This is a genomic window from Halorubrum rutilum (assembly GCF_024494565.1).
The window spans coordinates 1-55,881 of record NZ_JANHDN010000005.1 but is presented as its reverse complement, the minus strand read 5'-3'; the positions used below and the strand labels follow the sequence as shown (position 1 = coordinate 55,881).

The following is a 55,881-nucleotide window of genomic DNA, read 5'->3' as shown; positions in this document are numbered from 1 at the left end:
GGGTACGACGGTATCGTCCTCGGGCACACGCACGTGCAGGGGAAGCGGTCGGTCGGGGGCGGCGTCGTCGTCAACCCCGGGAGCGTCGGCCAGCCGCGCGACGGCGACCCGGAGGCCGGCTACGCCGTGCTCGACGCGGCGACCGACGAGGTCGCGCTCGAACGGGTCGCGTACGACGTCGATCGGGTGCGCGAGGCGGTCGCCGAGGCGGGGCTCCCGGAGCGCACCGCGGATCGGCTTTATCAGGGTAAGTGAGGACGGGACCGCCGCGCCACCGCGGAGGGAACAGTCCGGGTCACGGCCAGAGCCCGAGGAGGAGCAGGACGTTCCGCGCGGCGGTCGCGAGCGAGAGGAGACCGACGCCGGCGCACATCAGCGTCGCGACGAGCCGCCGGGTCCCGCCCGCGACCGCGACCGGGATCCCGATGACGACCATCCCCGCGACCTTGGTGAGGAGCATTCCGGGAACGAGCCCGAACGCGGCGATGAAGGCGCCGCCGACGGGAGAGCCCTCGACGTACTGTCCGCCCGCGATCGCGACGTAGGTGGACGCCACGTCGGCGACGGCGCCGACGGCGAGGAGAGCGAGCGCGGCGGCGAGTCGCGAGGGCACTGGCACGACCGAAGCGACGGATCGTAATAAGCTTCCGGGAGACGCGCGGAATCGCGGGACCCGAACCGGGCGGGACCGCCGCCCGGGATGGCCGCGGACCGCGCACAGCACGGCTTCATTTAAACCGATGGGTCGCGTACGATCCGGCAATGAGTTCGGTAGACGACGAGTACGAGATCGCGGTCGTCGGCGGCGGGCCGGCCGGGCTGACGACCGCCCTGTACGGGGCCCGCCTGGGACACGAGACGGCGCTGATCGACCGCGGCGGCGGCCGCGCGGCGATGATGGCCGACACGCACAACGTGATCGGCGTCACCGAGGAGGTCTCCGGCAACGAGCTGCTCGAGACCGGCCGCGAGCAGGTTGAGTCGTACGGCGGGACGTTCGAGCGCGGCTTCGTCACCGACGTGACCGAGACTGAGGAGGGTCGCTTCCGGCTGACGACGAACGACGCCGAGTTCCTCGCGGACCGCGTCGTGCTCGCGACCGGCTTCTCCGACGAGCGCCCGGACCCGCCGCTTCCCCGGAACGCGAGGGGGCTTCACTGGTGTCTCCACTGCGACGCCTACATGTTCGTCGACGAGCCGGTGTACGTGATGGGCCACGGCGAGGTCGCCGCCCACGTCGCGATGATCATGCTGAACCTGACGGACGACGTGGACCTCCTGACCCGCGGCGCGGAGCCGACGTGGAGCGAGGAGACGGCGGCCCAGCTGGAGTCGCACCCCGTCGATATCGTTCACGAGGACGTGGCCGGGGTCGAGAACGACCCCGACTCCGGCTGGCTGGAGGCGATGGAGTTCGAGGACGGGTCGCGCCGCGAGTACCGCGGCGGCTTCCCGATGTACGGCTCCGACTACAACACCGCGCTGGCCGAGGGGCTCGGCTGCGACCTCACTGAGGGCGGCGAGATCGACGTCGACGACCACGGCCGCACGAGCGTCGACGGCGTGTACGCCGTCGGCGACGTGACGCCCGGCCACAACCAGGTTCCGGTCGCGCTGGGACAGGGCGCCAAGGCCGGGATCGCGCTGCACAAGGACCTCCGCGAGTTCCCCCGCTCCACCGAGGAGATCGCGCGGGACGGGCCCGTCTCCGAGGAGGACGTGCCCGCGATCTCGCCCGAGCTGCTGGCGACCGCGGTCGCCCACGAGGGGCACGCCGGCGGCCCCCGGACCGAGGCGGGCGCCGACTCGGAGGCGGAGCGGCCCGCGGCCGACGACGACTGAGACGGGACGACTGAGACGGGATGCGACGACCGAGACCGGACGGACCGACGCCGCGGAACGCGATCGGGGCCCGCTCGCGGGCCCGCGAGACCGACCTTTTTTGATCCGCTGCGTCCGAGCGTCGGTATGGGAACCATCAGCGCGGACTTCTCCGACGAGACGGTCGTGGTCACGGGCGGGTCGAGCGGGATCGGCCGCGCGGTCGCGACCGGGTTCGGCGACGCGGGCGCGACCGTGATCAACGCCGACCTCCGGGCGGAACCGAAAGACGTCGGCGCCGAGACCCCCACGCACGAGCTCGTCGAGGAGCGCGGCGGGACCGCCCGCTTCGTCGAGACCGACGTCTCGGAGCCGAGCCAGATCGAGTCGGTGATCGAGGCGGCCCGCGAGTTCGGCGGGGTCGACGTGATGGTGAACAACGCGGGCGTCCACCGGAGCCTGAAGTTCCTCGACGTCGACCCCGAGGACTTCGATCACGTCCACGGCGTCAACCTCAGGGGCGCCTTCTTCGGCACGCAGCTGGCCGCGCGGGACATGGTCGACCGCGGCGTCGACGGCGCGATCGTGAACACGTCGTCGACGACGGCCGAGCGCGCGGAGCAGAATCACTCCCACTACGCCGCGACGAAGGGCGGGATCCAGATGCTCACCCGGAGCGCGGCGCTCGAACTCGACGAGCACGGGGTCCGGGTGAACGCGGTCGCTCCCGGACCGATCGCCACCGAGATCCGAGAGGGATGGGCCGAGGAGGCGAGCGAGATCGAGGAGTCGGACGGGCTCCCCTCCAGAGCCGGGACGCCGGCGGACCTGCGCGACGCGTACCTCTACCTCGCCTCCGAGGGCGCGGGCTACGTGACGGGCGAGACGGTGTGGGTCGACGGCGGAGCGAGTCTGTAAGGCCTCGGTCGCGGCGTGAGCAGCGCATCGCCTCCGAGGGCTACGGCGATTTCAGTGGAAGACCGTCGAGTGAATAGTATCTCAACGCGTCTCCACTAGTGTAGTTCTTCGACGAGCGCGGCAACCGCCTCGTCGACGACATCGCTGTCAAGGCGACCTTGCCAGAAGTCGATATCCTCGTGGTCGATCGATTGGACTCCCCACGGGACAATCCGGCTCACATCCGGGATCCCACCACGAAGCCAACTCTCACCGGGAACGTCGATCAGGCCGTGCATCCAGGATTTCGACGTCAACGTGAGCGCGATATACTGCTCGCCGTGGAACGGACGGCCTTCGTGATTCGAGAGAATGAGCCAGGGCCGAGCATCTTCCTCGCTTTTGAACGGATCATCTCCGTAGACGACGTCGCCACGCTCGAAAATCGGTCTCTCTTCCTCGGTCACTGTTCGTCCTCGACGCTCGGATGCGGTTCCTCGGGTGCGTGTTCGCGCCAGGACTCCTTGTCCTCTGTACCGAGTCGCTGGTTGAACAGGGCGGTCGCTCGTTCGTACCCGCTGTATCCGTCGAGTCGCTCTGTGTCGTCGGTTATCGCCCAGTACGTCGCTTTGTGTTCGACGAAATCGCGGTCCTTCAGTCTCGAGAGCGCGGTGCTGACCGCGCCCTCATCGAGACCGATCTGAGAGGCGATTTCGCGGGCCTTGAACGCGCGATCATCGTTGGCGGCGAGAAATCCGAGGACCTGATCCGGGACGGAAAGTTCCTCGAGTTCGTCCTCGCTCGTCTTCTCGAAGGTATCTCGGTCGATGGACATCGCTGAGTAGAAATACGGTGTCAACTGTAATAAGTGTTAGGTTTGAAAGTGACGAAACTGCTGAAAGGCATGCTCCGTCCTAGCCTCGTTGAAGCAGTTCGAGAATCGTATCCATTGAGACGGCCAGTCTCAACTACTATGATCGTTGAGTACACCGTAACTACCCAACGGTGGTTTCGTAACCCAAAGTGACGAAACCAATACCCAGAATCTCAGCCAGAAAATTCTCATTTTCGAGCAATTATATCGGGTGACAGAGATAGATTACCTCATCGAGTCGGGGAGAGAGTAGAGATCGCCACTTGATGAGGTGGAACCGGTAGTCACGACAGACGACACCTTCTCGTAACGACGCATCGAGTCGGCGTCACCGATCTTTGAGTCGGAAAGTATTCTCGTTCGCACCGTTCTTAGCTCAGACCACGAGATAGCTGAACTGTGCTATTCAATACTCCCGAATAATGATAAGATCTGGACCAGCTCAGATTTAGTGGTAGGACCACTTTTCGACTGATATTCTTTCCGATAGCACTGGATAGAGAATTGACTACAGAGAAGTTCTCTGTCGGAGAGTGCGCCGGCCGGGATTTGAACCGGAGGAAGACGGTCCTGCTCGCTCGCTCCGCTCGCTGCGCGGGCTGCGACTTCCAGGGTTCAAACCCTCGGCGCAGTTTCCCGCACGAACTCACTCGTCGCTGTCACTCCTCGTTCGCGCTGTGCGGGAAACTGCGCCGGCCGGGATTTGAACCCGGGCCATGAGCTTGGAAGGCTCAGGTCCTACCACTAGACCACCGGCGCGCACGGGTGCGTCCGTCGCTGACGCGTGTAGACGTAGGCCCAACGAATCCAATAAACGTTCCGTGTTGCCGACGGCGGGCCGGGCGATCTGGACGCCGAGACCGCTCCGACCGTCCGGGGGTGTATTTAAAATGCCACAGTATCGCGGGCCGTTCCCGTGCGCTTAGAACGCTTTTCAGCCGTTTAGAAGGCGGTCGTGTACATATACGGGTGCGCGTCCAACGTTCACCCGTGAGGTGAACACGATGTCATACCAATCGGGGAATCCGCTCGTCGACGAGGTCGAGTTCGCGCTTGACGGTCCGTGGGCGGCGTACTGGATCGCCTTCCTGCGCGTGGTCACCGGCTGGTGGTTCTTCCACGCCGGGATCACGAAGGTAATCGAGAGTGGGTTCGCGTTTACGTCCGGGCCGGCGTACATGAAGGGGATGACCGGCACCGCGCTGGGCGGGATCCCCGTCTGGATGGGGAACAACCTCGCGTGGCTCATCGAGCCCGGCGTGCCCCTCTTCGAGACCCTGATCGGCCTCGCGCTGATCGCGGGCGCGTTCACTCGGTTCGCCGCCTTCGGCGGGGTCATCTTCATGGTCCTGTTCTGGGTCGGTAACGCCGGCTTCGCCCACGGGCTCGTCAACAGCGACTTCATGGGGCTGCTGCTGTTCATGACGATGATCGTGCTCGCGGCCGGCCGCTACTACGGCCTCGACGCGGTCATCGAGAAGCTCGACGTCGTCGAACGGCACCCGAAGCTCCGCTACCTGCTCGGTTAAGAGGTGACAGATCATGACTGACATCATCGACAAGGCGGCGATGGCGCTGAGCGCGGGACTGATGCTGCTCGGGATCGTCGGCATGGGGATCGTAGAGATCCTCGTCGGCCCCCCGTACAGCCCGGTCCCGATGACCAACGACGCGGGCGAGGTCGTGGCGGCGCCGCTGATCTCGCCGCAGGTCCGGACCGGCGTCGTGTTGGCCGGGGTCGCGGTGCTCGGCCTCTACGCGGTGTACAAGATCGTGACGCCGCTCGCGGACGACGCGGCGACCGGTCACGAGACCGTCGCCGACTGAGACCGCGGCCCGACCGCCGCGGAAGGCGGCGCGGCTACTCTTCTGCGCCCGCGTTCGACGACCCGTCGCCGAGCCCCGCGTCGGCCGGCGAACCGGACTCGTCGTCGGACGCGGCGACCACGGCGTAGCAGTTCCCGCTGGAGACGTCGACGTCGACGGGGTCGAGGTCGCTCTCGGCGAGGTCGCGGTCGAACTCCGCGGGCGAGTAGACGTGGTAGTAGCGGGGGACGACCTCCCCGTCGGGGAGCGTCCAGTCGACGGTCGTGTCGAACCCCGCCTCCCGGTCGAAGCGGTCGTGGGCGGTGCTCCACGCGCTCACGAGCGCGACGCCGCCGGGCGCGAGGACGCGCGCGAGCTCGTCGAGGCTCCGGACGCGGGCGGCGCGCGGCGAGAGGTGGTGGAGCGCGGCGACGTAGACCGCGAGGTCGACCGCGTCGTCGGCGACGGGGAGGGCGGCGGCGTCGCCGTGGACCGGATCGAACGAGCGGGCGTAACCGCGCTCGCGGGCGCGAGCCGTCGCCTCGCGCAGGAGCTCGCGGCTCAGGTCGACGCCGACGACCGACTCGGCGCGCTCCGCGAGCGGCTCCGCGTGGCGCCCGTTCCCGCAGCCGACGTCGAGCGCGCGCGTCGCCGAGCGCCCCGTCAGGAACGACTCGACCTCCGGCCACGCGTGCTCGCGGGTCTTCGCGAAGTGCGCGGCGATGCGGTCGTACGTCGACCGCGGGTCCGGCTCCATGCCGGACGGTCGGGGTCGAGCGACATAGCTCCGGTGGACGGCGACGGGTCGGGAACGACGAGGGACCGGCGACCCCCGACCGACGCGGCCCGTCACACCAGGTCGATGACGGCGAACGTGAGGAGCGTCAGCGCGAGGAGGACGACCACGTGCTTCGCGCCGTCCCTGACGGACCCCTCGCCGAGTTGACCGGCGACGAGGCCGGAGCAGACGGCCTGCACGGCCGCGGCGTGGAAGAACAGCTGCTCGTAGGCGGACGCGTCGATGTCGCCGAGTCCCTCGGTAATCCCGGAGGGGCCGCCGGGCGCGCCGGGGACGCCGCCCGCGTCGCCGCCGGCGCTCGGGATCGCCGCCTGCTCGATGGCCGGGATGAAGGAGACGGACAGGGAGGCGATGATCCCGAGGAAGACGAGGAAGGAGATGTAGATCACGATGAGGTACGTCAACATCACCTGTCGGCGCTCCTTGCGGAGCGACCACGTCGCGCGCGACTCGTCGGCCGCGATCCGGAGCACGGGACCGATGTCGCCGCTCGCGTGCATCGCGTTCGTCACGAGCGCCACGGCCCGGGAGGTCATGGGCGACCGGACGCGGCGCTCCAGCCGGCGGAGCGCGGTGCTCACGTCGGCGCCCCAGTCGATGTCGCGTCGGGTGCGCTTCAGGTCGTCCGTCAGCGCCTCCAGGTTGGAGTCGGCGACCCGCCTGACGCTGCCGACGACGGAGGTGCCGGCCTCGTTGACGCTCGCGAGCCGGTCGAGGAAGTCAGGCACCGACGACTCGACCCGGCGGGTGCGGCGCTTCCCGACCTCGTAGACGACCGCGTAGACCGCGAGGACGAGCGCCGTCGCGACGACGACCTGGGTCTCCACCTGCGCGACCATCTCGGTCGCCGGGCCGAGCGTGACCGGGAAGGCGAAGACGAGCAGCCCGAGGAGCGCGAGCGGGACGGTCACGAGGAACGACGTCCGCGGGGCCCGGACCGCGTTCTCGACCGGCGACGCGGCCCACCGTCGCAGCCGCCGGACCCGGTCGTACGCCCGGAGCCGCTCGCGGCTGGCGGCCCAGCGGTCGCGGCCGGTCCCGTCCGCGACGCCTCCGTCGGCCGCGACGCCCGGGGCGTCGCCGGGCGAGTCGCCCGTCCCCTCGCCTCCCCCGCCGCCCGTCCCGTCGTCGGACGCCTCGGAGAGGTCGACGGTCTCCGTGCCGCCGACCCCCTGCGTCACGCTGTCGACGTAGACGACGAACCCGAACGTCGCGAGCGGGACGCCGAGGTAGACGACGACGCGGAGCAGCGGGAGCGTGTCCGCGAGGACGAGCCCGATGACGACGAGGATGGTGATGAAGAAGAGCGGGCCGGCGACCAGCGCCGTGACGTACGCCTCCGCGAACGTCGAGAGCAGCTCCAGGTAGCGCTCCTGTTTCGACTCGGCCTCCTCCTGGTACAGCTCGTACTGGTCGGCGAGGAACGCCGAGATCGACTGGCCGGTGCCGAGGACCGAGGCGAGGTTCTCCGAGAAGTCGGCCAGGTCGTCGCTCGGCGTCCGGCGCGCGGTGCGCTGGAGCGCGGTCAGCGCGTCCGTGCCGAACGCGTTCATGTCGCGGACGGCGACCGACAGCTCGGTGGCCGCCTCGCCGTACACCGCCTCGTTCTCCGCGAGCGTGTCCATCACCCGCGGGAACGCCATCCCCGACCGCGAGAGCGCGTACATGAACGCGACCGTCCGCGGGAGGGTGGCGTCGATCTCGGCCGCCCTGGCGTGCGCGCGCTGGCTCAGCAGCTCCCACCGCCCGTAGTACGTCCCGGCCGCGAGCGCGGAGCCGAGCGTCGCCGAGGCGAACGTCAGGAGGAGGAACAGCCGCGGGAGCGAGAGCGACGCGAGCCCCGCGAGCCCGGCGAGGAAGGAGAGCGCGGCCGGCAGGAACGCGCGGATCGCCGCCTCGCCGACATCGAGCGCGGAGAGGAGCGCGGCGGCCGCGTATACTCCGAGGACGCTGCCCGCGACGCCGAGCACGCCGGCGTACAGCAGGGTCCGGGAGGCGTACGCGCGGTGGGTGGCGTCGACGTGGGCGGCGTGCAGCAGGTCGCGCTGGCGCCGTCGCCGGGGGCCGTCCTCGGCGACGTAGTCCCCGAACAGCGAGAGCGCGATCCGGGTGACCAGCAGGTCGGCGCGGTCGGAGACGGCCGGCAGCAGCAGCGCCAGACAGAGCCCGAGCGCGGCGAAGAGGGGGACCGAGGCGATCATCGCGGCGCGTCCGTGACCTCGGACGCGGGCACCTCGACGCCGTCGGCGTCCGCCGCGCGCGCGTCGAGCCGGTCCATGACGCGTTCGGGGTCGGCGTAGTACTCGTTGACGAGGGCCGTGAACGTCCGGTAGTCGGTGATGCCGAGCGCGCGGAGCAGCTCCAGGAAGCGCTCGCGGCGCCGGATCTCGCGGAGCAGCTCGGAGCGGGACCAGCCGCGCTCGTCGGCGATCTCCTCCATGAGCGACGAGTCGTTGCGACGGAACTCGTCGGCCTCCGCGTTCCACTCGAACGCCGACGAGTAGTCGAGCTCGCCGGTGCGCTGGTCGATCCCGCCGATCTCGCCGATCGTCTTCGCGCGCCTGACGCGCTGGTCGCCCGAGCGGGTCAGCGTCTGGATCGAGAGCATGTCGAGCGACTGCACCATCGCCCGCGGCACGTTGATCGGCTCGTTCTCCAGCCGGTTGATCACCGTCTCGATCGAGTCGGCGTGCATCGTCGAGAAGGTGGTGTGACCCGTGTTCATCGCCTGGAACAGCGTGATCGCCTCGTCGCCGCGCACCTCGCCCACGACGATGTACTCCGGGCGGTGGCGCAGCGCCGAGCGGAGCAGGTCGTACATGTCGATGTCGGTCCCCTCGTAGCGGCGCTCGCGGGTGACCGAGGAGAGCCAGTTGTCGTGGTAGAGGGAGAGCTCGCGGGTGTCCTCGATGGTGAGCACCTTCGCGCGCGGCGGGACGAACATCGACACCGCGTTCATCGACGTGGTCTTCCCGGAGGCGGTGCCGCCCGCGAAGATGAGGCTCTTGTTGTGCTCGATACAGAGCCAGAAGTACGCCATCTGCTCGACCGAGAACGTGCCGTACTCCACGAGGTCGATCGGCGTGAACGGGTCCTCGGCGTACTGGCGGATCGTGAACGCGGAGCCGCGGGGCGTCACCTCCTCGCCGAGCGCGAGCTCGGCGCGGGAGCCGTCGGGCAGCGTCGTCTCCACGATGGGGTCGCCGACGGAGACGTGACGGCCGGACTGCTGGGCCAGTCGGATGACGTAGTTGTCGAGCTCCTCCTTCGGGAACGAGACGTTCGTCTCGATGTCGGTGTAGTCGTCGTGGTAGACGAAGATCGGGAGGTCGTAGCCGTCACAGGAGACGTCCTCGATGTGGCGGTCGTTCAGGAGCGGGTCGACCTTCCCGTAGCCGCGGAAGTCGCGGTAGAGGTAGTAGGCGAGCGCGTGGAACGTCGCCATGTCGGCGTCGACGCCGTACCCCTCCAACAGGCCCTTCAGCTCCTCGCGGAGCGTCTCCTCGTCGGTCTTGCCGGACCCCTCGCGGTAGAGCAGGGGGTCCCGGATGTCGTCGACGACGCGGTCGAGGAGCTCGCGCTCGAACTCGTCGAGGTCCGGCTCGACCGCGTAGTACCGGTGTTCGCTCTCCGCGTCGTCGTAGGTGATCACGACGTACGCGTAGGGGGCGTTCACCCAGTAGCGGTCGACCTCGCGCTCGCCGTCCGGCACGGCGAAGGAGGCGAGCGGGCCGTCCTCGCCCGGGCGGAAGGGGCGGACATCGAGCTCCGATCCCCGCAGCATCTCCCACGTTCGCGAGAGCCGTCGCCGGAGGGCCGCGACGCGGTCTCCGCCGTCCTCGCTCGGCTCGCTCGCCATCTGGTTACGTGGCCGTATGCGGCGTGGCCGTTTAAATTCCACCGGGCGATTATCGGCCGTGAGGCCGGGGGCGTCGCCGACCCGAGCGCGCGGCGCTCGCCCCGTCTGACCCGTCCGTACCGGGCGTCGCCCGTTACGTTGATAGGTGCCGACCGCAAAGAGCCTAACAGGCAATGCGGCGTGACTACTTCGAACTGACCGTCGAGGGCGTCGGCGACGACGCCGACGACCGGGCGACGCCCCTGGTCCGGATCGACTTCCACGGGCCGGAGGGACTCCTGCGCGACCGGCTCTCGGACACGGACGGCGAGCTGCTGGAGGCCGCCGAGGTCGACGTGGCGTTCCGGCTCCGAGAGCCGCTCTCGGACGCCGCCGACCCGGAGGGCGTGGTCGGCGTGACGAACCGATACACCGGGGACTTCGTGTTGGAGCTCAACGAGACCGCCACGGACGTCCTCCCCTTCATCCACGCCGCGCGCGACTCGGCCGGCGACGAGGACGCCCGCTACCGGGTCGAGATCGACGTCGAGGGCGAGCGGCTCGTCGCCTACGACAAGGACACGTTCCTCGTGTACGACCACGAGGGGAACCTCCTCCGCAGCGAGAGCCTGATCCCCTCCGGCGTGGAGCTGTAGGCCGGTCCCCGGCTCTTCCCCGTCCCCGCGACCGCCTAGATGCTCACGTTGTCGCCGACCAGGCGCACCTCGTCGCCCGGCCGCAGGTCGAACGCGCCGTCGCCGCGGCCGTCGTTGACGTCGCACTCCACGTAGCCGTGGCTCCCGACGGTGACGAGCCGGTCGCCGGGGTCGACCGCGCCGAACGTCTCCGCGACGGGCGTGAGCTCGCCGTCGACGCGGATCCAGTCGCTGCCGCGGACCAGCTCGCCCGGGACGTTCGTGACGACGTTGCCGAACCGGTCGATCACGAGCACCTCGCCGTCGACGGCGACGGGGTCGCCGTCGTCGTCGCGCTCGACGGTCGGCTCGGGGAACGCGATGTCGACGGGGTCGGCCGCGGGCGAGAGCTCGTCCGTCGAGTCGAGCGCGGCCGCGACTCCCTCGGGCCCCGCGGCCGCCGGCCCGCCGTCGAGCCTCGCGCGGATCCGCGCCGCGACCGGCGCGAACACGTCGCGGCCATGGAACGTCTGGCTCGCGGGCTCCTCGACGTCGACGACGAACGCCTCGACCTCGGCCGCCGCGTCCCCTTCCGCGAGCGCCCGCGCCGGCGGCATCGCGAGCCCGTTGTCGGGCGCGACCAGGACGTGCGCGCCGGCGCGGACGACGAGCGCGTCCCGGTCGGTGCCGACGCCGGGGTCGACGACGGCGCAGTGGACGGCGGGCGGGAACTCCGGGAGGACGAAGCGCAGCCAGAAGGCGGCCGCCCGCGGGTCCCCGCGCGGGAGGTCGTGAGCGACGTCGATCATCTCGGCATCCGTGTGACGGCGGATCACGCCCTTCATCGCGGCCGGGTACGGCGAGCCGAAGTCGGAGGTGAGCGTTATCATGAGCGATCCGCAGGGCGGCCGACGTTTAAAAGGCGGCGACTGCGCGTCCGGTCGGGTTCGACGGCGACCGCGCGTCTGCCGACGGCGACTGCACGTCCGGCGACGGCGACCGCGAGTTCGACGGCTACGCGTCCGTCGGCGGCTCGCCGTTCGTGTCGGTCTCGGCGATCCGGCGGATGCGCTCGACGCCGTCGACCTCCTCGATCACGTCGATCACGGTCTCCGGGACGAGCTCCTCCCAGTCGTGGCCGTGGATCATCCGCTCGCGCAGCTCCGTCCCCTCCAGGACGTCGCGGCGGAACATGGGGGAGCCGCGCACCTCGACGCCGGCCTCCTCGAACAGCCGGACGACGAGGGGGTTGTTCGAGTAGGCCACGTCGAACCGCGGGGTCATGCTCTGGACGTGGCTCACCCAGACCGAGTTGCGGTCGAGGTCCTCGATGGGCACGACGTAGGTGGTGACGTCGAGGTGCTCGACCGCCTTCGTCACCATCATCACGCGCTCGCCGGCCGTGAACGGGTTCCGGGTGGTGTGGGAGTCGCCGGCGGAGCCGATCCCCAGGACGAGCTCGTCGACCTCCCCGGCGATCTCCTCGACCATATGCCGGTGGCCGTCGTGAAACGGCTGATACCGCCCGATGTAGAACCCGCGCATGGGTGCACGTTGGGCAGCCACTATTTATAAACCCCGCGGGACCGCTCGAACGGCAATATCGGGGCCCATACCCGCTCTCAGCGGCGTTTCGCTGGATCCCGACGAACCGCCTGCGGGGAGAAAGTATATCAGTAGCCGACCCTTCGTTTTCACTAGCGATACCCGATTCTATGAGCAACGAAAAGGACGCGAACGACCCGCCGGCCGACGACCCCGAGCAGCCCGACGAGACGGGCTCTGAGGGCTCGGATCCGGCGGGGAACGGCGAGGACGCCCCCGACGACGTCGCTCCCGACGACGGCGCGCACGCGCCGGACGAGGCCGACGAGTCGGCAGCCGGCGAGGAGCCGGACGAGGTCTGGGACGACGGGATCGTCGTCGACGGTCCCGGCCCGGATGGCGCCGGAGCGAGCCGCGGGGACGAGACCGGCGTCACCCCCGAGGGTGTCACCGAAGAGAGCGAGAACGGCGACATCGACGAGCTCGGGAGCTCCGTCGAGGTCGAGGGCGCCGAGATCGAGGAGGATCCGGACGAGGACGACCTCCTCGGCGGGCTCAAGATCGACTCCACCGCCGAACTCGAGATCCCCGACCGCCTCGTCGATCAGGTGATCGGGCAGGAGCACGCCCGCGACGTGATCATTAAGGCGGCCAAGCAGCGCCGCCACGTGATGATGATCGGCTCGCCCGGGACCGGGAAGTCGATGCTGGCGAAGGCGATGTCGGAGCTGCTCCCGAAGGAGGAGCTCCAGGACGTCCTCGTCTATCACAACCCGGAGGACGGCAACAAGCCGAAGGTCCGGACCGTGCCGGCGGGGAAGGGCGACCAGATCGTCGACGCGCACCGCGAGGAGGCGCGCAAGCGCAACCAGATGCGGTCGCTGCTGATGTGGATCATCATCGCCGTCGTGCTGGGTTACGCGCTCATCATCGTCGGCCAGATCCTCGTCGGCATCATCGCCGCCGGGGTCGTTTACCTCGTCTTCCGCTACCTCAACCGCGGGTCGGACGCGATGATCCCGAACCTGCTGGTGAACAACGGCGACACGAAGACGGCGCCGTTCCGCGATGCGACCGGCGCGCACGCCGGCGCGCTGCTCGGCGACGTCCGGCACGACCCGTTCCAGTCCGGCGGGATGGAGACGCCCAGCCACGACCGCGTCGAGGCCGGGGCCATCCACAAGGCGAACAAGGGCGTGCTGTTCATCGACGAGATCAACACGCTCGACATCCGCAGTCAGCAGCACCTCATGACGGCGATCCAGGAGGGCGAGTTCTCGATCACGGGCCAGTCCGAGCGCTCCTCGGGCGCGATGGTCCAGACCGAGCCCGTCCCGACCGACTTCGTCATGATCGCGGCCGGGAACCTCGACGCGATGGAGAACATGCACCCGGCGCTGCGGAGCCGTATCAAGGGGTACGGCTACGAGGTGTACATGGAGGACACGATCGAGGACACCCCGGAGATGCGCCGGAAGTACGTCCGGTTCATCGCGCAGGAGGTCGCGAAGGACGGCCGCCTGCCGGAGTTCTCGGCCGAGGCCGTCGAGGAGATCATCCTCGAGGCCAAGCGCCGCTCCGGCCGGAAGGGCCACCTCACGCTGAAGATGCGGAACCTCGGCGGGATGGTCCGCGTCGCGGGCGACATCGCGCGCGGCGAGGACGCCGAGATGACCACCCGCGAGCACGTGTTGCAGGCGAAGGGGCGCTCGCGCTCCATCGAGCAGCAGCTCGCGGACGACTTCATCGAGCGCCGGAAGGACTACGAGCTGCAGGTCTCCGAGGGGTTCGTCGTCGGCCGCGTCAACGGGCTCGCCGTGATGGGCGAGGACTCCGGGATCATGCTCCCGGTGATGGCCGAGGTCACGCCCTCGCAGGGCCCCGGCGAGGTGATCGCCACCGGCCAGCTGAAGGAGATGGCCCAGGAGGCGGTGTCGAACGTCTCGGCGATCATCAAGAAGTTCTCCGACGAGAACATCTCGGAGATGGACATCCACATCCAGTTCGTCCAGACGGGCCAGCAGGGCGTCGACGGGGACAGCGCGTCGATCACGGTCGCGACCGCCGTCATCAGCGCGTTAGAGGACGTGGGCGTCGACCAGAGCCTCGCGATGACCGGCTCGCTGTCGGTGCGGGGCGACGTGCTCCCCGTCGGCGGCGTGACCCACAAGATCGAGGCGGCCGCGAAGGCCGGCTGCGACCGGGTCATCATCCCGCAGGCGAACGAGCAGGACGTGATGATCGAAGACGAGTACGAGGAGATGATCGAGATCATCCCGGTCTCGCACATCAGCGAGGTGCTCGACATCGCGCTGGAGGGCGAGGCCGAGAAGGACTCGCTCGTCTCCCGGCTCAAGTCGATCACCGGCTCGGCCCTGAAGGAGGGGAGCGTCTCCGGCCCCTCCAGTCCGAGCCCGCAGTAGGGCCGCCTCGGAACCGCGTCCGATGCCCGACTGGGCGGCGTTCGCGCTCGCGACCGCCGCCCTGACGCTGCTGCTTCTCTATTTCACCCGTCGCTCGCAGCGCCTGCTAGAGCGGGCGCGGACCGTCGATCGGGGCCGTCGGACCGGGGACGACGTCACCCGGGGTTCGACCGCCGGGGGCAACGGCGCCGCCGCGCTCGGCGAGAACGACGGGGACGGCGGGCTCATCGAGAGCGACGACGCCGCCGCGAACGCCGAGAACGACGACGAAAAAGGGCCTGCCGACACCGCGAGCGACGACCGCCCGGTCCTCACGACGCGGGTCCTGTTGGCGAACGCCGCGGCGTCGCAGGCGACCGCGCTCGTCGCCCTCGCCGCGATCGCGTGGTGGACCGCCGTGCCGGCGACGGCGTTCGGGGTCGGCGGGACGCACCCGACGCTCGGCGCTCCGGCGTTCGCGTCGCTCGGGACTGCCGGGCGCGTCGCGCTCGGCGTCGCCGCGGGGGCCGCGCTCGCCGCCGGCAACGAGGCCGCGGCGCGGCTGGGAGCCAGAGTCGGGCACGCGCCCTCGGACCGGCTCCGCGAGGCGATGGCGCCCGGGACCCCGGGCGAGTGGGCGCTGCTGCTCGGCGTCGCGCTCCCGGTCGTCGCGGTCTTCGAGGAGGCGCTGTTCCGCGGGGCGCTGGTCGGCGCGCTCGCGGTCGGCCTCGCGGTCGACCCGTGGCTCCTCGCGGTCGGGTCGTCCGTCGCGTTCGGGGTCGGCCACGGGGCGCAGGGGCGGCTCGGAGTCGCCGTCGCCGGGGCGCTCGGGCTCGGGCTCGCCGGGCTGTTCGTCGCCACGGGGAGCCTCCTCGCCCCCGTCGTCGCGCACTACCTCGTCAACGCCGCGGAGTTCGTCGCGCACGAGCGCCCGTAGCGACCCCGCTGCGACCGGCGGAGCGCTCTCACCGCGCCCCGCCCCCTTTTTATTCCGCCGGGACCAACGTCGGACGATGAGCGGGAAACCGACCGTCGGCGAGTACATGACCCGGGACGTCGAGACCGTCAGCCCCGACGAGACGGTCGGCGACGTCGCGCGACGGATGGCCGAGAGCGACGGCCACAACGGGTTCCCCGTCACGCAGGGGCGGACGGTCGAGGGGTTCGTCTCGGCCGCCGACCTCCTGCTCGCCGACGACGAGGCGCCCGTCTTCACCGTGATGTCCGACGACCTCATCGTCGCGCACCCGGACATGAAGGTGACCGACGCCGCCCGGGTCATCCTCCGGTCCGGGATCCAGCGGCTCCCCGTGGTCGACGACGCCGACAACCTCGTCGGGATCATCTCGAACACGGACGTGGTCCGCTCGCAGATCGAGCGCGCCACGCCGAGCAAGGTCGGGAAGCTGATGCGGACGCTCGAACAGATCCACGGCGTGAGCCTCACCGAGGAGCGCCGCGAGGTGCGCCTCACCGATCTCATCCCGACGCAGGCGCGCGTGTACGCCGACGAGCTGGAGGGGCGTCAGTACGAGCTCGAACGCGGGCTCGCGGAGCCGCTCGTCGTCATCGACAACGGCGGCACCCTCCACCTCGCCGACGGCCACCACCGAGTGATGGCCGCCCACGAGGCGGGCATCGAGACGATGGAGGCGTACGTGATCGTCCCGGAGCGCGCGGTCGACCTCGGGATGGCCAAGACCGCCGAGAAGGAGGGGTTAAGCGACATCACCGACATCGAGATCGTCGACTACGCGCGCCACCCACTCGTCGAGACGACGAAGCGCCTGCAGTGACGGCCGCTCGGTCGACCCTCGGCGGCCGCCGTCGGGGAGTCAGGTCGGCGATAGATTGATTACGCTGGTACAGGGAGAGGTGCCACATGACAGCGGGGAAGACGTTAGTCGAGCTCGACGAGGTGACGAAGCGGTTCGGCGATCTCACCGCGGTCGACGGCATCGACTTCTCCGTCCGGGAGGGCGAGTTCTTCACCCTCGTCGGTCCGTCCGGCTGCGGGAAGACGACGACGCTCCGGATGATCTGCGGCTTCGAGCACCCGACCGAGGGGACGGTTCGGATCGACGACCGGCCGATGGGGTCGGTGCCGCCCGAGGCCCGCGACACGAACCTCGTGTTTCAGCACCTCTCGCTTTTCCCCCACATGACGGTCGGCGAGAACGTCGGGTACGGGCTCGCGAAGGCGGGCGTCGACGCGGACGAACGGTCGGAACGCGTCTCGGAGTACCTCGAACTGGTCAACCTGGACGGGTTCGAGGACCGCGACCCGACCGACCTCTCCGGCGGGCAACAGCAGCGCGTCGCCCTCGCCCGCGCGCTCGTCAACGAACCGGCCGTGCTCCTGCTCGACGAGCCGCTCTCCAGTCTCGACCGGAAGCTCCGGAAGCAGATGCAGGTCGAACTCCGCCGGATCCACAAGCAGACGCAGGGGGCGTTCTTCTACGTGACCCACGATCAGGAGGTCGCGATGACGCTCAGCGACCGGATCGCCGTGATGAACGACGGGCGCATCGAACAGATCGGTCCGCCGGAAGAGATCTACCGCGAGCCGGCGTCCGAGTTCGTCGCCGACTTCATCGGCGACACGAACCTCATCACCGCGCGGACCGTCGAACGGAACGGGGCCACGGTCGCGGAGATCGGCGGCGAGGACGGATTCGGCGTCCCGGTGGAGACCGGTGCCGGCGAGGTCACCGTCTCGATCCGGCCGGAGGACTTCACCATCGCGGACGGCGACGGCGTCCTGCGCGGCACCGTCGTCGAGCGGTACTTCCAGGGCGACCAGACGAACTACGTGGTCGATCCCGACGGGGAGATCGGCGAACTCCAGGTGGTCATCCAGGGACGCGAGTCGGCGGTCGAAACGGGCGCCGACGTCTCGCTCGACGTGGTCGACGGCGCGCCGACCGTCTTCTCGCGGGCGTGACGGGGACGCCCCCTCGAACCACGCGACCGCTCGACGCGACGGGGTTTGCGGACGTGAGAAAAGCGGCGGCGCCCGCCGGAGCGGTCACTCCTCCTCGGTGACCGTCCCGGCGACGTAGCCGGTCACGTTGCCGACGTTCATCGCGACCGCCAGCGCGACCGCGATTCCGAACACGATGAGCGCGGAGACCGCGTTGAGCTCCGGCGCGTCGAGCTGTCGGATCCGGCTGAACATCCAGATCGTCAGCACGTCCGTGTTGGGACCGGTGAGGAACAGCGCCCGGATGTAGTCCTCGAACGACCGGATCCACGCGAACAGGAAGCCCGCGCCGACCGCGGGGGCGATGACGGGGAGCGTGACGTCGCGGAACACCGTCAGCGGGTCCGCGCCGAGGTCGCGAGCCGCCTCCTCCAGCGACTCGTCGAAGGTGTAGAGCCGGGCCGAGACGATGAGGAGCACGAACGGGAGCCCGTACAGCGAGTGCGCCAACACCACCGTGGCGAACCCCGGGAGGATGCCGAGCAGGTTCTGGAAGTAGATCCGGAGCGCCACGCCGAGGATGATCCCCGGGATCACCATCGGGATGATACCGAAGGTCCGGTACACCTCTCGAAGCCGGAACCGGTAGCGGGTCAGCGCGAAGCTCGCCAGCACGCCGAGCACCGTCGCTATCGACGCCGCCACCGTCGCGATGGTGAAGCTCCCGACGAGCGACGAGCGCATCGAGTCGCTCCGCATCGCCAGCCGGAAGTTGTCGAGCGTGAACCCCTCGAACGGGAAGATCGTCACGGCGTTCTCCGCGAACGCGAGGAAGATGATGATCGCGAGCGGCACCCACAGGAAGAGGAGCAACAGTCCGGACACGACGTACAGCGAGGTGCTGAGCAGCCGTTCGATCCGCTGGTGCCCGACGAGCCGCTCGGTCGGTCGCGCCGCCTCCGTCGACTCGGACGTCTCGGTCGCCATCTCAGGCACCCCCCAGTTCCTCGATGCTCACGTACCGGAACGCGAGGATCATCGCGCCCACGATCGAGACGAGCACGAACATCGACGCCGCGCTCGCGTAGCCGATCGAGTACGTCCCGGCGACCCGGCTCTCGATGAGCATGCCGATCATCTGGACCTTCCCCTGTCCGAGGAACGTCGGGGTGATGAACGCGCCGACGCTCGGGACGAAGACGAAGAGGCTCCCGCCGATGATCCCCGGCAGCGTGAGCGGGATCACGTGGTCGCGGAGCACCTCGACCCGCGAGGCGCCCAGGTCCCGGGCGGCCTCGATGATCGAGAAGTCGAGGCCGTCGAGGCTCGCGTACAGCGTCAGGAGCATGTACGGGAAGTACGCGTGCGTGAGCCCGACGATGATCGCCGGGATCCCGTAGTTGAAGATCCCGAGCGGGGCGTCGGTCAGCCCCCAACTCATGAGCGTGCTGTTGATGACGCCGCCCGGGCCGAACATCAGGACCCAGGAGTACGCCCGCACGAGGTACATCGTGAAGAACGGTAAGAGCACGAAGAAGATGACGACCTTGAACAGCCGCCCGCCCCTGCGCGCCAGCAGGTACGCCAGCGGGAACGCGAGCGTCAGGCACAGCACCGTCGTCACGGTGGCGATGACGTACGAGAGCCACAGCGCCGTGACGAACGGGGTGTTCCAGATCGCGCCGCCGCCGTCGAACAGCGACCGGTAGTTGTTCAGCGTCGGCTCGTAGATTATCTGATACGTCAGCGAGCTGACCTCGAAGAAGCTCACGGCGACCATGAACGCCAGCGGCGCGACGAGCAGGGTGAGTATCCACGCCGCGCTGGGGCCGACCGTGACGCCGAGCCGACTGCGCGGTCCGCTCAGCAGCCTCACCGCTTTCGCCCGCGCGCTCTCGTCGGGCTGGTCTGCGGCCATCTATGCGGCCTTGACCTCTTCCCACGTGGAGACGTACGCCTCCTCGACGTCCGAGGCGATGTCCTTGAGCGAGTACATGCCTTCGAGGCGCGAGGGGTCGATCCGCCCGTACAGCTCGTTCTGCTCCTCGGTCAGCTCGTCGGCGACGTTGGGGTTCGTGCTCGGCGAGAAGCCGGCCTCGGCGAGCGCCGCGCCGTTCTGCGGCGTGATGAACTCGTTGATGACCTCCCAGGCGGTCTCCTGGTTGTCCGAGGCGGCGGAGACGACCGCGGTCTCGTACCACGCCAGCGCGCCCTCTCTCGGGGCGACGAACTCGACCCAGTCGTCGCCCTCGGTCCGCATCTGGACCGTCTCGTTCCGGCCGCTGTGGCCGACGAGGAAGTTCCCCTGCCGGAACTCCTGAATGAACGTCGGGTCGGGGGCGATATATCCCTGCAGCCGCGGCTTCTGCTCGATGAGCAGCTCCTGTATCTCCGTGAGCTGCTCCTCCGTGAACGTCATCCGCGACCCGGACATCGCGTCGTCCATGCCGAGGTACAGCGCCGCGGCGGGGATCGTCTTCGCCGCCTCGTCGTACATGATGATCTCGCCGTCGAGGTCGGCGTCGACGTAGTCCTCCTCGAACAGGATGTCGTAGCTCGGCTCGTGGTCCGGAACGCTCCGCGTGTCGTACGAGTAGCCGTACCACCCGAAGCGGATCGGCACACCGTAGGCGCTGCCGTCCACGGTGAACTGCTCGTCCACGAACGTCTGGAACTTGTCGTACATCGAGCCGTAGTTGTTCACCACGTCCCGGTTCACGGGTGCGACAAGGTCCGCGTCGATGAACCGCGGCACGAGGTTGTTGTTCGGGACGGCGATGTCGAACTGCTCGTCCTGGCCCGCGCTCCACTGGGAGAACATCTCCGTCGACGACGTCGACGGCGTGATGTTCAGCTCCACCCCGTCGAGCGTGGACTCGATGTTCTCCTGCATCTCGGCGTACTCCTCCCACGTGATGATGTTGATCGTCGTCGTTCCGTCGCCGCCCATGCTACCGCCGTCGCCGCCGTCACCGCCGTCACCGCCGTCGCCGCCGCCGCCGTCACCGCCGTCACCGCTGTCGCCTCCGCTACAGCCGGCGAGGGCGACCGCGCCGGCCGCCCCGGCGGCGGCGATGTACTGCCGGCGACTCACGCTCCGGCGAGTCGCGTCGGATCGGTCGCTCGCGCTGTGCGATCGGTTATCACGGTCTGACGCCATATCCGGAAGACATAAATTGAGAATAATAAAATTTGCCCCAAAAACCCCGTTAGCGCTCTCGCATCGTCGGCGTCGACGTTCCGTCCCACCGGCGAGGAGGGCTGCGATTCTCGGGGGAGCCCGCCGCCCGGATCGACCGGTTTCGGCGGTCAGAGAGTAACTTTCACGGATTGACACGAGGCGACGGGACCGAAGCGACGCGGGACGCGGCCGACGACGCGGCGACCGCACGGCGGGCGTCATCGGGGTCACGAGCCCCCGCGGCCGTTCGGGAACGCCTATACGACGGGAACGAGTAGCGACGAGCGATGACCGACACCGACGCCGACGCGGGCTGGTTCGCGGGTCGCGCCGCGGACGAGGCCGCCGGACGGGACGCGGTCGACGCCGCCCGCGACCGAATCGCGGACGGCGAGGCCGACGAGCCCCGGGACTGGCCGGCGCTCGCCGTCGACGCCGGGTTCGCCGACTCGACCGACGACTACTACGACCGGCTCCGCGAGGCGACCGTGGCGGCGACGCGGGCGACCGTCCGCGAGCGCGAGCGCGCCGACGACCGACAGCTGATCCACGCCGTGCGAGCGATGGACGACTGCGAGCGCACCGCTAACGAGCTGGCCGAGCGCGCCGCCGAGTGGGCGGGGAGCCTGTTCGACGACGCCGAGCCGGGGATCGAGGGCGCCCGCGCGGTCGCGGCCCGCGAGCCCGAGGGCGAACTGGAGCGCCGCGCCGTGTCGCTGGCGGAGCGGGTCGTCGAGCTGGCCGCCGAGCGCGACGCGCTCGCGGAGGCGATCGACCGGGTCGCGCCCGCGGTGGCGCCGAACCTCGCCGAGATGGCCGGCCCGGAGCTCGCGGCGCGGCTGATCGCGCTCGCCGGCGGGCTGGAGCCGCTCGCGAAGAAGCCCTCCGGCACCGTGCAGGTGCTCGGCGCGGAGGACGCGCTGTTCGCGCACCTCTCCGGGCGCGCGCCCTCGCCGAAGCACGGGATCATCTACACCCACGACTACGTCCGAAACACCCGGCCCGAGGACCGGGGGTCGGCCGCGCGGGCGCTCGCCGGGAAGCTGACGCTCGCGGCCCGCGTCGACCACTACTCGGGCGAGCGCCGCGAGACCCTCCACGCGGAGCTCCGCGAGCGGATGGCGACGATCCGGGCGCGAGCCGAGACGGGGAACGGGGAGGACGACGGCGCCGGCGACGCCGACGACGCCCCGGACGCGTCGGAGGGCGACGCGTGAGCGACCCCGACCTGCCCGCGGGCGTCGAGCGCCGCGAGATCGCCGGCGAGACGCGGCTGGCGACGCGCGGCGACCCCGTGTACGGCGAGCCGACCGCCGACGGCTGGCGGGCGTGGGACCCCGAGCGCTCGAAGCTCGGCGGGATGCTCGAACTCGGGTTCGACACCGGCCTGACCGGCGGCGAGACCGTCCTGTACCTCGGCGCCGCGAGCGGGACGACCGTCAGCCACGTCGCCGACTTCGCGGGGCCGACGTACGCGGTCGAGTTCGCCCCGCGGCCCGCCCGCGACCTCCTCGACGCCGCGGAGCCGCGCGATCGGCTGTTCCCCCTGTTAAAGGACGCCCGGAAGCCGGAGACGTACGCGCACGTCGTCGAGGCCGACGTCGACGCGATCGTCCAGGACGTGGCGACGCGGGGACAGGCGACCGTGGCGGCGCGGAACGCGCGGTTCCTCGCGGACGACGGTCGGCTGCTGCTGGCGGTGAAGGCGCGCAGCGAGGACGCCACCGCGGAGCCCGGCGACGTGTTCGAGGCCGCGCTCGACGAGCTCCGCGAGAGCTACGACGTTCTGGAGACGCGGCGGCTCGACCGGTACCACGAGGACCACCTCGGCGTCGTCGCGACGCCGCGGTGAGTCGCCACGGGACCACGATCTCACTCCTCCGGGTCGAACAGGTCCTCGATCCGGCAGCCGAAGTGGTCGGCCAGCGCGAAGGCGAGCTCCAGCGAGGGGTCGTAGCGCTCGCGCTCGATCGCGTTGATCGTCTGGCGGGTGACCCCGACCGCGGCGGCGAGGTCAGCCTGGCTCTCGCCCGTCTCGGCGCGTCGCTCGCGGATGTCGTTTCTCATGGCAGACGGCGGTGGGTCGCCGCGTTCATGTGCGTCGCCTGTGGTAGAGGACGGCGGCCCCGAAGGCGACGTACACCGCGAACAGGGTCCACGTCGCGCCGTAGAACTCGCCGGGGAGGTCGACGTACCCCGTCTCCGCCAACACCAGCCCGCCCGGCGTTCCGAGGACGAAGACGTACGCGAAGAGGTTCAGCGTGGTTTGGCTGGCCCGGCGCTCGATGGCGTCGTCGCGCTCGTCGTACAGCGTCACGGGGCTGAACCGCTGGACGAGCCCCATGCCGATACCGCCGGCCCAGTAGCAGGCGACGCCGAGGACGAACCGGTCGAGGGCGACGGCGACGAACAGCGCCGCGATGCCGGCGCCGAGCAGTCCGTAGGCGATGCGCTTGTACCGTTTCCGCGCGGCCGGCCCCGCCGTCGCGGGAGCGGTGTGTTCGCTCATGGGAGGGCACGAGTGTAAAGCTCGCTTTACAGTAAAGCGTACTTTACATTCATATATAAATATGTCGCCGGTGCGAGCCGATCGACGGAGACGGGTCTCGTCGAGAGGCGACCCGCTTCGGAGAAGCGTCTCCCGGACCCGCTACCACGTCGGCGGCGAGAAGCCGGCGTCTTTCAAAATGGGCTTCCAGCGCTTCTGCACGGAGAGCCGCGAGACGTCCATCGCGTCGGCGACGGCGGACTGCGAGCGCTCCTGGCCGCGGATCAGCGCGGCGGCGTAGAGGCTGGCGGCGGCGGCGACGCGCTTCCCGCGGTCGTCCTCGGGGGCTCGGGACAGGAACAGGTCCGTCGCCGTCGAGAGCGCCTCGTCGTCGAGGTCGAGCGTCGCGCACGCGTCGTCGAGCCGGTCGATCCACGCCGCGTTGTCGACGCGATCGCTCGCTCGGTACATGCCCGTCCGTTGGACGGTGCGATATAAAAAGGCCGCGCGGAGCGGGGGCGCCGCGATGGCGGCCGGGGGCCGATCGAGCGGCGGTCCGGGTCGCCCCGGCCGTCGCGCTAAAGTCGGTGTCGCCCGTACCCCGGATATGTCCACGCAAGCGTGGGACGAGACGCGGGTGCGAGAGCTGCACGACGACCTGGTGTCGCTGTACGAGCCGGTGGACCGGGCCGCCGAGCACGGCGCCGACCCGACCGCCGAGCCCGGGGAAGGCGTGCGCCAGCTGGTGACGACGATCCTCTCGCAGAACGTCGCCGACGAGAACACGAGCCGTGCGTCCGAGTCGCTGTTCGACCGGTACGACGACTTCGCGGCGATCGAGGCGGCCGACCACGACGAGCTCGCCGAGACGATCCGGGTGGCGGGGCTCCCCGACCAGAAGGCCGCCCGCATCCAGCGCGCGCTCGCCGCGATCCGCGAGGAGACGGGCGGCGCCTACTCGCTCGCCTTCCTCGACGCGATGGCGACCGACGACGCGAAGGCGTGGCTCACGGACATCAAGGGCGTCGGCCCGAAGACCGCGAGCGTCGTCCTGAACTTCCACTTCGGCAAGCCGACGATGGCGGTCGACACCCACGTCGAGCGCGTCTCGAAGCGGTTCGGGCCCGTCCCGGAGTCGGCGTCGAACGAGGCGGCGCACGACGCGCTCGACGAACTGGTGCCCGACGAGCTGACCTACCCGCTCCACGTGCTGTTGATCCGGCACGGCCGGACGCACTGCTCGGCGCGTAACGCCGACTGCGACAACCCCGTCTGCGCCGCGTACTGCGACTGCGAGTTCTGCGCCTGAACGGGACCCCTATGGTCGTCCGGCCGATAGGTTCGGCCACGCATGTACGCGCTGATCGGGGAGATTCTGAGTTCCGTCTACTGGGTCGATCGGCTCACCGTCGAGTTCATCGGAGCGATCCGCACGGGGATTCTGACGGTGATGATGACGTCGATGACCGGCCTGGGCTCCGTCACGGCCGGGGCCGTGTTCGTCGGGCTGTTCTACCTCGCCGGCTGGCGCGAGGAGTTCGTCACGAGCGTCGTCGCGCTGTCGCTGCTCGGCGTCGTCGTCTGGGGGCTGATGTCGCTCGTCGAGCGCCCGTTCCCGCCGGACCCGGTCTGTATCACCGAGGGCGACACCGGCGTGACGAGCTCGTTCCCCTCCGGACACGCCGCCGCCGTGACGGCGTACGCGACGATCGCGCGCGACTCAGACGTGCTGCCCTTCGCGGTCACCGCCGGCTTCGCCGGACTGATCTCCTTCTCGCGGATCTACCTCGGTACCCACTACCTCTCCGACACGCTCTTCGGGATCGGGCTCGGGGTCGCCGCGGTGCTGTTCGCGGAGCGGCTCATCGACCGGGTCGGCGAGGAGGCGGTGCTCGACCTGCTGCCGTTCGAGACCGAGCTCTGAGGGACGCGGGGCGAGGCGAGCGCCGCGGGGCGGTAGCGACAACTATTTTTGAGCCACTCGGGTACGGTAGTCCGCGCGCGGGTTGCCGAGCCAGGCCAAAGGCGTAGCGCTTAGGACGCTATCCCGTAGGGGTCCGCCGGTTCGAATCCGGTCCCGCGCATACCGCCTCGAACGAACGTGAGAGGCGTGTCTGCGCGCGGGATTCGAACCCCGGAAGTCGCGCGCAACGAGCGAAGCGAGTGAGCACGTCTTCCTCCGGTTCGAATCCGGTCCCGCGCATCTCGCCGTGACGAACCGACCCGCGTCACAGGACCGACACGACCGATCCGACGAGCCGAAACGATAAGGCCGGCGCCGACGAACGGACGCGTGTGACAACCGCCACCACGGGCCCGTCGGAGCTGTACGTCGTCCGGAACGAGGTCGACGCCGACTGCGAGTACCACTGCGACGCGCTCGCGGCGGCGTTCCCGACCGCCGAGGAGGTCGACTTCGTCGCCGGCGAGCGAGTGCCGGTCGACGAGGCGGACGGCGTCGTCCTGACGGGCAGCACGGCCGCCGTCTACGAGGCCGAGAGCCGTCCGTGGATCGCCGAGCAGGAGGCGCTCGTCCGCGAGCTGGTCGAGCGGGAGGTCCCGACGCTCGGCGTCTGCTTCGGACACCAGGTCGCCAACGCGGCGCTCGGCGGGAGCGTCGAGGCGGTCGGGACGACCGCGGCGCTCGTCGAGGCGACCCTCGACGACGACCCGCTGTTCGAGGGGGTCGACCCGGTCGTCGTCTCGCTACACGGCGACGCCGTGACGGACCCCGGCGAGGGGATGGACGTGATCGCGTCGGCGCCTCACGCCCGCGTGTTCGGCACGCGTCACCGGACGGCGCCCCTGTGGACGGTCCAGTTCCACCCGGAGATCACGGCCGCCCACCGCGACCGGCTCGTCGAGGACTTCGAGTGGGACTCGCGCGGTCACTCGTTCGAGGAGGTCACCGCCGGGCGGGCGTTCGAGAACTTCCGAGCGCTCGTCCGTCGAGCGGAGGCCTGATCCGGCCGCGGCGTCGCGGCGATCCGACGGCGTCGACCGCGATCTGAAAACGAATTCCGTATACACTGTCATTGATTGCTGGTTGCATCAATTCTATGTGGGCGGATCGTATCGGTTGGGGTATGCCAGGACCGCCGATACACGACCTACACTTCGCGGAGGAGCCGAGCGTCGACCGAGTCCCCGGTCCGAACTCGCATCGCCTCCTCGACAGGCAGGGCGAGATCGACAGCAGCGCGGTCGCGTACCCGAACGACATCCCGCTCGCGTTCGAGGAGGGGAAGGGCGCCACGCTGAAGGACGCCGACGGCAACGTGTTCCTCGACTTCTTCGCCGGCATCGGGGTGTACAACGTCGGCCACGCGAACCCGTACGTCAACGAGGGCGTCCACGAGCAGATCGACAAGCTCACCCACACCGTCGACTTCCCGACGGAACCTCGCCTCGACCTCATCGACAAGCTCGACGAGATCGCGCCCGGGGACCTCGCCGGCAACAACCGGTTCGTCTTCGGCGGCCCGACCGGAAGCGACGCCGTCGAGGCGTCGATCAAGCTCGCGAAGTACAACACCGGCGGAAACGGGCTGATCGCCTTCCGGAACTCCTACCACGGGGCGACGGCCGGCGCGATGAGCATCACGGCGAACAAGAAGTTCAAGCAGCCGTACGGCCCGCTGCTCTCCGACGTGGTGCACGCGCCGTTCCCGTACCCGTTCCAGGACGGGCGGAGTCCCGAGGCGTCGGTCGAGCACGCGCTCCACGAGGTCAGAGCCATCGTCGAGGAGCCGTACGGCGGCCTCACGGACCCGGCGGGGATCTTCGTCGAGCCGATCCAGGGCGAGGGCGGGGTCGTCGCCCCGCCGGACGGGTTCCTCTCTGGGCTCCGCGAGATCGCCGACGAGAACGACCTCCCGCTGATGTTCGACGAGATCCAGGTCGGGATGGGCCGCACCGGCGAGTGGTGGGCGTCCGAGCACTACGACGTCACGCCCGACGTGATGACGACCGCGAAGGCGCTCGGCGGCAACGGCCAGCCCCTGTCGGGGACGATGTACCACGAGGACCTCGACACCTGGGGACCGGGCGACCACGCGGGCACCTACCGCGGGCACGTCCCGGCGATGGTCGGCGGCCTGCGCGCCATCGAGTACATTCAGTCGCACGACCTGCTTGACCACGCGACCGAGGTCGGCGCGCGGATCCGCGACCGCCTCAGCGACGCGGGCGACGGCGATCCGGGGGTCGGCCAGGTCCGCGGGAAGGGGCTCTTCGTCGGCGTCGAGTTCGTCGACGCCGACGGCGACCCGGACGACGACCGCGTCGACGCGATCCAGGAGTACTGCTACGAGCACGGCGTCCTCGTCTGGACGGCGGGCCAGTACGGCAACGTCCTGCGGCTGCTCCCGCCGCTCGTCCTGACGCGGCGACAGGCGGAGGTCGGCACCGAGGTCATCGCGGACGCGATCGCGGCGACGGCGGAGCTGGCGGTCGCCGAGTAGTCGCCCGCGGTCGAGGGGCCCGGAGCCCGAGCGCCCTACTCGGACCCGTCGGTGACGCCGGTGATCTCGAACCGCGCGCCGCCGTCGCGGCCGTCCGACGCGGCGACCTCCCAGCCGTGGTCCTCGACCACCTGCTCGACGATGCGCAGCCCGAAGCCGGTCCCCGCTTCGGTCGTCGAGACCCCGGCGTCGAACACGTCCTCTCGGTCGTCTTCGGGGATCCCCGGTCCGTCGTCCTCGACGTAGAAGCCGTCGTCGAGGTCGCCGACGGTCACGGTCACGTCGTCGCCCCCGTGTTCGATCGCGTTCCCGACGAGGTTCTCGAAGACCTGCCTGAGGCGGCTCTCGTCGGCGTCGACCGTTCGGTCCGTGTCGATGACGAGGGTCGCGTCGGCCGTCTCGACGGTGCCCCAGGACTCCTCGGCCACCGCCGCCAGGTCGACCCGGTCGCGGTCGGCGGCGGCCTCGCCGTCCCGCGCCAGCGTCAGCAGGTCCTCGACGAGGGCGTCCATCCGGTCTAGGGCGCGATCGACGTGCGCCAAGTGCTCCGTGTCGCACTCCGCCCTGGCGAGCTCCAGCCGACCGTCGGCCAGCTGAAGCGGGTTCCGGAGGTCGTGGGAGACGACGCTCGCGAACTCGTCGAGCCGCTCGTTCTGCCGCCGCAGCTCCCGCTCGCGTTCCCGGTGCTCGGTGATGTCCCTCGCGACGCCGACGGCGCCTTCGACGCTCCCCTCGACGGTCAGCGGCGTCAGGCGATATTCGAGGACGGCGCGCCCGCGTCCCGGGAACTCGTCCTCGAGTTCGCCGTGGATCTCCGCGCGGTCCCCGTCGAGCAGTTCCTCGTATCGATCGGTCTGTCCCTGCCGTCTGATGTGAGCGATGAGGGCGCTCCGTCGCCCCTCGATCTCCTCCCGAGTGGTCCCGTACCACTCGGCGAGGTACTCGTTGACGGTGTCGAAGCGGCCGTCCGGGTCGTAGATGCAGGCGGCCTCCTGCATCGTGTTGACCATGCGCTCGTACTTGCGCAGTTTGCGGGTGCGCTCGGTGGGGTCCGGTCCCGACCGAGCGGACTCGACGGCGTCCAGGACGCGGTCGCTCAGGACGGTATCGCCGTCGGAGTCGCTCCCCTTCGGGAGGTAGTCGGTCACGCCCGCGGCGATGGCCTCGCTGGCGACCTCCTCGCTTCCGGCTCCGGTGAAGAGGATGAACGGGAGCGTCGGGTGGTCCTCGCGGACGGCTTCGAGGAACTCGATCCCGTCCGTCCGAGGCAGATCGTACTCCGAGATCACGCAGTCGAACTCGCGTTCGGAGAGCAGTTCCAACCCGGCACCGGCGCTCGTCGCCGTCTCAGTGACGAAACGGTCGTCCGCCCGCTGGCGGAACGCGGTGACCGAGTCGGCGGCGTCCGGCTCGTCGTCGACGTGGAGGATCCGGATCGAGTCGATCGCCGGGCACATACGCGTCGTATCGTGACAAGATATATAAAGGTGAACCCGGCGCGGCGGTTCGGTCGTCACCCCGTCCGCGGTCCCCGGGTCGGAAGTCGGCCGCGCGTCCGTCCTACGCCGGCAGCGCCGACTCGGGCACCGTGCCGTCGTCGTTCCACCCGCGGAGCTCGTAGTACGAGTCGATGGCGTCGTCGAGGCCGGGGAGCTCCGCCTCGTACGGGAGCCGGTCGTCATCGCCGTCGAGGCCGCGCCGGTTGTTGAAGTGGCGCTCCAAGGTAACGGTCCGCGCGCCCGCCGCGAGCAGCTCCTCGAAGTCGGCGTCGAACAGGAGCTCGTACCGCTCCGGCGTCATGAAGTCGCGGGAGAACTTGCAGACGACGCCGCTGTCGTTGAGCGCCATCAGGTTCTCGCGCTCGACGAGCCGCTCGGCCTTCCCCTCGAACCCCGCGGGCGCCATCGCCTCCCCCTCCTCGACGAGGGGGTACTCCACCGAGTAGAACGTCGCGTACATGTGGTCGGCGCCGCGGTTCGCGACCGCGTACGAGAGCGCCTGTCCGTGGAGGAGCCGCCCCTCGTGGGCCGCGAAGTCCATGTTCTTCACCGACCAGTTCCCCACGCCGAGGTCGTCGTGGATCCGACCGATCCCCTCGGCGAGCCGGTCCCCCACGCCCTCTCGGCGGGCGGTCTTCTCGACGAGGTCCCAGATGAGCTCGCGGTTACCGAACTCGTCTTCGGCGGCGAGGTAGGCGGCGATCGTGTTCCCCATCGAGATCGCGTCGAGCCCGTACTCGTCGCACAGGCGGTTCGACTCCATCACGTCGACGACGTCGTCGACCCCGGCGTTGGAGCCGAACGCCATCGCCACCTCGAACTCGGGCCCCTCGGTCTCGACGCCGCGCGCCTCGTCGCGGGTCGGGAGCTTGCAGGCGAACGCGCAGGCCGAACAGGTCCCCTTCTTGTACTTCTTCTCCGCGACGGCGGCGCCGTTGATCCCCTCGACGCCCTCGAAGGAGCGCTCGGAGAAGTAGTACGACGGGAGCCCGTCCATCTCGTTCGCGAGGTCCATCACCGCCACCGTCCCCTGCTCTTTCATGATGTGGTCCTCGGTGGCGGCCTCGCGGTGGATATCGGTCGCGGTCGCGTCGATCGAGAGTTCGGGCGCCGAGTCGCCGCCGAACGTGACGGCCTTCACGTTCTTCGCGCCGAGGACCGCCCCCAGCCCGCCGCGGCCGAACGCGCGCTCCTCCGTCGTCATGATCGACGCGAACCGGACCTCGTTCTCGCCCGCGGGGCCGATCACGGCCGTCCGGTCGCTGGAGATGTCGCGCTCGTCCTCCAGGTAGCCGGTCGTCTCCGGGACCGTGGCCCCGGCGAGCCCCGGCACCGCCTCGAACTCGACGCCGTCGTCGCGCACGTGGACGATCACCAGCTCGTCGCTCGCGCCGGTCAGCTCGATCGCCCCGTACCCCGTCGCCGCGAGGTGACGAGAGACGAAGCCGCCGGCGTTCGACGAGAGGAGCCCGTCCGTCAGCGGCGACACCGCGGTGCAGTTCGTCCGCCCCGTGAAGCTCATCTGGGACGCCTGCATCGGCCCGGTGGTGAAGACGGCCCGGTTCTCGGGACCGAGCGGGTCCGCGTCGAACGGGATCCGCTCGTGCGCGAGCCGCGTCGCCACGCCGCGCCCGCCGATGTATCGCTCCTGAACCCCCCCGATGTCCGTCTCCGCCGTCGTCCGCGCGCCGACGTCGATCGACAGCAGCGGCCCGGTGCTGTGTAGCATGATCGATCCTCCGTGGACGAGACACAAAAAACCGAGCAAGCCGGACGAACTGCCGGCGTTACCCCCTCTCGACCGCTCTCCCGGGATCGCTCGGAGGGCGCCTCAGCGACGCTTCGGAGCGAATTCCCGGGGAACGCCGGTGAATACGTACACAGAATTCGTTTGTATAATACACGGTAAATTTATGCCGCTGCTCCCGGATTCCCTTCGTAGAGCCCCGCATGCCACGCGAACACGTCTTCGACGAGGCCGAGTACGAGCGGCGGGTCGCCCGGACGAAAGAGCGGCTGCGCGAGCGCGACCTCGACGCGGTCGTCGTCAGCGACCCGGCGAACATGAACTACCTGACCGGCTACGACGGCTGGTCCTTTTACGTCCACCAGGCGGTCGTGGTCACGCCCGACCGCGACGAGCCGGTCTGGATCGGTCGCGACATGGACGGCGACGGCGCGCGGGCGACGACGCACCTCGCCGAGGAGAGCATCCGCGCGTACAGCGACGACCACGTGCAGTCGCCCCGCGACCTCCACCCGATGGACTACGTCGCGGGCGTCCTCGACGAGCTCGGCGTCGCGGACGGCCGGATCGGGCTGGAGATGGACGCCGCCTACTTCACCGCGAAGTCGTACACGCGGCTGCGGGGGAACCTCCCCGACGCCGACTTCGAGGACGCGACGCTGCTCGTCGGCTGGATCCGGATCAGGAAGTCCGAGCGGGAGCTGGAGTACATGCGGCAGGCCGCCCGCATCTCCGAGAACGCGATGCGGGCCGGCCTCGACGCGGTCGGGGAGGGGGTCCCGGAGTACGAGGTCGCCTCCGCGGTCTACCGGCAGCTCATCGACGGGACCGACGAGTTCGGCGGGGACTACCCGGCGATCGTCCCGCTGATGCCCTCTGGCGATCACACCGGCACGCCGCACCTCACCTGGACGGACCGGCGGTACGAGGACGGCGACCCGGTGATCATCGAGCTCTCCGGCTGTCGGCACCGCTACCACTCGCCGCTGGCCCGGACGACGTTCGTCGGCGATCCCCCGGCCGAGCTCGAAGAGACCGCCGACATCGTCGTCGAGGGGTTGGAGGCGGCGCTGGACGCCGCGGCGCCCGGCGTCAAATGCGAGACCGTCGAGGAGGCGTGGCGGGAGACCATCGAGCGGTACGGGATCGAGAAGGAGGACCGCATCGGCTACTCGATGGGGCTCGGCTACCCGCCGGACTGGGGCGAACACACCGCGAGCATCCGCCCCGGGGACGAGACCGTCCTCGAAGCGGACATGACGTTCCACATGATCCCCGGCATCTGGACCTCCGACGTCGGCATGGAGATCAGCGAGACGTTCCGCGTCACCGCGACCGGCGCGGAGACGCTGGCCGACTTCCCGCGGGAGCTGTTCACGGCCTGAGCGGTGACGAGAGGCGCCTCACAGGAACTGAATCGAGCGATCGCTCTCGGGTCTGTGCTGTAGGTGCGCGGTACAGCGGTCTCATCAGGCCGAGGCCGGTTCGGACGAGGACGACCGGAACTCGTCGATGTGGTCGTAGTAGTACGCGAGCGCCCGATGGACGTCACCGAGACTGAGATCGGGGTACAACTGCGTGATCTCGTCGGGACCGTAGCCGCTGTGTTCGTACGCCGAGGCGACGTCTCTGACACGGATTCCCGTCCCTTCGATCGTCGGCGCACCGTCGCTGTGTTCTGAATCCCGAACGATTCCCATATGTCGAATTGGCCGTACACCGACTTAAACACGGGGTCCGGCGATCGAGCCGTCCCGCTCCGGTCGAGACGCGTACCTCGCGCGGCGATACGCCTCGATCGATCGCGACGAAGTCAGTCGGGCGTGGCGACCGCGTTCTCCAACTCCCCGCCCTCCTCCAGCGCGTCGACGTTGTCCGCAACGATGTCGGCCAGCCGGTCCCAGTGTTTCGGGGTGTGACCGCCGGTGTGCGGGGTGATGAGGCAGTTCTCCAAGTCCCAGAGGACGTGGTCCGACGGGAGCGGCTCGGGGTCGGTCACGTCGAGCGCGGCGCCGCGGATCCCCTCGGTCTGGAGCGCGGACACTAAGGCGTCGGTGTCGACGAGGCCGCCGCGGGCCGCGTTGACGACGACCGCGTTCGGCGGGAGCGTCGCCAGCTCCGCCTCCCCGACCATCCCGCGGGTCAGGTCGTTGAGCGGGCACGCGAGGACGACGTAGTCGGTCCGAGCGAACGCCGCGTGGACATCCTCGTCGTCGAAGCCGAGCACCTCGTCGGTGGGGCCGCCCTTCTCGGGCGTGTAGCGGATCCCGATCGTCTCCACCTCGAAGCCGGCGAGCCGCCGGACGACGGCCTGGCCGATCGAGCCGAGCCCGACGACGGTGACCGTGCTGTCGGTGAACTCGCGCGACTGGAAGTGGCGCCACTCCCCGTTCGCCTTCCGGCGGAATCCCTCGTGGAGGTTCCGCGCGAACACGAGCATGTTGGCGATCGACTGCTCGGCGATGCCCGGGGCGTGGATCCCGCCCGCGTTCGTCACGCGAACGCCGTGCTCGCGGAGCGCGTCGGTCGGGACGTGGTCGGTGCCGGCGAAGGTACACGCGAACAGCTCCAGGCGGTCGGCGCGGTCGAGGAGGTCGGCGTCGAGGGTGATGCCGGTCGCGACGCGGGCCCGCGGCACGAGGTCGCGCTCCTCGGCGGGCGTCCGCGCGAGCGCGACCGTCCGGTCCGGGAGCCGCTCGCGGAGCGCGTCCGCGTACGACGCCATCGACAGGCCTTCCGTCCCCTCGCGCAACACGACGATGTCGGGGTCAGCGGTCTGGTCTGAGCTCATGAGCGGTGGGCGCGTCGGAACGACGCGTTGACGGATCAACGCGAGGGGGTTTCTTAGCCTTTCGTGTATCCAATGTACACGACAATCGTGTACGACGAGCCACGCTTAAGACGGTCGAGCGAGAGAGCCACTCGCATGAACGAACCGATCCGCGATCGGCTCGCCAGCGTCCGCCGCCGCTTCCACCGACACCCGGAGCCCGCGTGGCGCGAGTTCCTCACGACGGCGACGCTCGCCGAGGAGATTCGGTCGATCGGCGTCGATGAACTCGCGATCGGCCCGGACGCGTACGACCCGGCCGACCGCATGGCGGTCCCCGACGCCGACCTGGAGCCGTGGATCGAGCGCACCCGCGAGCACGGCGCGGACGAGGAGCTGCTCGACCGCATGACCGGCGGGAACACCGGCTGCGTCGCCGTCCTCGACCGCGGCGAGGGGCCCGCGATCGGCCTGCGCGTCGACATCGACGGGCTGTTCATCGAGGAGTCGACCGCCCCCGACCACGACCCCGTCGACGAGGGGTTCCGCTCCGAGATCGACGGGACGATGCACGCCTGCGGCCACGACGTGCACATGACGTGGGGGCTCGCCGTCCTCGAAGCGATCGCCGAGAGCGACTTCGCCGGCCGGCTGGTCGTCTTCTTCCAGCCGGCCGAGGAGACCGGCGGCGGCGGCCACCCGATGGCCGAGAGCCGGTTCGCGGACGACCTCGACTACCTGCTCGCGGTCCACGTCGGCCTCGATCACCCGACCGGCGAAGTCGTGGCGGGGATCGAGAAGCCGCTGGCGATGGCGCACCTGGACGCGACGATCGAGGGCACGTCGGCGCACGCCGGAAAGGCCCCGAACGAGGGCGACAACGCGATGCAGGCGATGGGGACGGCGATCGTGAACGCGTACGGGATCGCGCGCCACGCCGACGGCATGACGCGGGTGAACGTCGGGTGGGCCGAAGCCGGCAGCGCGAGCAACGTCGTCGCCGAGCGCGCGGAGATGGAGGCCGAGGCTCGCGGCGAGACGACCGAGCTGATGGAGTACGTGAAACGCCGGTTCGAGACCACCGTGCGCGCCGCGGCGACGATGCACGGCTGTCGCGGGACCGTCGACGTGGTGAGCGAGTCGCCGCGCGCGGACAGCGACCCGGAGCTGCAGGCGCTGGTGACCGAGGTCGCCGAGGGGGTCGACGGGATCGACGGCGTGCGCCCGGCGGCGGACTTCGGCGCGAGCGAGGACGCGACGTTCCTGATGGAGCGCGTCCAGGACGAGGGCGGGCTGGCGACGTACCTCATCGTCGGCACCGACCACCCGACGAGCCACCACACCCCGACGTTCGACGTCGACGAGCGGAGCATCCGACACGGGGTGGACGTCCTCGTCGGCGCGATCCGGGACCTCGAACGCCGGCACCCCGTGCCGCACACCGGGGGCCACGCGACCGTCCGGTCGGGGGCGACCGGCGACGGGTCCGGTCAGGGGTGAGCGGCGACGATCCCGACGGCGAGGAGACGACGAAGGCCGTCAGCTGACCGCCGCGCTCGCGCTGACGGCGTCGACCGCGTCGAGGAAGAGCCCGGTCCCGAGCGCGATCTCGCGTTCGGTCGCGTCGAGTGGAGGGAGGAGCCGAATCGTCTTCTTCCCGCAGCCGAGCGTCAGGAGGCCGCGATCGAGGGCGGCCTCGACGACGGCCGAGCGCCGCTCGGGCGTGTCGAACTCCACCGCGAGCATCAGCCCCTTGCCGCGGACGTCGACGACGGTCTCCGGCGCGTCGTCGCGGAGGAGCTCCCTCGCCTGCCGGCCGCGCCGGGTCGCGTTGTCGAGCAGGCCGTGTTCCTCGATCGCCTCCAGCGTGAGCGCGCCCATCATCGAGCCGAGGAGGTCGCCGCCGCCGAACGTCGAGCCGAGGCGGTTCTTCTCCGAGGGGAAGACGTCCGACCGGGAGATCGTCGCGCCGACGCGCAGCGCCTTCGCGGCCGCGATCACGTCCGGCTCGATGGGGTAGTGGTCGGACGCCCAGATCTCCCCGGTCCGCCCGACGCCGGACTGGATCTCGTCGGCGACGAGCGGGATGTCGTACTCGTCGGTGACGGCCGCGACCTCGTCCATGAACGCGTCGCTGGGGAAGCGGTAGCCGCCGACGCCCTGGATCGGTTCGAGCGTCAGGAAGGCGATCTCCGCGGGGTCGACGCGGCCGCCCTCGGGCGCGAGCATGCTCCGGAGCCGGGAGCCGCCGCCGGCGAAGAAGCCGCAGTCGCAGGTCTCGGCGTCGCAGCCGCGGTCCGCGCAGAACGGCACCGTCTCGATCCCGCCGATCTCGGGGTAGCGGCGCGTGTACACGTCCTTCGACTTCGTCAGCGAGAGCGTCCCGAGCGTGCGGCCGTGGAAGCTCCCCTCGAAGGCGACGCCGTACTTCGCGGGCGAGCGGTGGTCGTGCGTGATCTTCATCGCGTTCTCCATCGCCTCGGCGCCCGAGTTCGAGAGGAAGACGGTGTCCATCCCGTACTGATCCGAGACGTCGGTCAGCCGGTCCATGAGGTGACTCGACCCGGGGAAGTCCGCCTCCTCCGGGGTCGGACCGGAGCCGAAGTACATGTCCTGGCCGGCGATCTTCAGCGGCTCGACGAGGTCGAACTCTCGCAGCTTCGAGAGCACCTTCTCGTTGTTGTAGCCGAGGGGGGCCGCGCCGATGTGACAGGTGAAATCGAGGAGGACGTTGCCGTCGACGTCGGTGACGAAGGGGCCGTCCGCCTCGCGGGTCACGTCCCAGACGAACTCGTGGGAGTACTCGCTGGGCGCGGAGTGCGACTGGTGGAAGTCGACCCAGCGCCGCGCGTTCGGGCCGGGGATCGCGTCCGCGGACGGTTCGGCCGTGTCCCTATCCATACACAGATTATGTGTACTACGTACATTAAAACTTGGTATAGCGGCCGGACGAATCGGACGCGACCGCCGTCAGTCGTCGTCCGATCCGGCGGACTCGACCGGTCTCGACGGGGCGTCGGCGTCGTCGCGCGACCCCCACAGCACGGTCTCACGCTGGAACAGCACCTGGGCGTAGTTCCCGCCGAAGTCCTTGATCAGCGACAGCATCGCGAGGAAGCAGACGAGCGCGAACGGCGTCCCGGTGATGATCGCCGCCTGCTGGAGCGTGTTCGCGCTGCCGCTGCCGCCGAGGATCATCAGGATCGCCGCGGTCATCCCGAGGACGACCCCCCAGAAGATCCGGTTGACGTTCGACGGCTCGGCCTTCCCGCCGGTGGTCATCATCGAGACGGCCAGCGTCGAGGAGTCCGCGGACGTGACGAAGAAGGTCGTCACGAGTATCATGAACGCGTAGATCAGCACGGAGCCCACCGGGATCGTCATCGACGCGCCCCCGACGTTCAGCGAGAAGTTCAGCGCCTCGAAGAGGATGAACCCGGACACCTCGGGGCCGGCCTCGCCGGCGATCACCGCGCCGAAGTCGGCGATGCCGTTGTGCTGAGCCCACACCGCCGTGCCGCCGACGAAGGTGAACCACGGGATGGTGGCGCCGGATGTCGCGACGATCCCCGTGAACGCGACCTCGCGGACGGTCCGCCCCTTGGAGATCCGCGCGATGAACAGCCCCGCGAACGGCGACCACGAGAGCGCCCACGCCCAGTAGAACACGGTCCACGCGTTCATCCAGCTGGTCGCGCTCCCGTCGCCGCCCCCCATCGCCCCGGCGCCGGTGAAGAGGCTCATCGAGACGAACTCGCTGACCATCCCGCCGAACGCCTGCGTGCCGAGCAGCACGAGGAACAGCGTCGGGCCCACGACGAACGTCACGAGCATGAGCGCGACGAAGAGGATCATGTTGAAGTTCGACAGCCGGCGGATCCCCTTGTCGACCCCGAGCACCATCGAGGTCGTGAACAGGAGGGTCATCATGGTGACGACGAGGAGGATTCCCAGGTCGCCCATGCTGATCCCCCACTGGTAGTCGAGGCCGGTGACGAACTGGCTCCCGATGAAGCCGAGCGAGGTGGCGACGCCGCCGATCGTCGCGAAGACGGCGAGGATGTCGACGACCTTCGCGGCCGGGCCGTCGAGGTTGTCGGCGCCGAGGATCGGCGTGAGCGCCGACGAGACCCGCAGCGGGACGTTGTCGTAGTTGTACGCGAAGTAACCGATCGCGATGCCCATGATGGTGAACACCGCGAGCTGCGGCAGCGCCCAGTGGAACAGCGTCTGCTGGACGGCGACCGTCATCGCCTCGGCCGATCCGCCCTCGACCCCACCGAACAGCGGCGAGGGGTTGTTGTAGTAGAACAGCGCCTCCGTCGGGCCCCAGAAGACGACGCCGGCCGCGAAGCCCGCCGAGTACAGCATCGCGAAGAAGGAGAGGAAGCTGTACTCAGGCGGCTCGTCGCCGAGCTTGATCGCTCCCCACGGGCCGACGATCAGGAAGAGGAGGAAGAGGACGATCAGGAAGACAATGAGCAGCAGCGCCCAGTTGAACGCGCCGAGCAGCTGACTGTTCAGCGACGAGATGCCGCTCTCGACGGCGGACGGGCTGATGAAGAACGCGACGATCACGCCGAGCGTGATCAGCGCGCCGAACGCGAAGACGATCGGGTCGATCTCCTCGCGGAACTCGGTGAAAATGCCCCCCTCCGAGCCGCTCACGGCGTGACACCTCCGTCACGGCGACGACTACTTGGTCCACGGTGCCTCCGCCGGTCGAGTACCATGCCACGTGCTGGCATACACGGTGGATCGAAATTGTACACAATAAGTGTTTCTCAGTGTGGCGCCTCATAACCGTATTATGAAGTATGTATATATATTCAACGAGAACCGTATAGGATCCGGAAGAGACGCGATCGACAACTTCTAACGGAGTTTACTCGACAGTCAGCAAGAAAACACCGAGATAACCGAAGACATCGTGTCGAACCGCGCCGAAACTCGAACGGCGGCGAACCTGTCAAGGTCGAGTCCGCGTCGAAAAACGGGTCGGCGGCGGATGGCGTGTCACCGATATTCGTTACCGGCCGGGGCTGGACCGTCGGGAGCGGTCGGTGCTCAGCCCGTCGGCAACGCGTCGGCCCGCCGGCAACGCGTTAGTTCGTCAGCTCTTCGAGCGTGCGCTCGTGGGAGGCGGCGCTCTCCGTCAGTCGCTCGGCGAACTCGTCGACGCGGTCCTTGATCTCCTCGCCGGCCTCCTCCGGCGAGAAGGAGTCCGACATGGTCAGCAGGCGGACGAACGCGCGCAGCTCCTCGTCGGTGAGCTCGGCGAACTCCTCGTCCTCGAGCTTCCCGACCACCTCGTCGACGTCGATCTGGCCGACCGGGTCGACGTTGAACTCGACGTTGACCATGCGGTAGTTCGACCCGGCGAGCCGCTGTTCCGCCTTGCCGACCCCCTCCGAGAGCATGTCCTTGAACGGCGTGTGGTACCCCATCGTGCCGAGGTGGAGGAACGCGAGCATGTCGGTGATCCCCTGGGTGTACGCCTCGCGGTCCTCGTCGTCCGGGTCGAACACCGTCTTCCGATCGCGCTCCTCCAGACACTCGAAGAGGATGCTGAAATCGAGGATGGCGTTCCGGACGCGGCGCCGGATCCGGTTCCGCTTCTGCTTGCGGGAGTGGTCCGTGTAGTCCGTCTTGCGCCCGAGCAGAAAGTCACGGTCGGAGGGGGTGAGGATGCCGCGGGGCCGGTCCGACTCGGCCGCCGCCTCCAGCGACTCCGGCACGTCGTTCTGGCTCATGTCCCGAACACCGGGTGCCACGGGATTAACAGTACTGGTCCCGCGAACGCGCTCGCGCTCGCTCGGGCCGCGAAGACTCGCTTACAGTCCCGCTACGGGCGCCGCCGCGAGAGCTCGACGAACGCGTCCGACAGCAGGTCGACGCCGATCCCGAGGCTCTCCTCGTCGATATCGAACGTCGGGGTGTGGTGGCTCGTCGGGTGGTCGGTGCCGACGAGGACGTACGACGCGAGCCCGCCGGCGTCCTGAACCCGCCCCATCAGGTAGGTCCCGTCCTCGCTCACGCCGAACTCCTCGGTCGGGACCACGCGGTCGACGCCGTCGACGTCCCACGCCACGTTGCCGATGACCTCCCGGAGCGCCGGGTGGCTGTCGACGCACGGCGACTCGCTGATCACGCGGGGGGTGACGTCGCAGTCGTGGAGCTCGGCGGCGGCGTACAGGACCCGTTCGAGCTCGGTGCGCGCGTACGTCATCAGCGCGGTCGTCTCGCCGCGGACCTCCGCCTCGATCGTCACCGCCTCGGCGACGACGTTGCTCGCGGAGCCGCCCTCGATCCGGCCGACGTTCACCCGCGTCGCGCCGTCGGCGTGGCGCGCGATCCCGTACGCGTTCTGGATCGCGGCCGCGGCCGCCTGCATGGCGTTCGCGCCCTCGTTCGGCGCCTTCCCCGCATGGGCGCTCGCCCCCTCGAAGGTGGCCGTCAGGTGCGCCATCGCCAGCGGGCTCTCCGCGCCGGCGACGATCTCGCCCGTCGGGTGTCCGAGCCCGACGTGGAGCGCGAAGAGGTAGTCGACGCCGTCGAGGTGGCCGCTCTCGGCCATCGCCTTCCCGCCGCCGGAGACCTCCTCGGCCGGCTGGAAGAACACCTTGAGGGTGCCTTCGAAGTCGCTGTCGGCGATCGCCTCGACCGTCCCGAGCGCGATCGCGAGGTGCGCGTCGTGGCCGCAGGCGTGCATGTAGCCGTCGTGTTCCGAGCGGAACCCCTCCGCGGCCGGCCGGTGGTCGGGGTCGGTCGACTCGCGGATCGAGATCGCGTCGAGGTCGACGCGCAGGCCGATACACGGCCCCTCGCCCCGCGCGAGCGTCGCGACGACGCCCGTGTGGCCGCCCGCGGTCCGGTCGAGCAGGTCCCCGTCGACCCCGGCGTCGCGGGCCCGGTCGAGCCACGGTCGGATCTCGTCGTCGTCGGGAACGGCCATCCGCTCGTCGGTCGCGAGCGCCTCGCGGCCGACGGCGATCTCGTCGACGCCGATGCGTTCGAGCTCCTCGACGACGCGGGCGGTCGTCCGGAACTCCCGCCACCCCGGCTCCGGATGGCGGTGGAACGCCCGCCGGAGATCGCTCAGTCTGGCTCGCGCGTCGTGAGGCATCTGTCCGGAAGGAAAGCGGTCAGGCTACTTAACGATAGCCGCCGGACGGGCGGGGGGTCAGAGCGAAAGGGGGTGTCACTCCTGGGGCGGCCCGGACCAAACCGCCTCGATCCGCCCCTCGACCGCATCGAGTACGGTCGCATGTACTTCGAGCGGGTGGAGCGACGACAGGTCGAGGTCCGTGACCGTAGCGCCCGTCGGCGGTTCGTGAAAGTGCACTCGGCTGTTGTGCGCGTTCGGATGTCGGTCCCAGCGACACTCCCATCGACCGGTATCCCGAGTCTCGACGTAGTGTATCGAGAAGTCGCCCGTGGCGAACCACCGAACGTCGATTCGCGCCGTAGCCACCGTCTCGGGGTAGCGGTCCGCGGCGAGCGACGCGCGAAGGAGCCGCGGTTCGTACGGATCCGGTTCGAACTGGACCTCGTCGACCAGCGGATCGGCCGTCAGTTGTCGCTCGATCAGTCGTAACGTCTGTCGGTCGGGCGGACCGGTCGAGCCGGACGCCGAACTATCGGAGGGCGGGTCCATCTTCAGGCGGGGATCAGGTGACCGTCGTTCTCCGAGAGCCGGCGGGCCAGTTCGTAGAGTCGAATGTCCCGAGTCACGCCCTTCCACTCGCTTACCGCGGTCATTCGGTCGTGGATCGTCTCGTGGTCGGCGGCTTCGAACACGGAGACGGAGTTCGGATCGGCGGTCTCGAATCGGTCCTCGTATTCGGCTCGCCGCTCTTCGAGCGCCGCGACGCGACCGACAATTTCGTCGACGGAGAGCTCCGCGGCGATCCGGCTCGCGTCCTGCCATTCGAGGTAGCCGTCGTGTCGCTCGTACGTCGCGGGGCGGGTCTCTCGGTTCGCGCGAGCGACGCCCATCTCCGCCAGTCGGTCGAGATGCTTCTTCGCCGCGTTCGGAGAGCAGTCCGCGAGCTCCGCGATGTCGGTGTACGCCGTCGGCGACGTGATCCCGAGCACGACGTCGTAGACCCGGCCGAACGTGTCCGTATCGTCCTGCCACCGAGACCCCTCGGCTCCGGGTTCCGGTGCCGGATCGAACTCGCTCATACTGCCATCTACGTGGAGGGCCTCAATATATCTTTGTATCTCTCAAATATCTGTGCGAATCCGCGGAACGGCGGTCGCCGACGAAGTCGTTCGCTTGTCGCTACTCCTCGTCCGCCGCCGCCACCCGCACCACCTGCTTCCCGACGTTGTCGCCCGCGAACAGCCCGAGGAAGGCGTCGGGCGCGCGCTCTAACCCCTCCACGACCGTCTCGCGGTGTTCGAGGTCGCCGCTCGCGACCCAGCGCCCGAGGCGCTCGCCGGCCTCGCCGAACCGGGTCGCGAAGTCGCTGACGAGCAGCCCTTGCACGCGCGCTCGCACCGGAATGAGCCCGGGGAGCTTCCGCGGCCCGGTCGGCGTCTCCTCCTCGTTGTAGTGGGCGATCTGCCCGCAGACGGCGACCCGGGCGTCGAGGTTCAGCTCGGTGAAGACGGCGTCCGTGATTGGACCGCCGACGTTGTCGAAGTAGACGTCCACGCCGTCGGGCGCGGCCTCGTCGAGCGCGTCGCGGTAGTCGTCGGTCGCCTCGTAGTTGATCGCGGCGTCGAAGCCGAGCTCGTCCGTGAGCCACGTCGTCTTCTCGTCGGAGCCGGCGAAGCCGACGACGCGACAGCCGGCGCGCTTCGCGATCTGGCCGACCACCGAGCCGACCGCGCCCGCGGCGCCGGAGACGACGACCGTGTCGCCCGGCTTGGGCTCGCCGACCTCCAGCAGGCCGAAGTAGGCGGTCCGGCCGGGCATCCCGAGGACGCCGAGGTACGCCTCCGGATCGGCGACCGTCGGGTCGACCGGCGCGACGTCGTCGGCGTCGAGCGTCGCGTAGTCGGCCCACCGGCCCTCGCCGGTCACGAGGTCGCCCGGGTCGTAGGCGTCGTGCTCGCTCTCGATCACCTCCCCGACGATCCCGCCCTTGAGGGGGTCGCCGACGGCCCACGGCTCGGCGTACGACTCGGCGTCGCGCATCCGCCCGCGCATGTACGGGTCGACAGAGAGGAACCGGGTGCGGACGAGGAGCTCGCCCGGCGCGGGGACCGGAACGTCGGTCTCGCGCAGTTCGAAGCAGTCCAGGTCGGGCTCGCCGGTCGGGCGCTCGGCGAGCAGCCACTCTCGGTTGGTGTCCGTCACGGGCGCCGTTGACGACCGGGCCCTAACAGGGTTTGGACCCCGGCGGGGAGCGGGGGCGAAGCGAACGGGTCATTTGACCGCTCCCGCCGGCAGGCTCGGAGTCCCGTCGTCCCACGTCAGTGCGTCGAGCGCGTCCACGAGATCGTCGAGTCGACGATCGAGCACGTTCAGCGGATGCGCGTCGAGAAACGTGGCTTCGGCTCGCTGGACGGTTTCGCCTCGGTAGTTGATCTGGAAGTGGCACTCTCCGAGCTCGGTGTGCGTTTCGTCTTGATGCCATCCCACCATGAGATCCCGATCGGATTCGATCCACTGAATCCCGTAGAAGTCGTACGAATGGGTCCGCGGAAAGTCGAACCTGACCTGTAGTTCAGCCTCGCCGACAGGGTACGACGCTTCGAGGAACCGTTCGGGTGCGATCGCGGCCCGGACTCCGACCTTGTTCCCGGCGGACGTGTGATACCAGACTCGGTCGACCGGAGAGTCCGCCGAAGAAGCCTGAGTCTGTAGCCGGTTGGAAAGAGGTGGTGATTAATATTTGGTGGGTTGTGGCAGCGTGTCGGCTTCCTCCCCGCCCACCGTGGGGCGAGGAATCCGCCTCGCTACCTAGTTTGAAAATCCTGGAGAGTCGTATCCGTTTGTTGAGATTCACACGATTTGCGAGAAAGATCATGAGACGCTACTGAGAATGCAGGAGAGATCTCACGGCTTCAGTCGCGGGGGAATCCGTCGGCCAGTTATCAAACCACGGCGTTTGCCCGCCGGGTGTCCCACGTTACAAATCTCCTTCTTCCACCCGCTTCATCCCCTGCACCAGCAACCCCTTCCACGTCAATCCGTACCTGTTTTTCAGTTGTTTCATCTTCTCGAACTGCTCGTCATCAGCTACTTCGATGTGAATATTGTTCGGCATGCTCTAATAGAAAAAGCATAGCTATTTGTATTTGTGGGTTCACATACTCAATAGCGATGAAGCGCACCAACACGTTCGCCGTGCGGCCGCTCTCCGAGGCTGGGGAGCACGTACTACGGGACCTGTTGGATGCGTCAGCCGCACTCTGGAATGAGGTCAACTACGAGCGCCTCATGCGGTACAATGACGAAGACGGTCTCGAAGATGAGAGTGTCTGGGACGCAGACACCGGCTCACTGGAAGGACAGTACAAACCTGTCCTCGGCGCGTCCACTGCCCAACAAGTAATTTCGAAAAACAGCGAAGCGTGGACTGCGTTCTTCGAGAGTAAGAACGCATATTATGACGAGTCAAACGACTCGGTCACGGAGCACCCCAACCCGCCGGGGTTCCGGGGAAACAAAGATGACGGGCGTGTCCTCAAAGGACTCATCCGGAAAGACGCATACAGCGTCGAGTGGGGCACACGATCGCGACTTGAGATCGTCGTCGGGGAAGACCTCCGAGACAGACACAACAGCCCGAAAAGCCGCCTCCGGCTTGAGATCGTCGGCGAACCGAACTGGCCCGACTACGAGGACCAAGGCCGGTTAGAAGTGTGGTACGACGAAACTGATGGCACATTCAGAGCCTCGCAGCCCGTGACGATTCCTGACGACACACGGGCAACTCCACTGGCTGATGACACAGCCGCTCTGGATGTCGGTGCCAACAACCTCGTCGCTTGTACCACCACGACCGGCGACCAATACCTGTACGATGGCTCGAGTCCATTTGACCAGTTCCGCGAGACGACCGAACGGATCGCGGACCTCCAATCGAAACTCGACGACCAACAACAGTCGAGTACACAAGTCGACCGCCTGTCCAAGGTGAAGTACGGCCGACGCGATCACGCACAAGACGCACTGGTTCGTGACCTCGTCGAACGGTTGTACGAGGAAGGCGTGTCGACTGTGTATGTCGGTGATCTCAAAGACGTGCTCTCGACACATTGGATGCCGGAGGTGAACGCGAAGACGCACAACTTCTGGGCGTTTCGGCGGTTCATCGATCGGCTAGAGTGTGTCTGTGAGGAGTACGGCATCGAGGTCGTGGAGGAGTCTGAGTCGTGGACAACCCAAGAGTGTCCAGAGTGCGGCGAGCGTGAGGAGACAGCGCGCAACGGTGACGTGTTCCGCTGCGTGTGTGGGTTCGAGGGACATGCTGATCTCAAGGCGAGTCAGCTGTTCCTTGAACGCGAGACTGGTACGGACGTGGGGCTGATGGCTCAGCCCGTGTGCCTTGAGTGGGACGACCACAAGTGGTCGGAGACACCAGACTCTCCCGAGAGGGAAAGTCCCAAAGAGGAGCGCACAGACCGGAGTACCCGCCGAACGGTGGGGAACATTGCCTCTGTGGAATCGGCATAGTCCGACATCCCAACAGAGGAATCCCACGACTTCAGTCGTGGGAGGAAGTCAATGTGAGAGCGAGACCGACGACTCCGACGTATCGTGCCGTCCCGGGTAGAGCTCGCGAGCGTCGTCGTAGAGTTCGAGCGCATGCTTGAGCAGGCGCTTGTTGTTCTCGTACCGCTCCCACCGGCGAAGGACACGGTTGCGTTTTCGGATCGCTGTGGTGTCGAGGCCGTCCCCGGTGAGCGTCGCTTCCAACTCGTCACGCGATTCGATCTCGAATTCGGCCTTCCACTCGTCGAGTTCCGACTGGATGTCCGCGATTTCCTCGCGGAGTTCCTCCCGCGTATGTGCGTTGATCAGCTCGGTCAGTTCGCTGAAGTAGCGCAGCTGGTAGTTCGGTGCGTACTTCGTGTTGCCGTCGTCGCCGTCGACGGCCTGCAGTTGCTCGAACTCGACGAGCATCTCGAGCTCGTCTTTCGCGGTTTGCCACGCGGACACCTGCGCTTCCTCGCGTACCCACTCGACAGAGCGAGGCTCGGTGAGCGTTGTCGCGATCTCTCTGACCCGTTCCCGAGCAGAGAGGTCGTCGGTCCAGGGCCCGAGGCCGCCGTCAGTCATGCGTGCTGATACGTATCTTGCTCGAATATTTCTTTTGACGGAGCACACATATACGAGAGTGTCCGTTGCCGTGCGGCCGGTACCCGCCGCCGGTTCCGTCATAGACGAGACACCGGTCGATCCACGGCGAACGTGAATCGCAATCGAGTGATACCGCTGGCCGACTCGGCACCTCGTGAGACGACGGTCAGACGCCGTCAGTCCGGGTCTCGATACAGCACGGACAGCGCCCACGCCGCGGCAAGCACCAGGCTCACGACCATGATCGTCGGTAGCAGGACTTCCAGTTGCGCCGTGCTCAGACCGAACATACTTAATCTAACGTACGAACCCATTTGAACCTGACCGGCCGGAGGAGCGTTCGAGCCGACCGAATTCACCCCGTCGGCGGCCGGTCTCAGTCGTCTCCCAACGGAATCGTCAGCTCGCCGTCCGCCTCTTCGACCTCGGTCCCGAACGCCGCGGAGCGCTCGGCGACGGTGTCGCGCACCCACTCGGCGACCTCGTCGTCCGCCAGCGTCGCGGCCTCGTCGACGATCGCGGTCGGCTCGACGCGGAGTTCGTCGGGGGCGCCGTCGCGGACGACCAGTTCGAACAGCGCGCTCCGCTTGTTGCGGACGCCTTGGCGATCCTGATAGCTGACGTAGTCGTCGACAAAGTCGCCCGCGTCGTAGATGATCGGCCGACCCTCGTACACCTCGACGCCTTGGAGGACGTGCGCGCTGTGGCCGTGGACGACGTCGACGCCCTGATCGACGAGCCACCGGCCGAACCGCTCGTGGACCCGACGGGGTTCGGTCTCCCAGTTCGGGCCCCAGTGGAGGGAGGCGACGACGAGGTCCGGATCGTGCGACAGCGCGCCGTCGAGAACTCCCTCGACGAGCGACCGCGTCTCGGCAATGCCCGGATCGAGCGTCGCGAAGGCGGTCCCCGGAGACGACTCCCCGGCGGCGAACGCCGCGGACTGGTCGGTGAGGGCGAACGCGGCGACCGTGAGGTCGCCCGCCTCGAAGACCGCGGGTTCGAGCGCCGCCGCCAGGTCGGTGCCGGCGCCGGCGCAGGCGATGTCGGCATCGGTCAGGTGTGTGCGTGTGTCCCGGAGCGCGGGTTCCCGGAAGTCGAGGATGTGATTGTTCGCGAGCGAGACGAACGAGGCGCCGGCCGCCTCCAGCGCCGGCACCGCGAAGTCGGGGTCCGACCGAAAGTAGTACCCCTTGTCGGGCCACCGCGTACCGCGGTCGGAGACGCAACACTCCAGGTTGGCGACGAGTCCGTCGAGCGCGTCGAGGCGCGACAGCGTCGACCCCCAGACGCCGGCGGGGTCGTCGTTGGCCCATCGCTCGTTGACGCTGCGGCCGAGCATAAGATCGCCAACGAAGCCGAGTCGGGCGTCGACGTCGGCGGCGTTCGGGCCGTCGCGGTCGTTTTCGGATTCCTCCGCCCGACCGGACGGGAGCGCGGCACAGCCGGCGACGCCGGCCAGTCCGGCGGCCCCCGACGCCAGCAGGCTTCGGCGCGTTCGCATCGTCTCACGGCTTCGGCGAGCGTCGGTTTCAAGCCGTCGGGTAGCGGCAGTCGGTTCCCCGTCGCGGTCGAGACACGATCGAGTCAGTACTCGATCGCCGCAGAATACCGGTCCAACACGAGGACGAACGCCGCGCCGACGAGCGCCGCGAGCGCGAACCGCGGCGCGGCGGCCCGCCACGACTCGCCGCTCGCCGCCAGCCGGATCGACACCTCGGCGAGGGGCGCCCGGAGCGCGCCGATAACGAGGCTCACGAGGAACGCGAGCGTCGCGGCCCGGGCGCGGGCGAGCGCGTAGCGGACCGCGTGGGCGACCGTGAACAGGCCGACGACGCCGCCGACGAGGAACGTCGCGACCGGCGGGACGGTCGCGAGGAGCGCGCCGCTGCCGTCGCCGGTGGCGAACGCGACGACCCCGTCGACCGCCCGGCTCACGGTACCGGACATGTACTCGTACTGGCCGAGCACGACGAGCAGCAGCGACCCGGAGATCCCCGGGAGCACCATCGCGCTGACCGCGACCGCGCCGGCGACGAAGACGACCGGCAGCGAGCTCCCGAGCCCGGTCGAGGCGTACCCGGAGGCGAGGAAGGCGAGCAGGAAGCCGGCGACCGCCGCCGCCTTGCGCCGCGGCGTGTCGAGCGCGACGCCGCGGAGCAGCACCGCCGCGCTCGCGGCGATCAGCCCGAAGAAGAAGCCGTACGTCGCGACCGGCCGAGTTGCCAAGAGGTAGTTGACGCCGCTCAACACGACCACGACCGCCGTGCCGATCCCCGCCCCGAGGACGAGGAGGAAGGCGCCGTCGACCTCGTGGAACGCCGCGCGGGCGTCCGGGATCTTCGCGGGACGAACGCCCGCGATCACGCGGCGGATCCGGGCGGGATCGATCGCGGTCACGGCCGCGATCAGCCGCTCGTAGACGCCGACGATCAGCGCGATGGTGCCGCCGGAGACGCCGGGGACCGCGTCCGCGCTCCCCATCGCGATCCCCTTCAGATAGACGGCGATCCACGCGCGGAGGTCGGCCATGAGACGTTACGCGCCGACGGGGACGAGCGCGGCGAGCGATGCGGCCGCACCGCGCGCTACCGCCGCGCCGGGTGCGGAGGACGGCGGCGCGTCGGGGGCGAGCGAGCGGGAGACGGGCGCATCGAGGGCGGACGCATCGAGGGTGTTCGCGTCGACAGCGGGTGCGTCGACGGCGGACCCGGCGGGCGCGCCGATCGCCGCCGTCGTGTTCGCGTCGTCGGTGGTGCCGTCGGTCGATCCGGAATCGCCGTCGGACGATCCCGAGCCGTCGTCGGCCGAGCCCGAGTCGCCGCTCTCGCTGCCGCCGCCGAGCGTCGTCTCTTCGAGGGCGACCGTGGCGGCCGCGTCGTCCGCGCCGACGACCTGCGCCTCGGTCACGTTAACCCTGCCGGTCCGGGCGGTCGGCGTACCGTTAGCGACCGACAGCCCGGTCGAGAGCTGGTAGGGACCGGTCGCGCGGACGCTGGTGTTCGTGTAGCCGTTCTCCGGGCCGAACTCATCATAGCCAGTCGTCGAGTACGGCACCGTGAGCTCGAAGTTCCCGTCCGCGTTGGCCTCGGCGTACTGGGTGTACTGGAACGTCTGCCCGGAGGATTTCTGCATCTGGACCGTCGCGCGCACTTCCTGGCCGGGCTCGGCGCCCGACCCCTCGATCGTCGCGCCGGGCACCCGTTCGAACGTCTTCACGAAGTCGTCCTGGAACGCCGCAAACAGCCCCTCGCCGAGGACCTCTTGGACATTAACGCCGAGCTGCTGGAGCACCCGCACCTGCAGCGCCGAGGCCGACTGGCCCCGCGCCTGGCTGGCGTGGACAAGCCGGTGATGCTCAAGCGCATCGACACGCTCCGAGGGGAGCCCGCCAATTCCACCGACTTGGGCGCTCCCATCCTCTTCGACAAACGCCCGCGCCTCCTCCATCGTGTCGAACTGTCGAATCATCGCGGAGGTGTTAGACGGAGCGACCGACACCTGAATCTGTTCGCCAGCCGCCGTCTGGGCGGCCTGTTGGTTCCAGTCAACAACCACCGGTCGTGGCTCAACCGCACTGCCGTGGTGTTCATACAGGCGGATCATCTGGCTCTCGTGGTAGCGCTGGGTGTTCACCTGCATGAGCGTCCGGAACCCACCCTGCTCGGTCTGTTGATACAGCGGGCGGTTGAAGTCGCTCACCGACGCGTTGCCCGAGTAGAACGTGACGGGGGCGTTGAACTTGGAGTTCGGTGACGCCATCTGGCGGTCGACCATCACGTACCGGGTATGCTCGCCCTCGGTGCTCTGGCTCGCGAGCACCTCGCGAGCCTCTTCTTCGCTCGGCGCGAGGAGATAGTCGGCCGCCTCGCCCGCGTTCTGCTGGAACGGGTTCGCGTTCGGGATGCGCTCGGCGCGCGTGGTGATCCAGTGGCCGTAGTCCCACCACGACTGCACGCCGTAGGCGCCCTCCGGATACTCAAAGTCGCCATCTGCGGGCCGCTCGTAGGTGCCGTACAGCTCCATCGGGTTGTCCGCGCCTTCGAGCTCACCCGGCGTGGGCGTCTCGTCGTTCATCCACTGGAGGCTGTCGTCCCACTGGACGACGTTGCCCGGCTGGCTAGAGTTGCCAGCCGTCCAGACTGGAGTGGCGACGCCGACGAGCGGGACGATCAGGACCGCGAGGACGGCGAGCGCGGTCATCACCTGCCACCCTTCGATGTCGCGGAGCGCAGCGAGGGAGGTGAGATCGATTGCGGCGAGCGTGACTTGCAGGAAGTACGCCGCGCCGACCGCGACGATCACCGCGAGGTAGTAGTTGAAGCGGGTCTGCGTGAACGCAGCGCTCCCGATGAACGCCGCCCAGACGACGAAGTAGAGCTCCTCGGTGTCGTACTCGACGAGGAACGTCGCGCCGACGAGGAAGGCGGCGGCGATGACGAGCCCGACCACCTGCCAGTCGAGGCCGACGACGCCGCCGATCGCGCCGTACAGTTGCGGGACCGCGTAGACGGAGCCAACGACCGCGAGCGCGGCCGGGATGTAGAGCGTGTGGGTGGTGTCGTCAGAGCGGTAGAGCGGACGCGCGAGGATGTACAAGATTGCGGCGAGCGCGAGGAAGAACGCGAAGCCGTACTGCGAGAGGACAAAGTCTGAGAAGGCGGCCTCTTGAAGCGGAGGTTGCCCCTCGCCGATGGTACGGAACGACGCACTCGCGCTGAAGCCGACGAAATTCAGGAGATTTCGGGTCAGTGTTGACCACAGTGAGGGCACCGCGAGCCAGATGAAGGCCGCTGACGCGAGAGTGAGGCCACCGACGGCGGGTGGGTAGCTCGTTGCCTCGATGTCACGCGATTCCCACTGGCGCGCGAGCCATGCGAGGAAGACGACGCCGACCGCAACGCCAAGCGGGAGGACCACTTGGAGGAGCGAGTACTGCGTCGGCGTGAACGAAATTGTGTCGAGCGGGATCAGCTGTAACGTCCCGCTGACGGTCATGGCGACTGTCCCGACGAAGGCGATCGGTTCGGGGCTTTTGCCGTGGTAGACATCGCTGGTAATCTTCACTGCGAGGAAGACCCCGGTGATACCGACCAGGAGGACGCCTGGCTGCCACGTCCACATGTAGAGGCCGAGTGCGGCACCGGCTGCGGCTGCGAATCCGGCGGGACGTCGCAGCGCGCCCCAGTCGCGATCGACAATGAGCTCCCAGACTGGCTTCTCCCGTTCCGCGACCGCGAAGGCGACAAGGAACGCGAGGACGGCGGTGCTCTGGAAAAACACCTCTGCCGCGCTGTGGTCCGGGAAGCCGACGAGTGAGTACTGGAGGAAGGTGCCGGAGAAGAGTGCGAGCGACAGCACGCCCGCAAGCGCGGGCACTCGATCGACGAACCGACGCGCAATAAAGTAGGTCGGCACCGCGACGAGCGCCCCGACGATAGGAGGCATGACGAGCATGACCTCCTCAGAACTCCCCATGATCGGCCGGGCAATCCAGATCCCAACAACCATGATATGGTCCCAGAGGGTCCCGAACTGTCCCGCACTATTTCCAAACGGAAACCCCGTCCACGGGTCGAACGGAAGCGTATTCGGCCAGTTCTCCAGGAGGTATTTCGTTTCGCGGAGGTGATACCACGCGTCGTTACCACGGAAGTATACCTCACCGTTTCGGACGAAGTTACCGTACGATCGGAGTCGCGTCCACAGCATGAACGCGAAGGTCCCGAGGAGGACCGGAACGTGGTACCACTGTTCGAGAAGATCGAGCGGGGATGAACCCGAGCCCTCGGACGAGTCCTGTTGCTGGCTCATTACAGGAAGTCACTGCGAAAACGTGCTTAAGACTTGTTATATATCGGTGCCGCCCTAGAGTGCGACTAGTTGTTCGATCCCCGTCCACATGGGTTATATTCCCTAGGCGTCAAGCGCCGTTCATGAGTCCACTCGTGGCCATCACCGGGACGCTGCTCGCGGTTACGGCGGTGCCGTACCTCGCGTTTTTGGGGTTGTATGCGTGGGTGGGCCCGTCCGGTTCGCCGGCCGAGAAGTCTGAGGCCAAACCGACGGTGAGCGTCGTGCTCCCGACATATAACGAGTCGCAAATCGTCGAAACGAAGCTTGAGGACCTGTTAGCACTGGATTACCCGATGGAAAAAGTCGAACTCATCGTCGTCGACTCGTCGACCGATGACACGCGCGAGATCATTCGCGAGTACTTCGCGGATCTCGAGGCGCCCGACCTCACCTTGATTGAGGAGGACGAACGGCGTGGCCTCGCGCCCGCACTCAACGAGGCATATGAGGCGGCCGAGCGCGAGATGGTCGTGAAGACCGACTGTGACTCAAAGCTCCCGCAGAATGTCCTCCGTGAAGCGGCCGCGAATCTCTCCGACCCGAAAGTGGACGCGGTCACAGGACGCAACGTCGAGGTCCTCGGCGGGAGCGGCGTGGAGTCCGGGTACCGCGGGGTCCAGTCACACATCCAACAGCTGGAGTCGCACCTCGACTCGACGCTCATTTTCCATGGTCCGTTCTCGGCGTTCGAAAACGATGCCCTGCTGCCGATCGATCCGAATTCGCTCGCCGACGATACGGAGCTCGCGCTGAAGATCCGTCGGCAGGGTGGCCGGGTGATTTTCGATCCTGCGGTACAGTACAAGGAGGCAAGCCATTCGGCGTTCGTGAAGCGACGGAAGCAGAAGGACCGGCGCGCGATGGGGTTGATCCGATTGCTGGTCCAGCATCGCGACGCACTCGGGGAGTACGGGAAGTACGGGAAGTTGGTGTTGCCGTTCAACTGGTGGTTCATGATCGTTTCGCCGTGGCTGTTGACGCTGACGCTGGTGGTCGGGACGGTCGCCGCGATCGCGTCGTTGGGTACGGCGGGGGCGGCCCTGCCGGTCGCCGTGGGATTGTTCACCTTCCTCGGACAGCGTGACGCGCTCGGGCCTGCGCAGGCGCTATACTCGCTGTTCGATACGCAGGTGTCGCTGCTGCGGGCGAGCGTGGAACTGCTCCGCGGGAAGGGAGACGGGACGTGGGAAGTAGACACCGAGCTCCGGGAGGCGTTCGAGTGACGTGAAGGTCCTGTTCGTCACCCACCGCTATCCGCCACGGACCGGCGGCGTCGAGACGCACGTGCGAGAGATTGCGACTCGACTCGCGGACCGCGGTCACAACGTGACCGCGTTCAGTGCGGATGCCGGCGACGATCTGTCGGCCCGAACGTCTAGCAAGGGGGTCCGGATACGACGCTTCCGGTCGCTGAACCCCGGTGAGTCGTTTTACCTCGCGCCACAGATGGCCGTCGCCGTCCGTCGTACGAACGCCGATGTCGTCCACGCTCACAACTACCACGCGTTTCCGCTGTTCTTCGCGGCGGTCGGTGTCACCGACGAGCGGTTCGTTGCGACGACGCACTACCACGGCAAGAGCGCGAACGGCGTCCGAAACACGCTGTTGTCCGGATACCGACCCTTCGGACGGTGGGCAGTCCGGCAAGCGGACGACGTGATCGCGGTCAGCGAGTGGGAACGGACGCGAGTGCGCGAGGACTTCGGGCTTGAGGCGACGGTGATTCCGAACGGCGTCGACGTCGATCGGTTCGCGAGCGCATCGCGCGAAGAACGCAAGCGACCGTATCTACTGTGCGTGGGACGACTGGAGGAATACAAAGGTGTACAACACGTGATTCGGACGCTGGCAGAGCTTCCAGAATACAGCCTCTTGGTTGCGGGGAGCGGACCGTTCCGCGAGGAATTAGAGCGGATCGCCCGCGAAATTGGCGTGAGCGACCGGGTCGAATTCCTCGGATACGTCGACGAAGAGCGATTACCGAGGCTATACGCCGGTGCGAGGGTATTCGTGAGCATGTCGTCGTTCGAGGCCTACGGGATGACCGTAGCCGAAGCGCTGGCCGCGGGGACGCCGTGTGTGGTTCGGAAAGCGGCGGCGCTCGAAGACTGGACCTCTCACGACGGGTGCGTCGGCGTCGAGGATCCGGATCCGGTCGCCGTCGCGAACTGCGTACGAACGGCGGCCGAGCGGCGGGTCGTCTCGGACGACATCCCGACGTGGGAGACCGTCACCGACGAGGTCGCCGATCGATACGGCGTGGGGAACACTCCCCGCGAGCGCGGAGCGTAAGTATTGTGTCTGGTGGCGTCCAGTTCAGGCTATTGTGAACGTTCTTCTCCTCACAGTAGACTCGTTGCGAGCCGATCGCGTGAGTCCTGAGACGATGCCCGCGACGCGCGAATTCGCCGACGGCTCCGTGGAGTTCACCGACTGCGTCGCCAACGGTCCCTCCACGCCCGCGTCGTTCCCCGCGATTCACGCGAGCAGGCACTTCGGGGGTACCTCCGGCCTCGGAATCCCGCCGCGGGAGTCGGACAGCGACATCCGGACGCTGGCCGAGACACTCTCCGACGCGGGGTACGCCACCGCCGGATACACCGACAACCATTTCGCCAGCGGATCGTATCACTACGACCGCGGGTTTGACGCCCTGTACGACGCGAGCGGGCGGACCGAGGCCGGGCGCCTCAAGCAGTTCGTCCAGTCGAACCTCGACAAAGACGGGCCGGTCTTCAGAACGATCGAGCGGGTGTACAACCGCGCCGACGCGCTGCTGGCCGGCGCGACCGGCGCCGAGGACGAGTACGAACGCGCCGAGTCGTTGAACGAACGCGCGCTCAACTGGATCGACGACCGAGACAGAAACTGGTTCACGTGGCTCCACTACATGGACGCGCATCACCCCTACGAGGCGCCTCCCGAGTACCAGCGGCGGTTCTTAGACGAGCCGTTGTCGTTATCCCGCTGTCGCGGGCTCTCTCGGAAGGGAACTCATCACCCGGACGAAGTCACGGACGAGGAGTGGGAGCTGATCCGAGGGCTCTACGACGCCGAGTGCGCGTACGTGGACGACCAGTTCGACGCGCTGCTTGACGCGCTCGACGAGCGCGGTCTATCGGAGGAAACCGTCGTCGTCTTTACTGCCGACCACGGGGAGCTCGTTGGAGAACACGGTCACGCAGGCCACCCGCCGGAGTTCTGGGAGGGCGTGATCCGTGTGCCGTTCGTCGTGTCGCATCCGGACTACGGCGCCGAGACCGTGGACGGACAGGTCCGACTCATCGACGTGGCGCCGACGATCGCTGACGCGGTCGACTGCCCGCCCGCCGAGAACTGGGAGGGAGCCTCGGCGCTCGCGGTCGCCGACGGCGACGTCGAGGCTCGAGAATACGCCTTCGGCGACGTGGGGCGGCAAGTCGACTACGGCCGGTGTTACGTGCGTCGGGCGGACGGGTGGAAGCTGCTGCGGCACGCCGACGACGGCGAGTTCTGCTTCAACGTGCGCGAGACGCCGGCCGAACGGCCGGAAGACGACCGATCCGGAGATACACCGGAGTACGATGAGTTATCGGCAGCGTTGGACGATCATCAAGAGCGAATGCGACGGCTTCGTGAAGAGGGGTCGGTCGGGATCGACGAGGACGAGGAAATGGTCGAAGAGCATCTGCGAGACCTCGGGTACTTGGAGTAGTTGCTGTCACAACCGAGTTGATATTCTCCTTATATACTGTTGAAAAATTAGTGAGAGTAAAATTAAAAGAAATATATACATATGATAGACTGTCGTTAAATTGTAGTATTTTACTGTTCGATAGAATTCTGTATAGTCTTACCACTACCGCGAGACCCCGAAGTTTAAATACCCCTTCTATTATATTATCGGGCGTTTCTGTCCATTAATTATCAATTAGACATCAAGTACCGGCTAGGTTTGTCCAATAAACCGGCTGTGTTGAATCGCCATACAGCAGCGAGGTAGGCCACTAAATCAAAGGAGTTGAAGCGGGAAGATTCGGTTGCCTATGACACAAATCTCCCGCTTCATCGGGGAGGTTGTGCCGGTTGCTCAAAG

General features: G+C 68.3%; 53 protein-coding genes and 2 tRNA genes (1 of these 55 only partly in view). 23 read left to right on the top strand and 32 right to left on the bottom strand.

Annotation, left to right across the window (positions count from 1 at the left end):
* On the top strand, positions 1-255 hold the end of the coding sequence (locus NO900_RS11275) for a metallophosphoesterase family protein (RefSeq protein WP_256409325.1). It extends 417 nt beyond the left edge of the window; 255 of the gene's 672 nt are visible here — the last part of the coding sequence; its start codon lies off the left edge, out of view; it ends in the stop codon at positions 253-255.
* 40 nt (positions 256-295) lie between these two features.
* On the opposite strand, the gene NO900_RS11270 is transcribed toward NO900_RS11275, so the two are convergent.
* Positions 296-613 (bottom strand): hypothetical protein, encoded by a 318-nt coding sequence (locus NO900_RS11270; RefSeq protein WP_256409324.1) that lies wholly within the window; start codon positions 611-613, stop codon positions 296-298.
* A gap of 149 nt (positions 614-762) precedes the next feature.
* Here NO900_RS11270 and NO900_RS11265 point away from each other — a divergent pair, with 149 nt between their 5' ends.
* Both NO900_RS11265 and NO900_RS11260 read left to right on the top strand, forming a co-directional pair.
* On the top strand, positions 763-1,842 hold the full coding sequence (locus NO900_RS11265) for an NAD(P)/FAD-dependent oxidoreductase (protein WP_256409323.1): 1,080 nt from the start codon (positions 763-765) through the stop codon (positions 1,840-1,842).
* A gap of 126 nt (positions 1,843-1,968) precedes the next feature.
* Positions 1,969-2,739 carry an SDR family NAD(P)-dependent oxidoreductase gene (locus tag NO900_RS11260; RefSeq protein WP_256409322.1) on the top strand — a complete coding sequence of 257 codons (771 nt, stop codon included), beginning with the start codon at positions 1,969-1,971 and terminating at the stop codon, positions 2,737-2,739.
* Positions 2,740-2,834: 95 nt separating this feature from the next.
* Here the strand turns inward: NO900_RS11260 and NO900_RS11255 are convergent, their stop codons facing one another.
* The 3 genes from NO900_RS11255 to NO900_RS11245 form a co-directional block, all read right to left on the bottom strand.
* Positions 2,835-3,185 (bottom strand): type II toxin-antitoxin system PemK/MazF family toxin, encoded by a 351-nt coding sequence (locus tag NO900_RS11255; protein WP_256409321.1) that lies wholly within the window; start codon positions 3,183-3,185, stop codon positions 2,835-2,837.
* Entirely contained in the window at positions 3,182-3,553 is a 372-nt protein-coding gene (locus NO900_RS11250) for a MarR family transcriptional regulator (RefSeq protein WP_256409320.1), read from the bottom strand. Before NO900_RS11250 ends, NO900_RS11255 begins: the two co-directional genes overlap by 4 nt.
* Before the next feature lie 727 nt (positions 3,554-4,280).
* Positions 4,281-4,351, bottom strand: a tRNA-Gly gene (locus NO900_RS11245).
* Between the two features lie 245 nt (positions 4,352-4,596).
* On the opposite strand from NO900_RS11245, the gene NO900_RS11240 reads away from it, so the two are divergent.
* Both NO900_RS11240 and NO900_RS11235 read left to right on the top strand, forming a co-directional pair.
* A complete protein-coding gene (locus tag NO900_RS11240; RefSeq protein ID WP_256409319.1) occupies positions 4,597-5,121 on the top strand; it encodes a DoxX family protein in 525 nt (174 codons plus the stop codon).
* 13 nt (positions 5,122-5,134) lie between these two features.
* Positions 5,135-5,419: a hypothetical protein gene (locus NO900_RS11235; RefSeq protein WP_256409318.1), complete on the top strand. Its 285-nt coding sequence runs from the start codon at positions 5,135-5,137 to the stop codon at positions 5,417-5,419.
* A gap of 34 nt (positions 5,420-5,453) precedes the next feature.
* Here the strand turns inward: NO900_RS11235 and NO900_RS11230 are convergent, their stop codons facing one another.
* From NO900_RS11230 to NO900_RS11220, 3 genes are all read right to left on the bottom strand, one after another.
* Positions 5,454-6,155 carry a class I SAM-dependent methyltransferase gene (locus tag NO900_RS11230; protein WP_256409317.1) on the bottom strand — a complete coding sequence of 234 codons (702 nt, stop codon included), beginning with the start codon at positions 6,153-6,155 and terminating at the stop codon, positions 5,454-5,456.
* A gap of 92 nt (positions 6,156-6,247) precedes the next feature.
* Positions 6,248-8,398, bottom strand: a complete 2,151-nt coding sequence (locus NO900_RS11225) for a type II secretion system F family protein (RefSeq protein ID WP_256409316.1) — start codon at positions 8,396-8,398, stop codon at positions 6,248-6,250.
* Entirely contained in the window at positions 8,395-10,056 is a 1,662-nt protein-coding gene (locus tag NO900_RS11220) for a type II/IV secretion system ATPase subunit (protein WP_256409315.1), read from the bottom strand. Before NO900_RS11220 ends, NO900_RS11225 begins: the two co-directional genes overlap by 4 nt.
* 173 nt (positions 10,057-10,229) lie before the next feature.
* On the opposite strand from NO900_RS11220, the gene NO900_RS11215 reads away from it, so the two are divergent.
* Complete coding sequence (locus NO900_RS11215; RefSeq protein WP_256409314.1) at positions 10,230-10,691, top strand: DUF5793 family protein; 462 nt, start codon at positions 10,230-10,232, stop codon at positions 10,689-10,691.
* A gap of 35 nt (positions 10,692-10,726) precedes the next feature.
* Here the strand turns inward: NO900_RS11215 and NO900_RS11210 are convergent, their stop codons facing one another.
* Together NO900_RS11210 and NO900_RS11205 are read right to left on the bottom strand one after the other, a co-directional pair.
* Positions 10,727-11,560, bottom strand: coding sequence for an SAM hydrolase/SAM-dependent halogenase family protein (locus NO900_RS11210; RefSeq protein WP_256409313.1), 834 nt, complete (start codon positions 11,558-11,560; stop codon positions 10,727-10,729).
* A 124-nt stretch (positions 11,561-11,684) separates the two neighbouring features.
* Positions 11,685-12,215, bottom strand: coding sequence for a nicotinamide-nucleotide adenylyltransferase (locus tag NO900_RS11205; protein WP_256409312.1), 531 nt, complete (start codon positions 12,213-12,215; stop codon positions 11,685-11,687).
* 170 nt (positions 12,216-12,385) lie between these two features.
* Here NO900_RS11205 and lonB point away from each other — a divergent pair, with 170 nt between their 5' ends.
* The 4 genes from lonB (at position 12,386) to NO900_RS11185 (ending at position 17,561) form a co-directional block, all read left to right on the top strand.
* Positions 12,386-14,638: an ATP-dependent protease LonB gene (gene lonB / locus NO900_RS11200; protein WP_256409311.1), complete on the top strand. Its 2,253-nt coding sequence runs from the start codon at positions 12,386-12,388 to the stop codon at positions 14,636-14,638.
* A 22-nt stretch (positions 14,639-14,660) separates the two neighbouring features.
* The gene (locus NO900_RS11195; RefSeq protein WP_256409310.1) at positions 14,661-15,554 is read left to right on the top strand and encodes a CPBP family intramembrane glutamic endopeptidase; all 894 of its coding nucleotides are present in this window, start codon (positions 14,661-14,663) and stop codon (positions 15,552-15,554) included.
* Between the two features lie 76 nt (positions 15,555-15,630).
* Positions 15,631-16,413, top strand: a complete 783-nt coding sequence (locus NO900_RS11190; RefSeq protein ID WP_256409309.1) for a CBS domain-containing protein — start codon at positions 15,631-15,633, stop codon at positions 16,411-16,413.
* Between the two features lie 86 nt (positions 16,414-16,499).
* The gene (locus NO900_RS11185) at positions 16,500-17,561 is read left to right on the top strand and encodes an ABC transporter ATP-binding protein (protein ID WP_256409308.1); all 1,062 of its coding nucleotides are present in this window, start codon (positions 16,500-16,502) and stop codon (positions 17,559-17,561) included.
* 84 nt (positions 17,562-17,645) lie between these two features.
* On the opposite strand, the gene NO900_RS11180 is transcribed toward NO900_RS11185, so the two are convergent.
* Genes NO900_RS11180 through NO900_RS11170 form a run of 3 tightly spaced genes read right to left on the bottom strand, consistent with a single transcriptional unit; the run spans position 17,646 to position 20,700 of the window.
* Entirely contained in the window at positions 17,646-18,527 is an 882-nt protein-coding gene (locus NO900_RS11180) for an ABC transporter permease (RefSeq protein ID WP_256409307.1), read from the bottom strand.
* Between the two features lies 1 nt (position 18,528).
* Positions 18,529-19,458 (bottom strand): ABC transporter permease, encoded by a 930-nt coding sequence (locus tag NO900_RS11175; protein WP_256409306.1) that lies wholly within the window; start codon positions 19,456-19,458, stop codon positions 18,529-18,531.
* Entirely contained in the window at positions 19,459-20,700 is a 1,242-nt protein-coding gene (locus tag NO900_RS11170) for an ABC transporter substrate-binding protein (protein ID WP_256409305.1), read from the bottom strand.
* Between the two features lie 308 nt (positions 20,701-21,008).
* Here NO900_RS11170 and NO900_RS11165 point away from each other — a divergent pair, with 308 nt between their 5' ends.
* Together NO900_RS11165 and NO900_RS11160 are read left to right on the top strand one after the other, a co-directional pair.
* A complete protein-coding gene (locus tag NO900_RS11165) occupies positions 21,009-21,938 on the top strand; it encodes an NOP5/NOP56 family protein (protein WP_256409304.1) in 930 nt (309 codons plus the stop codon).
* On the top strand, positions 21,935-22,573 hold the full coding sequence (locus tag NO900_RS11160; RefSeq protein ID WP_256409303.1) for a fibrillarin-like rRNA/tRNA 2'-O-methyltransferase: 639 nt from the start codon (positions 21,935-21,937) through the stop codon (positions 22,571-22,573). Before NO900_RS11165 ends, NO900_RS11160 begins: the two co-directional genes overlap by 4 nt.
* A 20-nt stretch (positions 22,574-22,593) precedes the next feature.
* Here NO900_RS11160 and NO900_RS11155 read toward each other — a convergent pair whose 3' ends face one another.
* From NO900_RS11155 to NO900_RS11145, 3 genes are all read right to left on the bottom strand, one after another.
* The gene (locus NO900_RS11155) at positions 22,594-22,788 is read right to left on the bottom strand and encodes a helix-turn-helix transcriptional regulator (protein WP_256409302.1); all 195 of its coding nucleotides are present in this window, start codon (positions 22,786-22,788) and stop codon (positions 22,594-22,596) included.
* Positions 22,789-22,813: 25 nt separating this feature from the next.
* Positions 22,814-23,230 carry a DUF2178 domain-containing protein gene (locus NO900_RS11150; RefSeq protein ID WP_256409301.1) on the bottom strand — a complete coding sequence of 139 codons (417 nt, stop codon included), beginning with the start codon at positions 23,228-23,230 and terminating at the stop codon, positions 22,814-22,816.
* Positions 23,231-23,371: 141 nt separating this feature from the next.
* Positions 23,372-23,680 carry a transcription initiation factor IIB family protein gene (locus NO900_RS11145; RefSeq protein ID WP_256409300.1) on the bottom strand — a complete coding sequence of 103 codons (309 nt, stop codon included), beginning with the start codon at positions 23,678-23,680 and terminating at the stop codon, positions 23,372-23,374.
* Between the two features lie 136 nt (positions 23,681-23,816).
* Between NO900_RS11145 and NO900_RS11140 the strand changes: the two genes are divergently transcribed.
* From NO900_RS11140 to NO900_RS11120, 5 genes are all read left to right on the top strand, one after another.
* Entirely contained in the window at positions 23,817-24,518 is a 702-nt protein-coding gene (locus NO900_RS11140; protein ID WP_256409299.1) for an endonuclease III domain-containing protein, read from the top strand.
* A gap of 42 nt (positions 24,519-24,560) precedes the next feature.
* Positions 24,561-25,133, top strand: a complete 573-nt coding sequence (locus tag NO900_RS11135; protein WP_256409298.1) for a phosphatase PAP2 family protein — start codon at positions 24,561-24,563, stop codon at positions 25,131-25,133.
* 75 nt (positions 25,134-25,208) lie between these two features.
* Positions 25,209-25,293, top strand: a tRNA-Leu gene (locus tag NO900_RS11130).
* A 211-nt stretch (positions 25,294-25,504) separates the two neighbouring features.
* Positions 25,505-26,173 carry a type 1 glutamine amidotransferase gene (locus NO900_RS11125; RefSeq protein WP_256409297.1) on the top strand — a complete coding sequence of 223 codons (669 nt, stop codon included), beginning with the start codon at positions 25,505-25,507 and terminating at the stop codon, positions 26,171-26,173.
* Between the two features lie 122 nt (positions 26,174-26,295).
* A complete protein-coding gene (locus NO900_RS11120; protein WP_256409296.1) occupies positions 26,296-27,672 on the top strand; it encodes an aspartate aminotransferase family protein in 1,377 nt (458 codons plus the stop codon).
* A 35-nt stretch (positions 27,673-27,707) separates the two neighbouring features.
* Here NO900_RS11120 and NO900_RS11115 read toward each other — a convergent pair whose 3' ends face one another.
* Both NO900_RS11115 and NO900_RS11110 read right to left on the bottom strand, forming a co-directional pair.
* A complete protein-coding gene (locus NO900_RS11115; RefSeq protein ID WP_256409295.1) occupies positions 27,708-29,129 on the bottom strand; it encodes an ATP-binding response regulator in 1,422 nt (473 codons plus the stop codon).
* Positions 29,130-29,232: 103 nt separating this feature from the next.
* The gene (locus tag NO900_RS11110; RefSeq protein WP_256409294.1) at positions 29,233-30,900 is read right to left on the bottom strand and encodes an aldehyde ferredoxin oxidoreductase family protein; all 1,668 of its coding nucleotides are present in this window, start codon (positions 30,898-30,900) and stop codon (positions 29,233-29,235) included.
* A 221-nt stretch (positions 30,901-31,121) separates the two neighbouring features.
* On the opposite strand from NO900_RS11110, the gene NO900_RS11105 reads away from it, so the two are divergent.
* Entirely contained in the window at positions 31,122-32,303 is a 1,182-nt protein-coding gene (locus tag NO900_RS11105) for a M24 family metallopeptidase (protein WP_256409293.1), read from the top strand.
* An 84-nt stretch (positions 32,304-32,387) separates the two neighbouring features.
* On the opposite strand, the gene NO900_RS11100 is transcribed toward NO900_RS11105, so the two are convergent.
* Together NO900_RS11100 and NO900_RS11095 are read right to left on the bottom strand one after the other, a co-directional pair.
* Positions 32,388-32,618 carry a DUF433 domain-containing protein gene (locus NO900_RS11100; RefSeq protein ID WP_092567054.1) on the bottom strand — a complete coding sequence of 77 codons (231 nt, stop codon included), beginning with the start codon at positions 32,616-32,618 and terminating at the stop codon, positions 32,388-32,390.
* A gap of 113 nt (positions 32,619-32,731) precedes the next feature.
* A complete protein-coding gene (locus NO900_RS11095) occupies positions 32,732-33,709 on the bottom strand; it encodes a D-2-hydroxyacid dehydrogenase (protein WP_256409292.1) in 978 nt (325 codons plus the stop codon).
* Positions 33,710-33,844: 135 nt separating this feature from the next.
* On the opposite strand from NO900_RS11095, the gene NO900_RS11090 reads away from it, so the two are divergent.
* On the top strand, positions 33,845-35,188 hold the full coding sequence (locus NO900_RS11090; RefSeq protein ID WP_256409291.1) for an amidohydrolase: 1,344 nt from the start codon (positions 33,845-33,847) through the stop codon (positions 35,186-35,188).
* Positions 35,189-35,227: 39 nt separating this feature from the next.
* Here the strand turns inward: NO900_RS11090 and NO900_RS11085 are convergent, their stop codons facing one another.
* From NO900_RS11085 to NO900_RS11045, 9 genes are all read right to left on the bottom strand, one after another.
* Positions 35,228-36,589, bottom strand: a complete 1,362-nt coding sequence (locus tag NO900_RS11085) for an aminotransferase class III-fold pyridoxal phosphate-dependent enzyme (RefSeq protein ID WP_256409290.1) — start codon at positions 36,587-36,589, stop codon at positions 35,228-35,230.
* A gap of 69 nt (positions 36,590-36,658) precedes the next feature.
* Positions 36,659-38,356 (bottom strand): BCCT family transporter, encoded by a 1,698-nt coding sequence (locus NO900_RS11080; RefSeq protein WP_256409289.1) that lies wholly within the window; start codon positions 38,354-38,356, stop codon positions 36,659-36,661.
* Positions 38,357-38,793: 437 nt separating this feature from the next.
* Complete coding sequence (locus tag NO900_RS11075; RefSeq protein ID WP_256409288.1) at positions 38,794-39,441, bottom strand: DUF8102 family protein; 648 nt, start codon at positions 39,439-39,441, stop codon at positions 38,794-38,796.
* Positions 39,442-39,533: 92 nt separating this feature from the next.
* Positions 39,534-40,814: an amidohydrolase gene (locus NO900_RS11070; RefSeq protein ID WP_256409287.1), complete on the bottom strand. Its 1,281-nt coding sequence runs from the start codon at positions 40,812-40,814 to the stop codon at positions 39,534-39,536.
* 75 nt (positions 40,815-40,889) lie between these two features.
* A complete protein-coding gene (locus tag NO900_RS17610) occupies positions 40,890-41,345 on the bottom strand; it encodes a toxin-antitoxin system TumE family protein (RefSeq protein WP_379791722.1) in 456 nt (151 codons plus the stop codon).
* 2 nt (positions 41,346-41,347) lie between these two features.
* Entirely contained in the window at positions 41,348-41,875 is a 528-nt protein-coding gene (locus NO900_RS11060) for a DUF7342 family protein (protein ID WP_256409285.1), read from the bottom strand.
* A gap of 100 nt (positions 41,876-41,975) precedes the next feature.
* A complete protein-coding gene (locus NO900_RS11055) occupies positions 41,976-42,998 on the bottom strand; it encodes an NADP-dependent oxidoreductase (protein WP_256409284.1) in 1,023 nt (340 codons plus the stop codon).
* Between the two features lie 69 nt (positions 42,999-43,067).
* Positions 43,068-43,286, bottom strand: a complete 219-nt coding sequence (locus tag NO900_RS11050; protein ID WP_256409283.1) for a hypothetical protein — start codon at positions 43,284-43,286, stop codon at positions 43,068-43,070.
* Positions 43,287-43,773: 487 nt separating this feature from the next.
* Positions 43,774-43,911: a hypothetical protein gene (locus NO900_RS11045; RefSeq protein WP_256409282.1), complete on the bottom strand. Its 138-nt coding sequence runs from the start codon at positions 43,909-43,911 to the stop codon at positions 43,774-43,776.
* 56 nt (positions 43,912-43,967) lie between these two features.
* Between NO900_RS11045 and NO900_RS11040 the strand changes: the two genes are divergently transcribed.
* Positions 43,968-45,323 (top strand): RNA-guided endonuclease InsQ/TnpB family protein, encoded by a 1,356-nt coding sequence (locus tag NO900_RS11040; RefSeq protein WP_256409281.1) that lies wholly within the window; start codon positions 43,968-43,970, stop codon positions 45,321-45,323.
* Between the two features lie 48 nt (positions 45,324-45,371).
* Here the strand turns inward: NO900_RS11040 and NO900_RS11035 are convergent, their stop codons facing one another.
* The 4 genes from NO900_RS11035 to NO900_RS11020 all read right to left on the bottom strand — a co-directional run bounded on the left by NO900_RS11035 (position 45,372) and on the right by NO900_RS11020 (position 51,764).
* A complete protein-coding gene (locus tag NO900_RS11035; protein WP_256409280.1) occupies positions 45,372-45,929 on the bottom strand; it encodes a DUF7342 family protein in 558 nt (185 codons plus the stop codon).
* A 397-nt stretch (positions 45,930-46,326) separates the two neighbouring features.
* On the bottom strand, positions 46,327-47,454 hold the full coding sequence (locus NO900_RS11030; RefSeq protein ID WP_256409279.1) for a CapA family protein: 1,128 nt from the start codon (positions 47,452-47,454) through the stop codon (positions 46,327-46,329).
* A gap of 83 nt (positions 47,455-47,537) precedes the next feature.
* The gene (locus tag NO900_RS11025; RefSeq protein ID WP_256409278.1) at positions 47,538-48,482 is read right to left on the bottom strand and encodes a DUF368 domain-containing protein; all 945 of its coding nucleotides are present in this window, start codon (positions 48,480-48,482) and stop codon (positions 47,538-47,540) included.
* A gap of 6 nt (positions 48,483-48,488) precedes the next feature.
* The gene (locus NO900_RS11020) at positions 48,489-51,764 is read right to left on the bottom strand and encodes an oligosaccharyl transferase, archaeosortase A system-associated (RefSeq protein WP_256409277.1); all 3,276 of its coding nucleotides are present in this window, start codon (positions 51,762-51,764) and stop codon (positions 48,489-48,491) included.
* 122 nt (positions 51,765-51,886) lie between these two features.
* Here NO900_RS11020 and NO900_RS11015 point away from each other — a divergent pair, with 122 nt between their 5' ends.
* From NO900_RS11015 to NO900_RS11005, 3 genes are read left to right on the top strand one after another with little or no spacing between them, the layout of a single operon-like run.
* Positions 51,887-53,029, top strand: coding sequence for a glycosyltransferase (locus NO900_RS11015; protein ID WP_256409276.1), 1,143 nt, complete (start codon positions 51,887-51,889; stop codon positions 53,027-53,029).
* 1 nt (position 53,030) lies between these two features.
* Complete coding sequence (locus NO900_RS11010) at positions 53,031-54,098, top strand: glycosyltransferase family 4 protein (RefSeq protein WP_256409275.1); 1,068 nt, start codon at positions 53,031-53,033, stop codon at positions 54,096-54,098.
* Between the two features lie 34 nt (positions 54,099-54,132).
* The gene (locus NO900_RS11005; protein WP_256409635.1) at positions 54,133-55,500 is read left to right on the top strand and encodes a sulfatase; all 1,368 of its coding nucleotides are present in this window, start codon (positions 54,133-54,135) and stop codon (positions 55,498-55,500) included.
* The last annotated feature ends 381 nt before the right edge of the window (positions 55,501-55,881 follow it).

What these genes read in the sequence shown, in the direction of transcription:
- NO900_RS11100 (WP_092567054.1), bottom strand. Translation starts at nt 32,618, where the DNA reads ATGGGAATCGTTCGGGATTCAGAACACAGCGACGGTGCGCCGACGATC.
- NO900_RS11075 (WP_256409288.1), bottom strand. Translation starts at nt 39,441, where the DNA reads ATGAGCCAGAACGACGTGCCGGAGTCGCTGGAGGCGGCGGCCGAGTCG.
- lonB (WP_256409311.1), top strand. Translation starts at nt 12,386, where the DNA reads ATGAGCAACGAAAAGGACGCGAACGACCCGCCGGCCGACGACCCCGAG.
- NO900_RS11225 (WP_256409316.1), bottom strand. Translation starts at nt 8,398, where the DNA reads ATGATCGCCTCGGTCCCCCTCTTCGCCGCGCTCGGGCTCTGTCTGGCG.
- NO900_RS11170 (WP_256409305.1), bottom strand. Translation starts at nt 20,700, where the DNA reads ATGGCGTCAGACCGTGATAACCGATCGCACAGCGCGAGCGACCGATCC.
- NO900_RS11050 (WP_256409283.1), bottom strand. Translation starts at nt 43,286, where the DNA reads ATGGTGGGATGGCATCAAGACGAAACGCACACCGAGCTCGGAGAGTGC.
- NO900_RS11110 (WP_256409294.1), bottom strand. Translation starts at nt 30,900, where the DNA reads ATGCTACACAGCACCGGGCCGCTGCTGTCGATCGACGTCGGCGCGCGG.
- NO900_RS11095 (WP_256409292.1), bottom strand. Translation starts at nt 33,709, where the DNA reads ATGAGCTCAGACCAGACCGCTGACCCCGACATCGTCGTGTTGCGCGAG.
- NO900_RS11040 (WP_256409281.1), top strand. Translation starts at nt 43,968, where the DNA reads ATGAAGCGCACCAACACGTTCGCCGTGCGGCCGCTCTCCGAGGCTGGG.
- NO900_RS11015 (WP_256409276.1), top strand. Translation starts at nt 51,887, where the DNA reads ATGAGTCCACTCGTGGCCATCACCGGGACGCTGCTCGCGGTTACGGCG.
- NO900_RS11185 (WP_256409308.1), top strand. Translation starts at nt 16,500, where the DNA reads ATGACAGCGGGGAAGACGTTAGTCGAGCTCGACGAGGTGACGAAGCGG.
- NO900_RS11145 (WP_256409300.1), bottom strand. Translation starts at nt 23,680, where the DNA reads ATGTACCGAGCGAGCGATCGCGTCGACAACGCGGCGTGGATCGACCGG.
- NO900_RS11210 (WP_256409313.1), bottom strand. Translation starts at nt 11,560, where the DNA reads ATGATAACGCTCACCTCCGACTTCGGCTCGCCGTACCCGGCCGCGATG.
- NO900_RS11230 (WP_256409317.1), bottom strand. Translation starts at nt 6,155, where the DNA reads ATGGAGCCGGACCCGCGGTCGACGTACGACCGCATCGCCGCGCACTTC.
- NO900_RS11190 (WP_256409309.1), top strand. Translation starts at nt 15,631, where the DNA reads ATGAGCGGGAAACCGACCGTCGGCGAGTACATGACCCGGGACGTCGAG.
- NO900_RS11240 (WP_256409319.1), top strand. Translation starts at nt 4,597, where the DNA reads ATGTCATACCAATCGGGGAATCCGCTCGTCGACGAGGTCGAGTTCGCG.
- NO900_RS11030 (WP_256409279.1), bottom strand. Translation starts at nt 47,454, where the DNA reads ATGCGAACGCGCCGAAGCCTGCTGGCGTCGGGGGCCGCCGGACTGGCC.
- NO900_RS11175 (WP_256409306.1), bottom strand. Translation starts at nt 19,458, where the DNA reads ATGGCCGCAGACCAGCCCGACGAGAGCGCGCGGGCGAAAGCGGTGAGG.
- NO900_RS11045 (WP_256409282.1), bottom strand. Translation starts at nt 43,911, where the DNA reads ATGCCGAACAATATTCACATCGAAGTAGCTGATGACGAGCAGTTCGAG.
- NO900_RS11035 (WP_256409280.1), bottom strand. Translation starts at nt 45,929, where the DNA reads ATGACTGACGGCGGCCTCGGGCCCTGGACCGACGACCTCTCTGCTCGG.
- NO900_RS11220 (WP_256409315.1), bottom strand. Translation starts at nt 10,056, where the DNA reads ATGGCGAGCGAGCCGAGCGAGGACGGCGGAGACCGCGTCGCGGCCCTC.
- NO900_RS11140 (WP_256409299.1), top strand. Translation starts at nt 23,817, where the DNA reads ATGTCCACGCAAGCGTGGGACGAGACGCGGGTGCGAGAGCTGCACGAC.
- NO900_RS11205 (WP_256409312.1), bottom strand. Translation starts at nt 12,215, where the DNA reads ATGCGCGGGTTCTACATCGGGCGGTATCAGCCGTTTCACGACGGCCAC.
- NO900_RS11070 (WP_256409287.1), bottom strand. Translation starts at nt 40,814, where the DNA reads ATGCCTCACGACGCGCGAGCCAGACTGAGCGATCTCCGGCGGGCGTTC.
- NO900_RS11115 (WP_256409295.1), bottom strand. Translation starts at nt 29,129, where the DNA reads ATGTGCCCGGCGATCGACTCGATCCGGATCCTCCACGTCGACGACGAG.
- NO900_RS11025 (WP_256409278.1), bottom strand. Translation starts at nt 48,482, where the DNA reads ATGGCCGACCTCCGCGCGTGGATCGCCGTCTATCTGAAGGGGATCGCG.
- NO900_RS11260 (WP_256409322.1), top strand. Translation starts at nt 1,969, where the DNA reads ATGGGAACCATCAGCGCGGACTTCTCCGACGAGACGGTCGTGGTCACG.
- NO900_RS11135 (WP_256409298.1), top strand. Translation starts at nt 24,561, where the DNA reads ATGTACGCGCTGATCGGGGAGATTCTGAGTTCCGTCTACTGGGTCGAT.
- NO900_RS11195 (WP_256409310.1), top strand. Translation starts at nt 14,661, where the DNA reads ATGCCCGACTGGGCGGCGTTCGCGCTCGCGACCGCCGCCCTGACGCTG.
- NO900_RS11090 (WP_256409291.1), top strand. Translation starts at nt 33,845, where the DNA reads ATGAACGAACCGATCCGCGATCGGCTCGCCAGCGTCCGCCGCCGCTTC.
- NO900_RS11235 (WP_256409318.1), top strand. Translation starts at nt 5,135, where the DNA reads ATGACTGACATCATCGACAAGGCGGCGATGGCGCTGAGCGCGGGACTG.
- NO900_RS17610 (WP_379791722.1), bottom strand. Translation starts at nt 41,345, where the DNA reads ATGGACCCGCCCTCCGATAGTTCGGCGTCCGGCTCGACCGGTCCGCCC.
- NO900_RS11180 (WP_256409307.1), bottom strand. Translation starts at nt 18,527, where the DNA reads ATGGCGACCGAGACGTCCGAGTCGACGGAGGCGGCGCGACCGACCGAG.
- NO900_RS11215 (WP_256409314.1), top strand. Translation starts at nt 10,230, where the DNA reads ATGCGGCGTGACTACTTCGAACTGACCGTCGAGGGCGTCGGCGACGAC.
- NO900_RS11250 (WP_256409320.1), bottom strand. Translation starts at nt 3,553, where the DNA reads ATGTCCATCGACCGAGATACCTTCGAGAAGACGAGCGAGGACGAACTC.
- NO900_RS11165 (WP_256409304.1), top strand. Translation starts at nt 21,009, where the DNA reads ATGACCGACACCGACGCCGACGCGGGCTGGTTCGCGGGTCGCGCCGCG.
- NO900_RS11085 (WP_256409290.1), bottom strand. Translation starts at nt 36,589, where the DNA reads ATGGATAGGGACACGGCCGAACCGTCCGCGGACGCGATCCCCGGCCCG.
- NO900_RS11020 (WP_256409277.1), bottom strand. Translation starts at nt 51,764, where the DNA reads ATGAGCCAGCAACAGGACTCGTCCGAGGGCTCGGGTTCATCCCCGCTC.
- NO900_RS11060 (WP_256409285.1), bottom strand. Translation starts at nt 41,875, where the DNA reads ATGAGCGAGTTCGATCCGGCACCGGAACCCGGAGCCGAGGGGTCTCGG.
- NO900_RS11150 (WP_256409301.1), bottom strand. Translation starts at nt 23,230, where the DNA reads ATGAGCGAACACACCGCTCCCGCGACGGCGGGGCCGGCCGCGCGGAAA.
- NO900_RS11120 (WP_256409296.1), top strand. Translation starts at nt 26,296, where the DNA reads ATGCCAGGACCGCCGATACACGACCTACACTTCGCGGAGGAGCCGAGC.
- NO900_RS11265 (WP_256409323.1), top strand. Translation starts at nt 763, where the DNA reads ATGAGTTCGGTAGACGACGAGTACGAGATCGCGGTCGTCGGCGGCGGG.
- NO900_RS11155 (WP_256409302.1), bottom strand. Translation starts at nt 22,788, where the DNA reads ATGAGAAACGACATCCGCGAGCGACGCGCCGAGACGGGCGAGAGCCAG.
- NO900_RS11105 (WP_256409293.1), top strand. Translation starts at nt 31,122, where the DNA reads ATGCCACGCGAACACGTCTTCGACGAGGCCGAGTACGAGCGGCGGGTC.